The sequence below is a fragment of the Arthrobacter sp. zg-Y877 genome (assembly GCF_030373105.1).
Taxonomy (GTDB): Bacteria; Actinomycetota; Actinomycetes; order Actinomycetales; family Micrococcaceae; genus Arthrobacter_B.
In genome coordinates this window covers 453,913-511,583 of the sequence record NZ_JAUCPU010000003.1, presented here as the reverse complement: position 1 = coordinate 511,583, position 57,671 = coordinate 453,913, and the positions used below count along the sequence as shown (strand labels likewise).

General features: G+C 61.2%; 39 protein-coding genes and 2 pseudogenes (2 of these 41 only partly in view). 19 read left to right on the top strand and 22 right to left on the bottom strand.

All coding sequences use genetic code 11. The annotated features are described in order from the left end of the window. Positions 1 to 163: the 5' end (the start) of a substrate-binding domain-containing protein gene (locus tag QNO03_RS09780; protein ID WP_289603150.1), read on the bottom strand. 878 nt of this gene lie to the left of the window's left edge; the window shows 163 of its 1,041 coding nt (coding positions 1–163); the start codon lies at positions 161 to 163; its stop codon lies beyond the left edge, outside the window. Positions 164 to 326: 163 nt separating this feature from the next. On the opposite strand from QNO03_RS09780, the gene QNO03_RS09775 reads away from it, so the two are divergent. From QNO03_RS09775 to QNO03_RS09760, 4 genes are all read left to right on the top strand, one after another. Further along, positions 327 to 1,859 (top strand): sugar ABC transporter ATP-binding protein, encoded by a 1,533-nt coding sequence (locus tag QNO03_RS09775; protein WP_289603149.1) that lies wholly within the window; start codon positions 327 to 329, stop codon positions 1,857 to 1,859. Continuing rightward, complete coding sequence (locus tag QNO03_RS09770; RefSeq protein ID WP_442860264.1) at positions 1,856 to 2,911, top strand: ABC transporter permease; 1,056 nt, start codon at positions 1,856 to 1,858, stop codon at positions 2,909 to 2,911. Before QNO03_RS09775 ends, QNO03_RS09770 begins: the two co-directional genes overlap by 4 nt. Before the next feature lie 82 nt (positions 2,912 to 2,993). After that, the gene (locus tag QNO03_RS09765; RefSeq protein WP_289603148.1) at positions 2,994 to 4,187 is read left to right on the top strand and encodes an ROK family transcriptional regulator; all 1,194 of its coding nucleotides are present in this window, start codon (positions 2,994 to 2,996) and stop codon (positions 4,185 to 4,187) included. 73 nt (positions 4,188 to 4,260) lie between these two features. Next, a complete protein-coding gene (locus tag QNO03_RS09760; protein ID WP_289603147.1) occupies positions 4,261 to 5,430 on the top strand; it encodes a GDSL-type esterase/lipase family protein in 1,170 nt (389 codons plus the stop codon). An 89-nt stretch (positions 5,431 to 5,519) separates the two neighbouring features. Here QNO03_RS09760 and QNO03_RS14665 read toward each other — a convergent pair whose 3' ends face one another. After that, a complete protein-coding gene (locus QNO03_RS14665; protein ID WP_354003896.1) occupies positions 5,520 to 5,687 on the bottom strand; it encodes an HNH endonuclease in 168 nt (55 codons plus the stop codon). Between the two features lie 567 nt (positions 5,688 to 6,254). After that, positions 6,255 to 7,199 (bottom strand): endonuclease NucS domain-containing protein, encoded by a 945-nt coding sequence (locus QNO03_RS09755; protein WP_289603146.1) that lies wholly within the window; start codon positions 7,197 to 7,199, stop codon positions 6,255 to 6,257. A gap of 256 nt (positions 7,200 to 7,455) precedes the next feature. Between QNO03_RS09755 and QNO03_RS09750 the strand changes: the two genes are divergently transcribed. Together QNO03_RS09750 and QNO03_RS09745 are read left to right on the top strand one after the other, a co-directional pair. Then, complete coding sequence (locus QNO03_RS09750) at positions 7,456 to 9,324, top strand: DUF262 domain-containing protein (RefSeq protein WP_289603145.1); 1,869 nt, start codon at positions 7,456 to 7,458, stop codon at positions 9,322 to 9,324. A 174-nt stretch (positions 9,325 to 9,498) separates the two neighbouring features. Then, positions 9,499 to 10,767 (top strand): exonuclease domain-containing protein, encoded by a 1,269-nt coding sequence (locus tag QNO03_RS09745; RefSeq protein ID WP_289603144.1) that lies wholly within the window; start codon positions 9,499 to 9,501, stop codon positions 10,765 to 10,767. A 115-nt stretch (positions 10,768 to 10,882) separates the two neighbouring features. On the opposite strand, the gene QNO03_RS09740 is transcribed toward QNO03_RS09745, so the two are convergent. Together QNO03_RS09740 and QNO03_RS09735 are read right to left on the bottom strand one after the other, a co-directional pair. Beyond that, on the bottom strand, positions 10,883 to 12,364 hold the full coding sequence (locus tag QNO03_RS09740; protein WP_289603143.1) for an ADP-ribosylglycohydrolase family protein: 1,482 nt from the start codon (positions 12,362 to 12,364) through the stop codon (positions 10,883 to 10,885). Then, positions 12,361 to 13,320, bottom strand: a complete 960-nt coding sequence (locus QNO03_RS09735) for an ARPP-1 family domain-containing protein (protein WP_289603142.1) — start codon at positions 13,318 to 13,320, stop codon at positions 12,361 to 12,363. The genes QNO03_RS09740 and QNO03_RS09735 overlap by 4 nt, the downstream gene beginning before the upstream one ends. 92 nt (positions 13,321 to 13,412) lie before the next feature. Here QNO03_RS09735 and QNO03_RS09730 point away from each other — a divergent pair, with 92 nt between their 5' ends. After that, the gene (locus QNO03_RS09730; protein ID WP_289603141.1) at positions 13,413 to 14,069 is read left to right on the top strand and encodes an NUDIX hydrolase; all 657 of its coding nucleotides are present in this window, start codon (positions 13,413 to 13,415) and stop codon (positions 14,067 to 14,069) included. Between the two features lie 2 nt (positions 14,070 to 14,071). Here QNO03_RS09730 and QNO03_RS09725 read toward each other — a convergent pair whose 3' ends face one another. From QNO03_RS09725 to QNO03_RS09690, 9 genes and pseudogenes are all read right to left on the bottom strand, one after another. Then, a complete protein-coding gene (locus QNO03_RS09725; RefSeq protein WP_289603140.1) occupies positions 14,072 to 15,763 on the bottom strand; it encodes a nuclease-related domain-containing DEAD/DEAH box helicase in 1,692 nt (563 codons plus the stop codon). A 117-nt stretch (positions 15,764 to 15,880) separates the two neighbouring features. Next, positions 15,881 to 16,534: a DUF8548 family protein gene (locus QNO03_RS09720; protein WP_289603139.1), complete on the bottom strand. Its 654-nt coding sequence runs from the start codon at positions 16,532 to 16,534 to the stop codon at positions 15,881 to 15,883. A gap of 29 nt (positions 16,535 to 16,563) precedes the next feature. Next, entirely contained in the window at positions 16,564 to 17,142 is a 579-nt protein-coding gene (locus tag QNO03_RS09715) for a GIY-YIG nuclease family protein (protein WP_289603138.1), read from the bottom strand. Continuing rightward, positions 17,135 to 20,449, bottom strand: coding sequence for a UvrD-helicase domain-containing protein (locus tag QNO03_RS09710; protein ID WP_289603137.1), 3,315 nt, complete (start codon positions 20,447 to 20,449; stop codon positions 17,135 to 17,137). The genes QNO03_RS09715 and QNO03_RS09710 overlap by 8 nt, the downstream gene beginning before the upstream one ends. Then, on the bottom strand, positions 20,446 to 23,316 hold the full coding sequence (locus QNO03_RS09705; RefSeq protein ID WP_289603136.1) for a PD-(D/E)XK nuclease family protein: 2,871 nt from the start codon (positions 23,314 to 23,316) through the stop codon (positions 20,446 to 20,448). The genes QNO03_RS09710 and QNO03_RS09705 overlap by 4 nt, the downstream gene beginning before the upstream one ends. Positions 23,317 to 23,398: 82 nt before the next feature. Continuing rightward, positions 23,399 to 23,836, bottom strand: a complete 438-nt coding sequence (locus QNO03_RS09700) for a hypothetical protein (RefSeq protein ID WP_289603135.1) — start codon at positions 23,834 to 23,836, stop codon at positions 23,399 to 23,401. Next, on the bottom strand, positions 23,833 to 24,480 hold the full coding sequence (locus QNO03_RS09695; RefSeq protein ID WP_289603134.1) for a hypothetical protein: 648 nt from the start codon (positions 24,478 to 24,480) through the stop codon (positions 23,833 to 23,835). Before QNO03_RS09695 ends, QNO03_RS09700 begins: the two co-directional genes overlap by 4 nt. Positions 24,481 to 24,504: 24 nt before the next feature. Continuing rightward, positions 24,505 to 24,585 (bottom strand): annotated as a pseudogene (locus QNO03_RS14660) (sigma factor-like helix-turn-helix DNA-binding protein); the annotation flags it as partial. Positions 24,586 to 24,704: 119 nt separating this feature from the next. Further along, complete coding sequence (locus QNO03_RS09690; RefSeq protein WP_289603133.1) at positions 24,705 to 25,628, bottom strand: ribonuclease HI; 924 nt, start codon at positions 25,626 to 25,628, stop codon at positions 24,705 to 24,707. A gap of 506 nt (positions 25,629 to 26,134) precedes the next feature. On the opposite strand from QNO03_RS09690, the gene QNO03_RS09685 reads away from it, so the two are divergent. After that, positions 26,135 to 27,205 (top strand): DUF3320 domain-containing protein, encoded by a 1,071-nt coding sequence (locus QNO03_RS09685; RefSeq protein ID WP_289603132.1) that lies wholly within the window; start codon positions 26,135 to 26,137, stop codon positions 27,203 to 27,205. Positions 27,206 to 27,435: 230 nt separating this feature from the next. Further along, positions 27,436 to 30,549, top strand: a complete 3,114-nt coding sequence (locus QNO03_RS09680) for a DEAD/DEAH box helicase (protein ID WP_289603274.1) — start codon at positions 27,436 to 27,438, stop codon at positions 30,547 to 30,549. A gap of 200 nt (positions 30,550 to 30,749) precedes the next feature. Here the strand turns inward: QNO03_RS09680 and QNO03_RS09675 are convergent, their stop codons facing one another. Then, positions 30,750 to 32,417: an ATP-binding protein gene (locus QNO03_RS09675; RefSeq protein ID WP_289603131.1), complete on the bottom strand. Its 1,668-nt coding sequence runs from the start codon at positions 32,415 to 32,417 to the stop codon at positions 30,750 to 30,752. An 82-nt stretch (positions 32,418 to 32,499) separates the two neighbouring features. Then, entirely contained in the window at positions 32,500 to 33,102 is a 603-nt protein-coding gene (locus QNO03_RS09670) for a hypothetical protein (protein WP_289603130.1), read from the bottom strand. Between the two features lie 569 nt (positions 33,103 to 33,671). Between QNO03_RS09670 and QNO03_RS09665 the strand changes: the two genes are divergently transcribed. Next, positions 33,672 to 35,627 (top strand): hypothetical protein, encoded by a 1,956-nt coding sequence (locus QNO03_RS09665; protein WP_289603129.1) that lies wholly within the window; start codon positions 33,672 to 33,674, stop codon positions 35,625 to 35,627. 259 nt (positions 35,628 to 35,886) lie between these two features. Further along, the gene (locus QNO03_RS09660) at positions 35,887 to 36,021 is read left to right on the top strand and encodes a hypothetical protein (protein WP_289603128.1); all 135 of its coding nucleotides are present in this window, start codon (positions 35,887 to 35,889) and stop codon (positions 36,019 to 36,021) included. A 269-nt stretch (positions 36,022 to 36,290) separates the two neighbouring features. On the opposite strand, the gene QNO03_RS09655 is transcribed toward QNO03_RS09660, so the two are convergent. Continuing rightward, positions 36,291 to 39,662, bottom strand: a complete 3,372-nt coding sequence (locus QNO03_RS09655) for an SNF2-related protein (protein ID WP_289603127.1) — start codon at positions 39,660 to 39,662, stop codon at positions 36,291 to 36,293. Next, a complete protein-coding gene (locus tag QNO03_RS09650) occupies positions 39,659 to 43,387 on the bottom strand; it encodes an Eco57I restriction-modification methylase domain-containing protein (RefSeq protein WP_289603126.1) in 3,729 nt (1,242 codons plus the stop codon). Before QNO03_RS09650 ends, QNO03_RS09655 begins: the two co-directional genes overlap by 4 nt. A gap of 1,165 nt (positions 43,388 to 44,552) precedes the next feature. Between QNO03_RS09650 and QNO03_RS09645 the strand changes: the two genes are divergently transcribed. Then, entirely contained in the window at positions 44,553 to 45,461 is a 909-nt protein-coding gene (locus QNO03_RS09645; protein WP_289603125.1) for an MT-A70 family methyltransferase, read from the top strand. A 259-nt stretch (positions 45,462 to 45,720) separates the two neighbouring features. Continuing rightward, entirely contained in the window at positions 45,721 to 46,854 is a 1,134-nt protein-coding gene (locus QNO03_RS09640; protein WP_289603273.1) for a DNA adenine methylase, read from the top strand. A 388-nt stretch (positions 46,855 to 47,242) separates the two neighbouring features. Here the strand turns inward: QNO03_RS09640 and QNO03_RS09635 are convergent, their stop codons facing one another. Next, positions 47,243 to 48,043: a BglII/BstYI family type II restriction endonuclease gene (locus QNO03_RS09635; RefSeq protein ID WP_289603124.1), complete on the bottom strand. Its 801-nt coding sequence runs from the start codon at positions 48,041 to 48,043 to the stop codon at positions 47,243 to 47,245. 503 nt (positions 48,044 to 48,546) lie between these two features. Between QNO03_RS09635 and QNO03_RS09630 the strand changes: the two genes are divergently transcribed. The 5 genes and pseudogenes from QNO03_RS09630 to QNO03_RS09610 form a co-directional block, all read left to right on the top strand. Next, a complete protein-coding gene (locus QNO03_RS09630; RefSeq protein WP_289603123.1) occupies positions 48,547 to 49,608 on the top strand; it encodes a restriction endonuclease in 1,062 nt (353 codons plus the stop codon). Between the two features lie 10 nt (positions 49,609 to 49,618). Further along, positions 49,619 to 50,728: a hypothetical protein gene (locus tag QNO03_RS09625; protein ID WP_289603122.1), complete on the top strand. Its 1,110-nt coding sequence runs from the start codon at positions 49,619 to 49,621 to the stop codon at positions 50,726 to 50,728. Between the two features lie 90 nt (positions 50,729 to 50,818). Then, on the top strand, positions 50,819 to 52,081 hold the full coding sequence (locus QNO03_RS09620; RefSeq protein ID WP_289603121.1) for an arginine deiminase: 1,263 nt from the start codon (positions 50,819 to 50,821) through the stop codon (positions 52,079 to 52,081). Positions 52,082 to 52,369: 288 nt separating this feature from the next. Next, a complete protein-coding gene (locus tag QNO03_RS09615) occupies positions 52,370 to 53,818 on the top strand; it encodes a basic amino acid/polyamine antiporter (RefSeq protein ID WP_289603120.1) in 1,449 nt (482 codons plus the stop codon). Between the two features lie 324 nt (positions 53,819 to 54,142). Beyond that, positions 54,143 to 54,352, top strand: a pseudogene (locus QNO03_RS09610) (arginine deiminase family protein); the annotation flags it as partial. A gap of 59 nt (positions 54,353 to 54,411) precedes the next feature. On the opposite strand, the gene QNO03_RS09605 reads toward QNO03_RS09610, so the two are convergent. From QNO03_RS09605 to QNO03_RS09595, 3 genes are all read right to left on the bottom strand, one after another. Beyond that, positions 54,412 to 55,233: an Rv1352/Rv1906c domain-containing protein gene (locus tag QNO03_RS09605; RefSeq protein WP_289603118.1), complete on the bottom strand. Its 822-nt coding sequence runs from the start codon at positions 55,231 to 55,233 to the stop codon at positions 54,412 to 54,414. After that, positions 55,226 to 55,738 (bottom strand): hypothetical protein, encoded by a 513-nt coding sequence (locus tag QNO03_RS09600; RefSeq protein ID WP_289603117.1) that lies wholly within the window; start codon positions 55,736 to 55,738, stop codon positions 55,226 to 55,228. The genes QNO03_RS09605 and QNO03_RS09600 overlap by 8 nt, the downstream gene beginning before the upstream one ends. 162 nt (positions 55,739 to 55,900) lie before the next feature. After that, a complete protein-coding gene (locus tag QNO03_RS09595) occupies positions 55,901 to 57,157 on the bottom strand; it encodes a serine hydrolase domain-containing protein (protein WP_289603116.1) in 1,257 nt (418 codons plus the stop codon). 250 nt (positions 57,158 to 57,407) lie between these two features. Here QNO03_RS09595 and QNO03_RS09590 point away from each other — a divergent pair, with 250 nt between their 5' ends. Continuing rightward, positions 57,408 to 57,671 carry the start of a sensor histidine kinase gene (locus QNO03_RS09590; protein ID WP_289603115.1) on the top strand. Its footprint extends 978 nt past the window's final position, so 264 of the gene's 1,242 nt are visible here — the first part of the coding sequence; it begins with the start codon at positions 57,408 to 57,410; the stop codon falls past the right edge of the window.

Sequence of the window (57,671 nt, the reverse complement as noted above, 5' to 3'; positions counted from 1 at the left end):
CGATGACCACGGTCTCGCCCTCGGACTCGTTGCCCTCCACGGAGTTGTTGGTTGGTTCGGCGTTGGTGTCCTCGCCCGCGGTGCAGCCGGTGAGGGCAAGCCCGCCGACGGCGAAGAAGGCGGCAGCGGTGGTGATCTTCCCGCGCATGCGTGCTGCGTGCATGGTTCTCTCCTCTGTAAATGGGGGCGCTGACGCAAGTCCCGCACCCCATCGGAACCATCCAGCGCTCTGCACATCGTCGTGACATGCGTCACAGTAACAGAACTCTGACGATAAAGCGCCAACATACTACTGGTGATCGACATAAGTGTGTATGCTCCGTGCCATGACCGCATCGGGAGCCCCCGCCGCGCCTGCCCAGCCGCTGCTGGAGGTGCGCACCCTGAGCAAGAGTTTCGCCGGAGTCCGCGCGCTGCGCGGCGTGGACCTGGAGGTCCTGCCCGGCGAGGTGCACTGCGTCCTGGGCCAGAACGGCGCCGGCAAATCCACCCTGATCAAGGCACTGTCCGGGGTGTACCAGCCCGACGGCGGGGAGATCCGCTGGAACGGGGAGCCGGTGCAGCTGGCCCGGCCGGCCGACGCCCTGGCCCTGGGCATCGCCACCATGTACCAGGAACTGGATGTCGTCGACGGACTGACCGTCACCGAGAACATCTTCCTGGGCCATGAAGACGCCCGCGGGGGAGTGCTCCGGGTCCGGGACGCCCGACGTCGGGCCAGGGACCTGCTCGCCCGGCTGGGCCACAATGACCTGTCCGCATCCGCGGAGGTGGGCAGCCTGTCCGCGGCCGGGAAGCAGATTGTCAGCATGGCCCGTGCCCTGTCCCGCAATGCCCGGCTGATCATCATGGACGAGCCCAGCGCCATCCTGGACTCCGGCGAGGTGGCGAACCTGTTCCGGGTGATCCGGGAACTCACTGCGCAGGGCATCGCGGTGGTCTACATTTCGCACCGGCTGGAGGAGATCCGGCAGATCGGCAACCGGATCTCGGTGATCAAGGACGGCTACAGCACGGCGTCCTCCCTGCCGGTCGCGGAGACTTCACGCGCGGAACTGGTCCGGCTGATGACCGGCAGGGACGTGGCCAACGTGTTCCCGCCGCGGCAACCGCCGTCGTTGGATGCTCCGGTGGCGCTGCAGGTGGAGGGACTCGCGCTCGACGGCTCGTTCCGGGACGTGAGTTTCGAGGTCCGGGCCGGGGAAATCTTCGGCCTGGCCGGGCTGGTCGGCTCCGGCCGCTCCGAGATTCTGGAGACCATTTACGGTGCCCGGCGTGCGACGTCGGGCACCGTCACTGTGGAGGGAAGGACGCTGCGGCCCGGCTCGGTGCGGGTGGCGGTGAACGCGGGCCTCGGCCTGTCCCCGGAGGAGCGCAAGAGCCAGGGGCTGCTGCTGGAGGAGCCCATCTACCGCAACGTCACGCTCTCCACCTTCGCCCGGTTCGCCCGGCACGGCTGGCTGAACGAACGCGCCGAGAAAGCTGCCGCCCGGAAGCAGGCCGAGGCGCTGCAGCTAAACCCGCCCGATCCCGACCGGCAGGCCCGTACGCTGTCCGGCGGGAACCAGCAGAAGGTCCTGCTGGCCCGCTGGCTGATCCACGGCACCCGGGTACTGCTGCTGGACGAACCGACCCGCGGAGTCGACGTCGGCGCCAAGACCGAGATCTACTCGCTGATCCGCAGCCTCGCGGCGACCGGGGTGGCGATTGTGGTGGTGTCCAGCGAGATCGAGGAAGTCCTCGGCCTGGCGGACCGGATCCTGGTGCTCGATGCCGGGAGGGTCCTGGCCACCGGCAACGCGGAGGAGATGGACGAGCACGCCGTGCTTGACCTGGTGCTGAAAGGAAGTGCGCAGTGAGTGAATCAACGACGGCGGCGCTGCAGCCGACTCCCAGCGGCGGCACCGCCGTCGCACCCCGCAGCAGCCCGCTGGGGAAATTCCTGGGCGGATCCGCCGGACGCAACATCGGCCTGGTCATCGCACTAGCGCTGCTGTTTATTGTCGGGGCGGTCACCAGCGGCGAGCGGTTCCTGAACCTGGACAACATGCTGACCATCGTCCGGTACGCCTCGATTGTCGGGGTGATCAGCATCGGGGCCACCTTCGTGATCACCGCCGGCGGCATCGACCTCTCGGTGGGATCGGTGATGGGCCTGAGCACTGTGCTGGCCACCCTCACCTCCGTGCAGCTGGCCGCCACGAACAGCAGCTGGCTGCTGATGGTACTGGTGGCGCTCGCGGTCGGGGTTGGGGCGGGGCTGATCAACGGGGTGATCATCGCGTACGGGAACGTGGTGGCGTTTATTGCCACCCTGGCGATGCTGGTGGGTGCGCGCGGCGTCGCGGAGCTGGTCTCCGGCCGCAGTACGCAGATTGTCACCAACCGGGATTTCCTCTCTGTGATGCGCTCGAACTTCCTGGGCGTGCCGCTGCTGATCTGGATCTTCTTCCTCGTGGCCGCCGCCGGGTGGTTCCTGCTCAACCGCACCACCTTCGGCAGGAGGACGGTGGCGATCGGCGGAAACCTGGAAGCTGCGCGGCTGGCGGGCATCAAGGTGAAGCGGCATATTGTCTGGCTGTATGTGCTCTCCGGCGTCACCGCTGCCATTGCCGGGATCATGATGATGGGCCGCACCACCGCCGGGACCTCCACGCACGGGCTGCTGTACGAGCTGGACGTGATTGCCGCCGTCGTCGTCGGCGGGACGCTGCTGATCGGCGGGCGCGGCACCATTGTGGGCACCGTGCTGGGTGTGCTGCTGTTCAGCACACTCACCAACGTTTTCACCCAGAACAATCTGGACACCTCGGTGCAGGCCGTGGCCAAGGGCGCGATCATTGTGCTGGCCGTACTGCTGCAGCAGCGGTTCGCCGTGCGGGGGACCGGCCGGCGCAAGGGGGCGCTGTGAGCGTGTCTGTTGGTCCTTTCCCGGGCCGGCGTCGTTTCCTAGACCGGCGCGGTAACGTCGATCCCTATGCTTCAATTGCCCAGTGGTCGATCTAAGGAATAACCCCACCGCTCCCGGGGCCAGCGAACTGTTCCAGCTCCTGCGGGACGGACAGCCCCGCACCCGCAGCGAGCTGGCCGATCTGGTGGGGGTGGCCCGCTCCACCATCGCGCTGCGGCTGGAGCTGCTGATGGACCTCGGGCTCGTGGCACCCATCGAGGACGCCGTCTCCACCGGTGGGCGGCCGTCCTCCCGGTTCGCGTTCCAGACCGGCGCGCGGGTGGTTCTGGGCGTCGACGTCGGCGCGAGCCACCTGCGCGTGGGCCTCGCCGACCTGGCCGGCACCGCGCTGGCCGATGCCTCCCGCGACCTGCTGGTCAGCGACGGACCCGCTGCCGTGCTGGACACCGTGGTGGAGCTCGGCACGGCGCTGCTGGCTCAGACCGACCGGTCCGCTGACGAGCTGCTCGCCGTCGGCGTCGGGCTGCCCGGACCGGTGGAGCACCGTACCGGCCGTCCGATCAACCCGCCCATCATGCCCGGCTGGCACGGCTTCGATGTGCCCGGTTACCTACAGGAATTCTTCCGTGTCCCCGTGCTGGTGGATAACGACGTCAACGTGATGTCGATGGGGGAGCGCGAGGCGGCGTGGCCCCACGTCGAGAACCTGGTCTTCGTGAAGGTCGCCACCGGCATCGGCGCCGGGATCATCTGCAACGGTGCCCTGCTGCGTGGTGCCGACGGGGTTGCGGGGGATATCGGGCACATCCGCGTCCCGTCCGGCGAGGACCTGTTGTGCCGGTGCGGGAACCGCGGCTGCCTGGAGGCGCTCGCCGCCGGGCCTGCCGTGGCTGCCCGGCTGCAGTCCCTTGGGCTGGATGCGGAGGACGGGCGCGACGTCGTTGCCCTGGTCCACTCCGGCAACCACGAGGCCGTGCAGGCGGTGCGGCAGGCCGGCCGCGAGGTGGGCGAGGTGCTGGCCGCCTGCCTGAGCATGCTCAACCCCGAGGTGATTGTCTTCGGCGGCTCGATGGCACTGACCGGTGAACACTTCATTGCCGGGGTGCGCGAGGTGGTCTATTCCCGCACCATGCCGCTGGCCACCCAGCACCTGCGGATTGTGCAGTCCGCGTCCGGGCTCGACGCCGGGATGCTCGGGGCGTCCCAGCTTGCCATCCAGCACGCGCTGTCTGCGGAGAGTGTGGAGCGGATGCTTGCGGGGCGGGTGAGGGTTTAGTTCTCCAGTTGACTCCGGCGCCTAAACTGAGGGTGCCTAACCTTTGAGCCGGACCTTTGGGAGAACCATCCGCATGATCACCACACCCATCACCCCGTCCCTGGTCCGCGGTGCCGCGGAACTGGAAACGACTCCCCGCGGACTGCGGCCGCACCGGCTGCCGGCGGAGGTGCGTACCCGTTTCCCCGACCCGCAGCTGCTGATGGCGGAAAGTCAGCCGTCCGGTGTGCGTCTGGTTTTCTCGACGGCGGCAGAGGTCCTAGAGGTCGTGGTGCACCCGTCCCGGGTGGTTTACCGGGGTGCGGACCGGCCGCGGGGGTCCGTTGATCTGGTGGTCGACGGGAAGTTGCTCCAGAGCGACAAGCTCACGGGCGGCGACTACACCGAGGTGGATATGTCCACCGGCGCGGCTACTCCCTTTGAGGGACCGTCGCATACCAGCGTGTTCCGTCTGCCTGCGGGCGCCAAGATGGTTGAGGTCTGGCTTCCGCACAATGAGGCCGTTGAGCTGGTCGAGCTGCGCTCGGATGCTCCGGTGGCGCCGTATTCCTCGGGCAAGCCCGTCTGGCTGCACCACGGCAGTTCCATCAGCCACGGCTCGAATGCGGCCACGCCGTCTCAGATCTGGCCGGTGGTGGCGGCCCAGCTAGGCGGGGTTGAGCTGCACAATCTCGGTCTGGGCGGCAGCGCCCTCGTGGATCCGTTTACCGCGCAGGTCATGCGCGATACCCCGGCAGATCTCATCAGCGTGAAACTGGGCATCAACGTAGTGAACATGGATTCCATGCGGCTGCGGGCCTTTGTGCCTGCGGTGCACGGTTTCCTCGACACGATCCGTGAGGGCCATCCGGAGACACCATTGGTGCTCATCTCACCCATTTTCTGCTGTATCCATGAAGACGCTCCGGGTCCTGGCGCTATCGATCCGGCATCGTTCGGTACGGATCAGGTGAAGTTCATTGCGACAGGCTCGCCGGAGGGTGTGGCTGCCGGGCAGCTGACGCTTCGGGTGATCCGTGAGGCGCTGGAGTCACTCGTGGCACGGCGGGCGGAGGACCCGAACCTTCATTTCCTGGACGGTCTGAGTCTTTACGGCGCCGAGGACGCTGAGGGGCATCCGCTGCCTGACTCGCTGCACCCGGATACCGCTACCCACCGGCTGATCGGGGACCGGTTTGCGGACTATGCGTTTGCGGGGGAGGGGCCGTTCAGGAGCGTGGTTGAAGTGGGTGACCTTGCCTAGGTCTCTGAAGTGGCAAGCCATATGACCTTGGCTATGGGCAACACCTCGTGTGGTGCGGTGGGAGGTGATCTTGGAGGTCTAAGTTCTAATCATCGGCGCGTTGTCAGCCCGTCAGATTTGAAGCGGTTGCACTTCCCACACAGTATCTGGAGGTTCTCAACATTACTGCTACCACCCTTTGATACCGGAATTATGTGGTCATACTGAATGTCGACTGTGGAACCACATCCTTGGCATCGTCCACCATCTCTGGTCATGACGTAAAGCTTTACATCGTCGGGTATCCGTGTCCTGGAAAATGATGCACTTTGCTGGGCCCCCAACGCCATCGTCGCTTGTGCGCGCTCGATCTGCTGGGTTCGTCGTTGTTCTCTTGTCGTAATCAGAGCGTAAACCTGATCAGAGCTGAGTCCTTCATTTTCCCAATAGAACCAGTTCTGGTAGTGCCAGTACCTCTTACCCTCAATTTTGGCCACTAGGCGGGGATGCCGGAGCTGAAAGTCCATCCGGTCCTGGAACTCTGCCCTTGACATCTTCCGTAGGAGGTAGACCTTTTTCCCGATCGTAAGTACAGCAGGGCCTTTGCCTGTCCAAAATCCGGGTCGATGACCAATTCTTATGTTTTCGGACTTACGTAGCATCTGGATACCTAACCTAGTGCCCTTCCAAAATAATCAACGTTCTACTCTGCAGTGAAACGACCTTACTAGTTGTTTTCCTGTTTGAACGCTGAAACCGCTGGCTGGTCTCCGTGCTTCAAGTCGCGACGGCCGATACCAGGAGGAGTGCCAGCAATCCCCCTGCACACATTCAATGAGCGCAATTTAGTTGGCTGCATACGCTTGGCGTGTGAGCTCCTCGACCAGAACCCAATTCGCCATGTTGCTGATCCTCAACTCAAGATCACCTGTCCCGAAGTGTCCGATATTGCTGACATCCCGGCTAAAGCCCTCCACCAACTGCACTGACTTTGGGTCGATCTTCAAGTAAACAAGCAAGTTCCTCGACGTCGGATGTACCTCCACACATGCGAAGTTCTTCAGCCTGCGGAAGGCAAAGTACAGAGAGCGTTCGTTCTTTATGACATCATCACCCAGTGACAAAGCGAACGCTTCAAACTTCAGATAGAGGGCGGACAACTCTACGTCTGCCTGGGAGAGGAGTTCCGCCACGGTTTTGTTGCGTGAAACTTTTTTCGTCGTTGTTGCTGGACTAGACAACGTTGCGGGTGAAGAAGAGCTTCTCCTGGTTCCTGTCGTCTGGGTCGAGACGGACGTCACAAGTTCAATGGCGAGGAGATCAGATCCAAAGTCTCGGTAACGGACCAGTTCAACATTCCGGTCAATCTGCTTCACCGCATATTCGTCGTAGCGAGTGAAGTCGTTTGCCACGCAGATGAGTCTAGGAGCGGACCAGTCGATACTTTCTGCCGCCGCGGTACCAAGCTGGGATGCAACCAAAATCTGAAACTCTCCCTTGTGGTCCATTAGCCAGTCCAGATAAAAGAGACCTTGGTTGATCACGTTCTCATTGGACGTTCTCTTGTACTCGAAAATGACGGGTGAGCCGTTCTCATCCAAACCCAAGGAGTCGATCCGGCCACGGTGCACTTTTCCTGTTGAGTACTCAGTGGCGAGGAACTTCACCCCGAAGGTCACCTCCATGTTTTCCTCGATAAGGGTCTGAAGGTTTCGTTCGAGGGCGAAACTCTGCGAGGTCAGCTCAGAAGCTCGGCCACCATCTATGCGGAAAAGTTTTAGGTCGGTCACAGGACCAACTCTTCCACGACGGGCCTCGAAACGTCGCCTTCCCGCTTCGGAAAGAGGGCAGGAAAGTTAGGTGGCGCAGTAGAGTGGGCGTGCGTTGTCATCCGGGCCCGCCCGACTGGAGGTCCCAGGCAGTCTTGGAACGGCAGTATTCCACGTAGCTGGGCGCACTTCCGCTTATGACCCGCCCCGGGGCTGTCTCTACTTGCGTTCCTCCCTCGGATAGGCTTGCCGAAGACTCATAAACAGGGAGACAGTCTTGAAGAAAATCGACGGCATCGCGAAATCCGTAAACGACATTCTCAAGGGGAACCGGTACTCGATTGACTACTACCAGCGTGAGTATCGCTGGGAGACCAAGCAGCTCCAGGAACTGGTCAACGACCTCACCGGCAGGTTTTCTGATGCGTGGGATCCCGCTCATGACCGGAGCGAAGTTGAAAAGTACCCCTATTACTTTCTCGGATCGATCATCGTGTCTGAAAAAGATGCTGATGCCTTCATCGTGGATGGCCAGCAGCGTCTCACGAGTCTCACCCTTCTTCTGACATACCTGCGCCGGCTTCAGGATCAGCGCGCGGTTCGGGTTCCCATCGACGACCTCTTGATGGTCGAGAAATATGGGAAGAAGTCCTTCAATCTGGATGTAGCGGACAGACGTGAGTGCATGACCGCCTTGTTCGAAACCGGACAGTTCAGCCCAGATTCCACGGCATCGGAATCAGTTCAGACCCTCGTGGCGCGGTACGACGAGTTGGACGATATATTCCCAGATGAGCTGCGCCAGGATGCACTGCCTTTCTTCATTGACTGGCTGATATATCGGGTGCAGATCGTCCAGATCACGGCATACACGGACGACGACGCTTACACGATCTTTGAAACCATGAATGATCGCGGGCTCAAACTAACTCCAGCGGACATGCTCAAGGGGTACCTGCTCTCCAATATCGCAGAGGGAGCCCCGCGTGCGAATGCAAGCGACCATTGGCGCAAGCGGATGCTGGAACTCGGTAGCCTGCACAAGGACGGAGATTCGGACTTCATCAAGACTTGGTTCCGCAGCCAATACGCGGAGAAAATCCGCGAACGTAAAAAGGCAGCCAAACCGGAGGACTGGGACCGTATCGGTACTGAGTTCCATCGTTGGTTCCGGAACGACGCCGAACGGTTGGGATTGAGCAGCACGGGCGCCTTCTCGAATTTTGTAATAAAGGATATGGACTTCTACAGCCGTCAATATGTGCGCATAGCCAAGGCCTCAACAGGCGAAGAAACGCCGTCCGGGCTGGAACATGTCGGGTACAACGCAGACCGAGGATTCACGCTGCAACACCAACTGCTGCTGGCACCACTGCGGCCGGAAGACTCGCAGGCCACGGTGGACACGAAACTGGCATTGGTGGCCCGCTACCTGGACATCCTGCTTGCTTGGAGGGTCTGGAACTGGCGAAGCATCGCGTACTCAACGATGTCGTACGCCATGTTCGTGGTGATGAAGGATATCCGCGGCCTGGATGTGGAAGAGCTTGCCGTCCGTCTTCACTCCTTGCTACTGAACGAATCGGAAACGTTCGACAGCAATGACCGGTTCCGGATGCATCAGCAGAACCGGTACCAAGTACACCGGTTCCTGGCGCGCCTGACCGATTATGTGGCTGTGCAATCCGGTGAAGCCACCCGTTATTGGGAACTGACAAACGCAGCAGGGGTCCGCTACGAAGTGGAACACATCTGGGCTAACCATGCCGAGCGGCACCTCGGCGAGTTCCCGCATCCACATGACTTTGCAGAACACCGGAACCTCGTGGGTGGGTTGCTTCTTCTGCCCAAGGCATTCAACGCCAGCTATAACGACGACGCTTACGAGGCGAAGCTGCCCCACTATCTGACCCAGAACCTCCTCGCTCGTTCACTTCACCCGCAGTGCTACGAGAAGAACCCCGGTTTCACGCAGTTCATCAATCGAGAGAACTTGCCGTTCAGGCCATACGAGACGTTCACCAAGCACGCCAATCTGGAACGCGGAGACCTTTATCGGGAACTCGCGAAGCGGATCTGGAATCCCGCCGATCTGCTGGCTCTGGCGGCGAACAGGGAGAGCAGCATCTTTGCCGAGGCACGGTGAGCGGACCGGGTGCATAGAACCTTCCTTCCTCCCTGCATGAGTGAAGGGTGAATCAACCCGAGGTGGCTACGCTTTCTCTTCCTTTGCATGCCATAAACTGAACCAGCCATCGCATCAACGAGTACCTCCAGCAAGTGACGGTCCGGAGCGTGGGCCGAAATTATGGGGGAACCGATGAGTGGTTTGAATTTCACAGCCATTGACGTCGAAACGGCCAACAGCCAGAGAGCATCGGTGTGTGCTGTTGGGATTGTGCAAGTCCGAAACGGAGTGATCAGTGAGACCTTCGAATGGCATGTAACCCCGCCGACCGGTATTGACTCTTTCCACCCGCGAAACATCGGAATTCACGGCATTACGCCAGCGATGGTGAAGGAGGCGGCCAACAGCTGGGAGGATTCGCTCGAGGCCATCGGAAAGCTGGCGGAGGACTATCCGCTCGTCGCTTACAACGCAGCCTTCGACAAATCCGTTATCCACGAGTCGAGTCGACTCAGCGGACTGATGCCGCCACCAAATGAGTTTCACTGCGCCCTAGCCCTGTCTAAGCGGTTGCTGACCCTGGAGAAGTACCGGCTTCCCCTCGTCGCAGCAAAGCTCGGGATCGATCCATTCACCCATCACGACGCCGGCAGCGACGCAGCCGCCTGCGCCCAAATCGTCCTAGCCCTCTCTCGACGACACGGCTTACTGCAGATTTCTGACCTTTGGCCGACGGGTCGGAGCATAGGGAATGAAACGACGGCCCGGTCGACGGTCTTCAGCAAAGGCCATACGAGCTCTATGGCAGAACTGCCTCAGGCGGACTTGCAGGCCGATCCCTCCCATCCGTTCTACGGCCGCCAGGTCATCATGACGGGCGACCTAGAGTCTTTCGACCGCTGGGAAGCAATGGAAAAAATCGCAAGTTGCGGCGGGATCAATGGCAAAGGCGTAACCAAGAAGACCGCTTTCCTGCTGGTTGGGGACGGTAAAACCCATGCCAGCATCGATTTGGAAAACGGCACGACCAAAGAAAAGAAAGCAGCGGCCTACATGGCCATGGGCCAGGACCTGACTGTACTCACGGAGTCGGATTTCCTGCGGTTAGTCAGCACTGACATCCCGGCTGTGCTGGAACCTGAGACAGCATACGTACCCGCTTTCAGAGACGAGCCGCGGGCCGCCGACACCGGCACGAGCGAAAATCGCTTCACCGCCCAGCGACCGCCCGGAGGCTTTACGAATCCCGTTCCTGCGCCCGAGCGTCATCATGAAGACCCGGACGGACAGTATGCCTCTGCCCAGCCGCACAACGGTGCAACAACCGAAGGCCATCGCTCAGAGTTTTTCAACACTCAAGACTCTGATGCCCTTCCTGAGAAGGCGGGCCAGGCAGTGACTGCATTACTGAGAGCTGGGACTCGGATGGGACAGCGGTTTTTCGGAGCGAACAAGAACTAAGGTGACCGGATCCCAGTAGCTTAGTGTCCTCGGCGGCGACACGCACCAGCCCCACGAACGGGGAAAGGACAAGAAGCGGAGCGGTCAATTGGCGGTCCGAGCGGCTAGTTTTCGTCTACCGACCCTGGAGGGTTTCGACTCCGGCCAACAGTTCCCGGAACGCCGGATTCGGGTGGGCGTTGGGGAGGACACGGCGTACCCGTTCCAGCGCTTCCAGCGGAGTCACTCCGGTGGCCCGGGCGCCGTAGAGCGCGGCAACGGTAGGTGTCCGGGACTCGGCACGCACGCAGTGCAGCAGCACCTTCTTGCCCTCGGCCCGGAAACGTTCGACCGCGGCGGCAGCCTCCTGCAGCACGTACCCGGCGTAGGCATTGGAATCCGCGGCGGCGGAATCGATGAGCCAGAACGTCGCATGGTTCTCCGGCGCGATGCCGGGAACATCGGCCGTTCCCAGCCGGCACAGCGAAACCACTGCATCAATGCCCAGTTCGGCAGTCCTGGCCACTGCGCCCACGCCGCCGAGCCAGACGCCGTCGTCGTCCGGGTGCTGGACCAGGACATCGGTCCTGCTCCACGAGCTGTAATCGTGGTGTTCGGCCCGCGGCCACTCCTGTGTACGACGTCCTGCCCCGGAGGCGAGTTCGACACCGAGCGTCATCAGGTCGTGCGCCCGCAGGCCCGGCCAGCCGTGCAGGTTGCGGCGCCATTCGAAGGGAACGGCGGAGTAGCCGTAGGCGGCACCCAGGAGGGAGCCAGCGATGGCGGCCACCGTGTCGGTGTCCCGGCCGCCGCGGACCGCCTCTTCCAGTCCGGCCCGGAGATGGTCGGGACCGGACGCGGTGCGCGTGGTGGAGATGGCGCTCCACGCGCCCTGGAGTGCTTCCACCACCCATCCGTTCTTCGTGAAGTCGCGTGGCCGGGACCGTTCGGCGGTTTCGATCCGCTCCAGCCAAAGAGCGGCGCGGTCCGCCGGCAGCAGCGGCAGCCCGATCCGGATCTCGAGCTTTCCGGTCAGGACGGCGTCCCGGATGGCGATGCACCAGAGGCCGCAGGCTTCCTGGGCGTCGTCTTCCACATGGGTCAGCGCGCTTAGTGCGCCGGCCGCCTCCATGAGTTCGGTCGGATCCCGGTCCAGATAGGCCAGGGCCAGGGGAGCGGTGCGCATCAGGGAGCCGTTGCCGGCACTGCGGCCGGCGCGGGTGTGGAACTCCTGGGCGGCACGGGTGAAATCATCGGCGGTCGGGTCGGTTCGCCCGTCGTCGCTGGCGATGCGGCGGGCGCGGGCGATGACGTTGCTGGTCTGCGCGCCGACGTCCTTCGCGTCACGGGCCCAGGCGGCCCAGGCACGGACCACGGATGTGAGTGCATCAGGGGTGGTTCCGGCGTCGAGGAAGGCCTCGGCAATGGGGATGGCCATGGAGGTGTCGTCGGTCCATTCGGCCGGGTCGAACCCGAAGGGGCCGCCGCCTTTCATCGTGACCTCGGCGTCGTCCGGCAGTGGAGCGCCGAATTCGTAGCCGGCGCCGAGGGCATCTCCGGCGGCCAGAGCGACCAGGACTCCGGCGGCGCGGTGGTTCTGCTGTGAGTTCAGGTTCATAGGGCCTCCATAAGTGGATGTTTGGTGTTCCAGCACGATAGATGGGCAATGTCGGGTTCCCTGTTGGGGAGCCGGACGGCCATGCCTTCTGCGATGACGGGGCCGTGGATCCCCAAGACGTTACGGCTGCGCATTGAGTCGTGGCGCTGGACGCCCTCGCTGTAGAACTCGCCGAAATCGATGGCTCCGGCGATGGCAGCAAAGTCACGGGCCAGCTGACCTGGCATGGGTGCGGCGGTCTGGGCCGCAGTGGGCAGCAGCACCGCGTCGAGCAGGGCGGCGTCAATGAGCTGGCGGTAATGGTCCCGGAACAGTGTGGCGGTGCCGAAGACTTCCAGCAGCAGGGGTTGGCCGCTGACGCCGAGCACCACACCGCGCTGGCCTTCGAGCGGCTTCGGCACGGTGAAGCTGTGCCTGTCTAGGCTGCCGAAACGGTCCAGATGCTCGGGCAGGGAGCTGGTTGCTGAGGGACCGCGGGCAGCGTCGAAGCGCCGGACCCGTGCCCAGATCTGCTCCTGGCGCCGGCTTCCGATTTCGGGTGGCCCGCCGCCGGCCAGCTTCGCGCGAATGCTCAGCGGCGCCCGCCGGGCCTGGCGGCGGTGTGTGTCCTGTCCGGCTTCCCACCGCCCGGCCTCGACGCAGAACGTGTCGATGTCCATTGTCTCGCCGGTATCGACGAGGACGTCGCGAGCGCAGGTGCGGTGCTGTTGTCCGCCTTCAAGCAGCTCGCCTTCGAGCAGCAGAGCGGCGTGTTTGCCGTTGTTGCGGACGGTCAGCTGGCCAACTCGGGCGCCCGCTGCCAGTTCGGATACAGCAAGGTCAGCGTGGAGCGCGGTGCTGATGCCGAGCCTGCCGGGCCCTGCGGTCCAGACGGGGAAGAGGGTGAGCGGGCCGGCGGCGGTGCCGGCTCCGACGTGGAGTTGTGGGACTCCGACCTGGAGTTGTGGAATCTGCATGTTGAACCTCCTCGCTTTAGCGCAAATCTGCGCTAATTGATTCCAGTATGCACCGGTTGCATCTTTTGCGCAAGATTGAGATAAATGAGGATATGAGTGAGCTCCGCACCCCGCCGCACCTTCAGGATTATCCGCGGCCTTCGGTGGCCGTGGACACAGCCGTGTTGACCGCGGCAGGGGAGAACCTGATGGTCCTGCTCGTGCGTCGGCGGGAGGAACACCACGCGGGGGAGTGGGCGCTGCCCGGCACCTTCCTGCGGGAACGCGAAACCCTGGCGGCTGCCGTTCTGCGTTCGCTGCGGGACAAGGCAGGCATGGAGGGGCGGGTGCCGCAGCAGCTCCACGTCTTCGACGACCCGGACAGGGATGACCGTGGCTGGACTCTGTCGGTGGCGCACGTGGACGCGGTCCCGTTCCGGGACCTGGAGACGCCGCTGCAGTCCGACGACGTCCGGCTGGCCTCGGTCACGGGGGATGCGGACCTGATTGCCGCCCTGCCCTACGGCCACGCAGACATGGTGCGACTGGCGGTGGAGCAGCTGCGGCAGGACTACACACAGACTCCTGATCCGGCAGGCCTGCTGTCCGAGCCTTTCACTCTGAAGGAACTTCGGGACCTGCACGAGGCCGTGGCTGGCCGGCTGCTGATGCGCGACACCTTCCGACGCCTGATGGAGCCGCAGCTGACGGCAACGGGGCAGATGTCCGACGGCACCCGCGGCCGGCCGTCGCGGCTGTGGCGCCGCTGACGCTAGGGCGTGCTGGACGCGCCTACCAGCTGCGGTTCCCAGGTCTGCATCCGACTCATTGCCGAGGCCAGCTCCGGTCCGCCGGCCTCGGCAATGAGGTCCGGGTCGCCAACTACCACCAGCAGGCAACGCGCGCGGGACAAGCCAACGTACAGCATTTCAGCGGCACGGCTCATTTCCTTGAAACCGTTTACGCAGAGGATCACCACTGAACGCTCCAGCCCCTTGAACCCCAGGACGTGCCCGTAGAACTCTTCCTCGTCGTCGTGAAAGGCATTCCAATATTCGGAGAGGTTGTTCTCGAATTCCTTATGGATGTCATGCCGATTCTTCGTGGTCAGGAACGCAATCTGGTTGTTGGCCCATCCTTCGTCAATCAGGGCGTCGACGCAGTCCCCGGCCACGCCGATGGAGTCCTCAGTGGCACACGGCACGAGCCGCACCGGAAGCCCGTCGCCCCCGCGCGGCGCGAAGTGTTTGCCAGCAAACCCACGGAAGGTGTGGGCAATGCGTTTGGTGTTGCGAAGATTCTCGTCAATGTGCAGGGTTACCAGACCGGCGGTGGGATCAAGCGAGGTCCCGGCCGACAGCGAATCCCAGCGGCCGTATACATTCTGGCGCTCGTCCATAAAGGCATAGATCTCCCCGCGGTCGGGGTCCTTGAGACAGGCGAGCAGGCTCTCCCACCACAGGGGTGCGAAGTCCTGAGCTTCATCGATCACGATGGCATCCAGCTTGTGGTCAGGCGGCAGATCGGCCGCGAGGTCCTTCATGAGGGCCGGCATTTCCTCCTCGAAGTAGGCCTGTCCGGTACCGTCAGGAACCCCCAGCGAGACGGCGTAGTCGTGGAACTCGCCCACGAACACCGGTTTGGCCTGCCGCCAGCCGGCCACCTGCCGACGCAGATGCTCCGCGAGGCCCCGGTTGTAGCAGAACAGCCCCACACGCTTTCCCTCCTTGGCCAGCCGCTTTGCCTTCTCAACGGCCAGCCAGGTCTTCCCGCTGCCAGCGCCTCCGACGAACCGTGCCCGGGGAATGGAGCGGCTGCAGTCCAGGAGGACCTTCTGCCGTTCGGTGAGATGCTCCTGAAGGTCTTCGAGCTCATCGGCGCTCAGCGACGGGTCGCTGGACGGCTCCAGTTCACCGGCAAGCAGAGGGATGATCCGCTGAACAAACTTGGCCGCGAGCGAACTTCCTCCCTGGGCCTGGGTCTCAATGGCTGTCCGAAGACGCTCGCGGCAGTCCGTGAGGTTATCTTGGTCCAAGATGAGAGGACGTGGCACTCCTGCCATTTCCCAGTCCAGCGGCACGTTGGTGTACGGGAACGCCGCCATGTAGGCGAACCGGCTGACCAGCGGTGACCCGATCCGGTCCTGCACCCAGCCCTTGAAGGCGTGCTGTGCGCTTTGGGACTGGGCAATGGGGCTCTCGATTTTATGTTTACCGTGCCGGTCCGACTGGTACCACTGTCCCTGTTCGACGGAGATTTTGCCGCCCTTGACCTCAATCGCAGCCAGCCCAACCCCCGGCCACAGCACCAGAATGTCGATTTCGTGTTCGGCCCGTCCGAGGCGCACCTGGACGGAGTATGCCAGTACGACGTCGTCGGGCAGCTGGGCGCGCAGGGCATCCCAGACAGCCTTCTCGGCGAGCCTGCCTTCGCCGAACAGCGGCTCTTCCGGTATGCACTTCACGGTTCCCCCTCGTGTGCCGGCGGTGCGCCAGGCGTTGTGAGCAGGCTACCGCGGCGTCGCCCTTAGCTCTTTGATTTCATCTTGGCTGGTTTTGTCGAAGGAGTTAGATCTTGTCCTTCACACGGACTCGCGGCTTTCAGGGGCTTGCCGGTCACGTTCGTACGCCCAGATGGCATGGTCCAATTCAGTGGGCGTTGCATCAAGGCGGTCGGCGACCTCGTGCAGCAGAGAACGCGCCTCGGCAGGCGTTAGATCTCGACCCAGTCCTCGGCTCACGAAACGAAGGATCCAGCGGTCTGCTTTCACTCCGAGCTTGCCGAGGAGCATGCCGAAGTAGTCCCAGGTCACCGGGCCGAGGCCATGGACGCATGTGTAGGCGCGTTTCTGGGCGGAGTTGTGGGCATCGAGGTCGGTAGCCGTTTTCACTCCGAGAGCCAGCAGATTCCCGGCGGCCTCAACGATTGCCGATGCCTTGGTCCGGCCGCTTACCTTTTGGTTGTTGAGGACATCCTGCAGCTTCTCGGGATCGTAAGCTGCCAGCCGCGCCAGATCGTCGGGCCTGTCAGCACCGATCGCCTTCCGGTACCTGGAAACCGCGCCGCGGACACCGTTCTCCGGCGTCCCGTACTGAGCCGCGATGCTCAACACCGCGTCGATCAGAGCGGCTTCGATCTGGTCCGGCCAACCGCCTGGCCACGGCTTCCATGTGTTGCGGGGCAATTCGGCTTCGATGAAGCCGGCGAGTCTCTGGACATCCGTTTGCGGGTTCATGACGTTCTTTCAGTAGGACTGAGTGATTGCTAGGAGTAAGCAGTTGCCCGGAAGGCGGCACGGGCCGTCTTCACATAGGTGTAGGCCGGATGGGCGCTGTTTCCGTCGAGATTCAGGGGCGGTTGAAGCCGCTGGATCATCTGTTCCTCGACATCTCTAGGCGCCGAATGCTGAATCCACGAAAGAGACAGTGAGTTATGGATGAACTGAGTCAAGTCGTTTTCGAATCCAGGATTGAGCGCGGGTCGCCCGGAAACGAAAGAGGCCGTCCAACCTTGTCGAGCAGCCAACACCGAAGCCAATGAGAGCCGCAGGGTGGAACGCCGGCTGGTCTTCGTGAGGTGCGTGCTCAGCCGGGCATAAAGGCTGCTGCTCGTCCGGCTCGCGATTCCGATGTAGAGCAACTCAAGACTCGGATCGACAGGATGCGTCAGGCCTGACAGGCCAGGGACCGCTCCCTGATTCATCCACCAGGCATATATGCCATGGGCGCGAGGAGGGAGGACCTTGGTGAAAACCCCTGACGATGGCACCAGAGGCGCGGCAAGCAACGCGCTGGCCGCTCTAGTAGCCGAAAGCTCATCTGTGAAATGAAAATCGTCAACCATGCGTCCTCCTCAGAACCTCGGCACCGCTGGCACGGCAGAAAATGAGCACCAGCGCGCTGACCTCTTCGCCGGTGATCCGGCCGATCATCTGGGCGTAGCTGCCCAGCTGCCGCCAATACGCGGCCAGCTGTTCCTCACCCACACTGATATCGGTCTTGAAGTCGGCGACCACCAGGCTGCCGTCATCCTCGCGGTACATCAGGTCGATGATGCCTTCCACGGTGTGTCCGGTTTCCGGCACCATGATCGGCAGCTCGAGCCAGTGCTCCCGTTCGGCAGCACGCCGAACAGGTGCACTCTCCAGGGCTGACCGGGCGGACGCCTCCAGATCGGCGGCGTTGCGCAGACCGGCACCGGCGGCGACGTCGGCCGCCAGTCCGGGAAGCGACGGCGACAGCTCCAGATCCGTAAGTTCCAACAGACGATGCAGTGCGGTACCGAACACCGTCCCGTGTTCCTCCGGGATACCGGCGAACCCGGGAAGCACTTCCTCGACCCCGGCCGGTGCATAGAACGCGGCCGCAGTGCCGTAGTCCGTCGTTACCCCGGCACCTTTGCCCTTCGCGAGTGCGGTGACCGAGGTCCGGGACACCCGCGCCGATTCCGCGGCCCAGCCGGTGCTCGAAGCCAGCCAGGCCCCAAATTCGGGCACCGGATCAGCCGAGGTCCGCGCTTTGGGCAAGGGCAGGAGTTCCTCCGGCAGCTCCAGACTCGGTGCTCGCTCGACGTCGTTGACCGACTCCAGCAGACCGCTGAGGCTGCTCGACGACCCGTTGTAATGAGACACCACCAGATGGCTTTCAGCCCGGGTGCAGGCAACGTAGAGCAGCCGGCGGCGCTCGGCCTCCGCGAACTCCTTCTCCACCGCGTCAGCGTCGGCATAACCGTGTGTCTCTATGCCCTTGAGGAAACGGACAAAAACATTGCCGGCGTCGTCCCACAGTGCGGGCGCAGACGACGCCTTCGGAGCGGATCCGGCGCCGGCCAGAACAACCATGGGGAATTCCAGGCCTTTGGAGGCATGGATGGTCATGATCCGCACGGCCTGCATATCGGTTTCGGGGACCATGGCCTCCTTGACGCGGGCGTTCTCCTCCTGTTGGGAGGCCGCCCAGACCAAGTAGTCCCGCAGGCCGCCGTGGGTCGCTTCGGACCAGGCCCGCGCCTGATCAATGACAAACCGGATCCGCCGCCAAACGTCGCGGTAGCGCGGCGTATCGGTTGCAGCCTCCAGCACACGCCGGTCTGCAGCGATCCGCTCGATCAGCTCCGCAGGGGAGAGCAGCGGCAGTTCTCGGTGCAGGGCGGCCAGATAGTCCAGGGCTTTCCCGACGGGGGAGTCCTCCTGCCCCTCGGGAGCCGGTGCATATAGGTTCCATGCCCCGCCGGCCTGCTTCCACCGGAAGAGATCGTCGTCACCGCAGGCGAACAGCGCCGAGCGCAGCGCCAGCACCAAAGCCGCCTGGTCCGCGGTGTTCGCCAGCGTCCGCAACACCAGCAGCAGATCGGTCACCTCCTGCGTGGCATAGACCAGAGAGGAGGCTTCGGCCCGATATTTGATACCCGCGGCATCGAGGGCATCCTCCAGATAAGGCAGTGCAGTGCGGGTGGGCAGAAGGATGCAGACGTCCTGCAGCTCAAGCGGCCGCCGGGCAAACCCTTCTTTGTTGCCGCCTTGATGCTGCCACGCCGACACTCCACCGGTGCCGGTGGCCAGCCGGATCGCGGCGGCGACGTCGGCCGCTTCCTGCCGGTTCCGGTCCGCCGAACTCACCTTTCCGTTCTCGCCGGGAGTAGCACCGTCGCGGCCGAGCACGACGACGGCGGGTCCGTCGTCGTCGTGCCAAACCGGCCGGGCCGGGTCCGGCACCAAGTCGGCGTATTCCGGCTGGACTGTCCCGTTGCCTGCGATCAGTTCGCCGAAGACAGCGTTGATCCAGTCAAGCAGCGCCGTTCCGGAACGGAAGTTGGTCTGCAGGGTAGCCACCTCGGACCCTGGATCCGCGACGGCGCGGCCCCGGGTGGAGAGGAACGTGGCGATATCGGCTCGCCGGAAGCGGTAGATGGACTGCTTCGGATCACCGACCATAAACAGGCGCCCCGGTGCCACTGGAAGGTCTTCCCAGCCGTCGGTGCCGCAGCTGATGTCCGCGGCCAACCGGACCGCGATCTCGGCCTGGACGGGGTCGGTGTCCTGGAATTCGTCGAGCATGAGGTGGGTGTAGCGTCCGTGCAGGGGCAGGCGCGCGGGGGCATCGGCTTCCGTGTCGCCCACCAGCAGATCGCGGGCGTGGACGAGTAGGTCGTGGTACTCGAGCTTGCCACTGCGTTGCCGCACCTTCGCAGCAGCGAGGAGGACTTCGGCCAGGACCGCGCTGACCGTGTTGACGGCCGGGGACACCTGTGCGGCGATAAGCGCATCCCGCTCTTCGACTAAGGCAAGGAACTGCTGCTGGACGCCTTTGACATCGCCGCCCCAGTTGCCCTGTTTGCCAACGGAATAGCCTTTGGCCGGCAGGCTCTTCAGCACGTCGATAATGCGGCCGAGATCCCCGGACCCGCGGACCTCCTGCAGTCGGGCCCGCCACTCCTCGACGACGGGGAAGCGGCCCATCAGTTTGTCCGTGGGGTCGGTGCAGTCCGTCTTCCGCTCGAGGACGAGCTCCGTGGCACGCAGCAGCGGCCCGACGTCGAGCACCGGAACGCTCTGCCGCTGCGGCGGGTGGGTCCGCAACCGGTCCCAGTTGCCGTCCAGCGCAGCGGCGACCTTCCGCAGTTGGTCCAGGGTGACGCCGACGGCAAGCAGCACCCGTAATGCGGTGTCGGCCGCCGGGTCGGTGAACAGCGCCTGCTGGGCGTCTTCCCACCGGCGTTCGAAGGCGATCTGGGAGCGGAGCTCGTCCACCACAGTGATCAGCGGCGGCACCCCGGCCTCGATGGGGTATTCGCTGATCAGCCGGGCGGCGAAGGAGTGGATGGTGCCGATGGGTGCGGCGTCCAGCCGGTCCAGCGCCGTGTTCCGCCGCTCGCTCCGGACCTCGTCCAGTCCGTAGGTCTTGGCCAGTTCGCGGCGCAGCCGGTCCCGGAGTTCACCCGCCGCCTTTTCGGTGAAGGTGATGGCTGCAATCGCGCCGATGTCGACGCCGCCGTCCACCAGAGCGGCGATGCGTCCGACCAGGGCGTGGGTCTTGCCGCTGCCAGCGCCGGCCTCGACGAAGACGGTGGTGTCCAGAGCGGTGCCGATGAGGTGCCGGTCGTCGTCGTCCTTGAGCGCAGGTTTGGTGGGGGAGGTTTTCGGCTGGCTCATTTTTCCTCCTGGAAGAAGCGGGAATAGTCGCTGAGGGCGGGGTCGTCCTTGAGCCGCTCCCAGGTGTGCCGCACGCCGGCGGCGCCCATCAGGGTGGTGTGGTTGGTGTAGCGGTCCGATTCGGGCCGGGGCGGGAAGATCCCGGCCTGCAGCGCTGCCATGACCAGTCCGGCGTCCTCGCGGAGCCGGGTTTCGACGTCGGGGCCCACGTCGTAGCCGACCCGTTCGTACTTCCCGTCGGCGGTGATGAACCGGTATTCGGCCCGGACCTCGGGCCCGGGGTCCGCGGAGAAGCGCCGGGCGAACAGTCCGTAGACCGGCAGCTGGAACCGGGTTCCGCCGGCGGTGGGGTCCTCGCGGGTCAGCTTCTTATACTTGTCGGCCTTGCCGGTCTTGTAGTCAATGACGAGCACCTGGCCGCTGGAGTGCCGGTCCACGCGGTCCACCTTGCCGCGGAACCGGACGGTGCTGCCGTTGGGCAGGTCCAGTTCCACCGACGGCTCCCCGGCCTCGGCACCGAACTCGGCTTCCACCGCGAGGTGCTGCCAACCGTCGTCGCGCGCCTGCTGGTCCGAATCGTGGACCTTCTGCAGGTCGGTGCGGATCCTGGATTTGTCCCGGTCCCAGGTGTGCAGCAGCCAGGCCGGATTGGTGGTGGCCTCGAACGCGGCGTCGGCGATTTCCAGCAGCCGCTCGGAGGACACTGTCTGGCTGCCGTCGGTCAGACCGCGGACGTAGTCCTCCAGCACCTGGTGCATCAGGTTGCCGCGCTGCAGGTTGCTGATCTGGACCTCGAGGGTCACGTCCTCAAACAACTCGGCCTTCAGGACGCGGCGCAGGAAGTAGGCCAGCGGGCTGATGACCCAGTCCTCGAGGTTGGTCGGGGAGATGGGTTTCTGCGGATCGATGATCGGTCCGGAGACCCCGGTGAGGTTGCCGTTGAAGCGGGAGAAGGTGCCGTTCCGGCGGTCGGTCCGAATTTCGGACACGGCGTCCAGCACCGGATCGCTGGTCAGGGGACGACCGCTTCCCAGAAGGTGGCGGACACGCCATTCCTGCCCCGTGGCTGCCATTCCCCTGGGAGAGCCGTGCATCAGACCGTGCGCAAAGGAGGGCAGATGCCGGACCTCTGTTCCAGTCAGCCAGCGCGAGGCCTGCAGGGTTCCGCCGGCGCGCAGGTTGCCGCGGGGAAACAGGATGGTACGTTCGACGCCGGTGGCCAGCAGCCGCTGGAACTTGTCCTTCCGAGCGGTGGCAAGTTCGTGGACGGTCGGCAGCTTCACGGCCAGCAGATGGCCGGCGCTGTCGGGAAGCAGCGGGTTTTCCCGGATGCGGGCGGGGGCGAGCCCATCCGCCGCACCGGTGATGAAGACGACGTCGAGGTCCCGGCCGACGCCGTCGTCGTACGAACCCAGAACCACGCCGGTGCCACTACTGCCGGTCCAGAACCGGCGGGCCTCGATACCGCGGTCGACGGCGGCGCGTACCGCAGCGGCGGTGGGCACCGGGGCGATCCCGTGCAGCAGTTCCAGGTCGAGGATCACGTCGCTGACCAATTCGCGGGCCTTGCCAAGCTCGGGGCGTTCCGTCGTGGCCCGGGCCCCGAGGAATTCCGTGACGAAGTCCGCCAGATTGTGCGCCACCTCCGTCCAGGTCCGGGCGGCGAAGACCTCGGTCAGCCGTTCGCCCAGGACCGCGATGAACGCGGTGAACTGGGCGTAGTCCTGCTGCCGCTTCTGTTCCGCTTCCGTTGGTTCGTGGTCCTCGTCTGCGTCCTCCTGATCAGCCGGGGGAGAGGCATGCAGGCGTTCGCAGACGGCGCTGCTGGGCATGTTCCCCTCCTGCCAGTGCAGGACGCCCTGCGCCATGACATCCAGGAGGACCCGGACATCGGGGTTCGCCGGGTCGAGGCTGAGGAGATTCACCAGCCCGCGGGCCAGGCCGGTGTCGGCCAGGCCAAGGGCGGACGGGCCAACAAAGGTGACGCCGGCTTCGCCGAGGCGTTGGGCCAGCAGGGCGCGGTACGGCTCGGCGGCGGAATAGAAGACGCCGATGCGGTGGCCCGGAGTGCCTGCTGCCAGCTTTTCAATGACCAGGCGGACGACGGCGCGTGCTTCGTCATCGGCGTCGGAGGCACTGAGGATTTGTTCACCCGGGGCGGGGGAGGATCCTGCGGTGAGGTAGGCGGTGCCTGCGTGCTGCTCGAGGGCGGCACGGAAGGCTGCGGCGGACGGATCCTGCTCGTCGGAGAGCTGGAAAACGATCACCGGGCCAAGGCGCTTGCGGATCCGCGGCGTCTGCACAGCAGCGGCTGCGGCGGAATAGAGGTCATGGCTGGTGTACCAGCTGCTCCCCAGGATCCCGGCGACGGCATGGTGCACGCGGGCGACCTCGCGCACCAGCGGGGACAGTCCGGTCACGTCGTCGGGACAGGCTGCATCTAGTGCTGCGGAGGTCGCGGCGATCGCGCGGGCGGTGGCCGGTTGGTCGGCGACCTCGACAAACAGCCCGGGCGCTTCGGCCAGTACGGCGGTGACGGCGCCTTCGCGGACCATGGCTGGGAGCGGTGCACGGCCGGACAATCGGCCAGCTGCGGCGGCGAGTTCCTCGGCCAGATCATCCAACGTGGTGGTCCGGACGGCCGCGCTTCCGCGGCCGTCGTTGAGGACTCGGCCCAGGAAATGTCCGATGTCCAGGGCCGAGGCGCGGCTGGGTGCGATCACCGTGACCGGCTGCAGCGGCCGGCCCTGCTGCGCCTGGGCAACGGCGTCAGCCAGGGCCTGCAGTGCTTCGGGCGTACTGGCGTAAGCCTGCGTCCGAGCGCCTGCGCTAAGTGCTGAATCAGCACCGGATGAATCTGTACTCAATGAACTCCCCCTTGTTATTAAGTGCACTCAACCTAGCAGTAGGTGCTGACAGCTCGGTGGCGGCTTGCGTGGGACCGGAGAATTACCATTCCCAACCACAGCCGTTATTCATGCAGTGCCACTTTTCCTGCTCTTCAGAAGTGATCACGCAGCCTGCCGGCCACACCTTGGGCTCGGGGTTATCCGCCGGAGGACACCACAAGCCGCGGACGATAGGCCAGGCCTCATGGGAACAAATAGGACACGTCGCGGTGCCATCTTCCGTTTCTGCAGGAGAAGTGGGCAGGTCTTGTTCCGCGGCGGAGAGGGAGCCTGTCTCGCCTTGGGCAAACCGAAGTGCAGCGGTCCAGTTACGGAAGTAGTTGCGAATGCTCGATGAAGAAGGATACTTGTTGCCAGCCGCGTTCATGGCCGCGCACCACTCTGTGTACTTGTCATGGCTGGGATACAGACCCGCCTTGTTCATGTCACTGACGAAATCGCAGATAGCCTTCTGGTAAAGCTTTTCGGTGAAGTTCACCAACCCTGGCGTCCGGCCGCGCTGATTCGCTGCCAGCCCATGGATTCCAATGCGGCGTTCCAATACGTGTACTTCCCCATGACGGTTTGCCGGGTCGGCGGCCAAGGGGACGCCCCCTGACGGGATTCCCAACCGAGGGCCGGGACAAGTTCATCGCGTAGTTCGTCATAACGTGAACCGGTAATCGTCGTTTCTGGATGCTCGGCGATGTGGCGCTTGGCAGCACCGATGATTCCAAGAATCGTTGCGATGTCTTCTTCCGTTGCTGTCCCTTGCTGGAGGACAGCAACCAGTTCTGTCATCATGTCGAGGTCCAGATTGGCTGCTGCAAAATGTGGGTCCGGAGCCAGACCCAGCTCGGCTCCCACAAGGTAATACAGGCCGGCTTCAACAACGGCTTTGGAGAATATGTCCGGAGCCCGGGTATCGAACCGGATACTGGAATCCCGAAGGGTCGACTCTGCCAAGTCCTTGTCCATCTCCGGGAAAAGGATTGCCAGTCTCAGGATGGTTTCCGGGCGGGTCGATCCGGTCGCAGCGGCAGTCCGCGCCGCTGTTCCGTACGATTCCATGAAGGATTGGCAGGCGGCTTTGATTTCCGCTTCCCGTTTTTCCAGCCGGCGTTTGCGAGACTCGGCCGCCATGCTGCCACCTACCTTGCTGACGATTTGCCGGACGCGTTCCCGCGTAACGCCGTAGTCGGCGCCAATGGCTTCGAGGGTTTCCCCCTCGATGTACCTCTGCACCATGGCCGCGTCTCGTTCCTGGGCGGTAGGGTGCGAGGGGCTGGGTGAAGTTGTCTGTGATGCTTGGGTCATGGGATCCCCTAATTCTTGACGTTGATGAGAAACGTTGATGAGAAATGTGGTCAGGCTGCCAGCGCCATGCGGGAGCGCCGGATGTCGTTCAATACGTCTTGGTGCGCCAACGCTGTGAGGCGCTGTACCTCATCGATGCTGAGATCGGCCTCGCGGGACCTTCGGGCAAGCACGGCCAAGCGGTCCGCTGCCATGTTGTGCGGGTCGCCGCTGTGGCCTTTGACCCACAGGAAGCGCACCTGTGCATCGCGTGTGTATCCAAGGATGCGAGCCACTTCCTCGCGGCAAAAACGGCTGGCAGACGGCGGTGCGAAACCTGGTTCCGTGAGCATGCGGAGGGCCAACTGGCTGTCCGACCGAACAGTGATGGCGGTGCCGCCCTGCAAAGCCGATGAATAGACACCTCGCGCAGCCTGCAAGCCGAATCTGATTGACCGTAGCTCGCCTTCGAGGATGCTGTCTCCTTCGGAGACCTTCTGCCCCGGCTTCACCCGTGCTTCCCCGCCGAAATCCAGTACCCAGCCGTGCCCGAGCCAGGGAGAACACTTGCCGCGCGACGAGTCGGTGGTGATGGTCAGTTGTGCGAACCGGCCGTTGATTTCCACGGCAACTGCCTCGTCCAGGGCAGTGATGGCGACGGCTGGAGGGTACTGGAAGCTGGCGGACACCCCCAGGGCCTGGAGGCTGGTTGCAGTGTTTTCGTCGTCGCAGTAGATCTCCTGGGCGCCGGCTTCGAGTTGGTAGTTCACTGCCTGGCGCACAGTGCCGTAAAGGCTCGGCTGTCCGTCGGGACACGAAGGATTCCAAATCCCGGACTGAACTGCCGCGACCTGGCTGCCCTGGTTTCTGACAACGGCCCAGACCTGCAACCCGTGCTTCGGTGATACACGCACAGAGATACCGCTTCGGGCCGCAACGGCATCGGCGGCGGAAATGAAGGGCCGCGCTGGTGCGACTGGTACGGGAAAACTCATAACTGCCTCCTGATGCTGGGACGGAATTGCTGCGACACGGATCACAGTAGGTCCCGGCACTGACAGTTTCTGAACGGAGGTAGCTGAACACTTTTTGTAACTTACGAAGCAAAATTTTTGTAAGTCCATTAATGGGGCGGGAAACCCCGTGCATGGAGAAAAGAACCGGAAACGCCCCGAGCGGATAGCAACCCGTCTTAGATGCGTATGAATGAACCAGGAGTGAGCCAGCCGCGGTATATTCTGGCAAGACGGTGACAGGGAAGGCGTCGGTCGAAGCATATGAAAAAGCCTTATTTGGCTGCTGAGCTCCCGCGGATGGAACACCTATACCATGAGGGCGGGTCCCTCCCCACAATCACTAGGGACCTTCGCAGGACGCAGCTCAGTGTCGGCTGGCGGTTATTGGACGAGGGACTACCTCGTGCTGGGCGATAGCCACAAGGTCTGAGCAAGTCAGGCGAAACCAAGGCCTCAATTCGGAGGCACAAATGGGGGAGAAGATCATGTCAAAGCACCACGTACACGCCGCACTGGACCTTTTGAGCGAACGCCTGGATCCTTTCATCCAGAACTCGCTCCATGAGCATATCTTGGGGCTGGAATGGACATCCGTTCTGCGGGAATTGGACCAGATGAAGGGGAAAGAAGGATGGACATATTCCCGTCGTGACCTTTCCCTCCAGCTGCGTATGCTAACGGAGCGTCTGGGTGCTTTGGGATACCCATTTGACGCGGGAGACAAAAACCGGACACTGAGTTCCTACGGGTCCGTCCTGCGAATTATCCGCAACCGGGTGTCCCACGGCGGTGAGTTTGAGGTTTTTGACGCCCTCCAAGCGGCCGACACAGTACGGACAGTGCTGACCCATATTGGAGATGCAGACGGTGCCAACCGGGCGGGGGAGATCCGGACAGCGGTTATCAAGGATTTGCTGGAAGCAAGCGAACCGGAAGGTGAAGTCGTTGCGGATGGCGAGGAAGAAGCGGTGCCGATTGCATCCAGCTCGGAATCACGCAATACAGAAGTAGAAATCTCAGTAGGTTCTCTCTACGGCTCAGTACCGTGGGAGTCCTGGACCCAGGTTGTGGTGGGGGAGCAGGAAGACCTCGATTCAATGAGAACCATGCGTGTCAAAGAGAACGTGCGGAGCCTGATTGAGGACATTGCCGAGGCCGAAGGGCCGGTCCACCAGGACCGCGTTGCTCGACTTGTCGGCCTTTCTTTCGGTTTTTCTCGTCTGGTACCCACACGAATGAAGAGAATTCTCAACCAGATCCCCAAAGCCTCGGTTGATATTGACGACTACGGCTTCGTGTGGCCGAAGGGCATCGACCGGTCACGCTGGCTTATCCATCGAACAGGGACGGGCTCAGTGCGCGCGTTTGAGCAGATCGCCCCGACGGAGATCGCGAATGCCATCGTGGCGGTGAGGAAAGACGATGCATCCCTGTCCGAAACTGAACTTCGTCGCCGCGTTCTTCAGCAGTTCGGTCGCAAGCGAAGCAGTAAGCCGGCCCGGGCACAGTTCGAACTCGGTTTCGCTTATGCCAAAAGCAGTGGGCGGATCCAGTAACGACAGTGCGGCTGTTCAAGAACTGTCAGTTCCTACCGATAGCCTGAGCGGTAAGAAGAGGCGGTCCTCATAGGTGAGGACCGCATATTGGTTGGGGAAGCTATGTTAATAGAGCCGTTGGATCCACGTCTAAACATGACAGACGAGATCGTCAGGAAACAGCGCTATCTCGATCTTGCCTCCACGGCAGGGGAACAGAAATGATTCAGTCTCTAAACCCCGGCGAACGCATGCCGGAAGGGCTCTACGAGCTCCTCAGCACGAGTGATCTCCGGCATGCATTGGCCGGACAGGGTGGGTTGAACGCTGTCCTCGAACCAGTCCCGGACTCACTGTCCTCGGAAGCACTGTCCGCTCACATCGCACGCAAGGTCCGGCAGGCGCTGGACCAAACTGACCCCGAGCACCGGGTCGAGCTGGCCAACTCGTTGCTTAGCCGCCTCAGCGCAGAAAGGCTGGAGCCTGGGCCCCAACAGTTGACCTCTCTGTTCCCCGAAGAGGGGTTACGTCGTCGCCAACTCCGCCGGCCGTCAACACCGCTCAGCCAGCCTGCACTGTTGACGAACGGTAAGGATGACCCCAACCTTGCCGCCGAAATCCGAACGGAAATGGGGTCAGCGGACACGGTGGACATGCTGTGCGCCTTCATCCGCTGGACCGGGCTTCGGCTGCTCGAGCCGGCCCTGGCCGAGCTGCGGGACCGGGGAGTGAAGCTGAGGGTCCTCACCAGCACCTACATGGGCGCCACGGAACGCCGAGCCATTGATGAACTCGCCGTGAAGTACGGCGCCGAGATCAAGATCAATTACGAAACGCATGCCACCCGGCTGCATGCCAAGGCATGGCTCTTCCGTCGGAACACGGGTTTTGATACAGCCTATGTGGGCAGCTCGAACCTCAGCGCCCCGGCCATGCTCGACGGACTGGAATGGAACGTCCGGCTCTCAGCAGTCGGTACACCAGAGTTGCTGCAAAAATTCGAGCTCACTTTCGACAGCTACTGGGAGCAGTCGGCTTTTCAGACGTACGACCCTGTGCGGGACGGCGATAAACTCGACGCCGCTCTGGCCCGAAACGGCGGTAAATCCACGTCACGTCCGGCTGCAGCTACCGGGTTGGAACTTCAGCCGTTCGTCCACCAGCAGGAGATGCTGGAAGAACTGGACGCCGCTCGGGAAGTCCATGGTTACCACCGCAACCTCCTTGTGGCAGCCACAGGCACCGGGAAAACGGTTATTGCCGCACTCGATTACAAGCGGCTCTGCGAGGCAGCAGGGAGGCCTTTGTCGCTTCTTTTCGTGGCGCATCGGAAAGAGATCCTGGAACAGTCACTGCATACCTACCGTGACGTGATGCAGAGTGGATCCTTTGGTGAATTGTTCGTCGGTGATCACCGCCCAACGGTGTGGAAGCAGGTGTTCGCCAGCGTCCAGTCCCTCGCTGCCTACGGCATCAATAAGCTCGCCCCGGAGGCGTTCGACGTCGTCGTCATTGACGAGTTTCATCACGCCCAGGCGCCGACGTATAGGCGACTGATCGACCACCTTCGGCCTCAGGAGCTGCTCGGCCTGACTGCTACCCCGGAGCGAGGCGACGGCGTCAACGTTGCCGAGCAGTTCTTTGGCGGTCGCATCGCCAGTGAGCTGCGACTGTGGGATGCCCTGGATGCCGATCTGCTCGTCCCCTTCCACTACTTCGGGGTCTCCGATGATGTGGATCTTTCGCAGATTGAATGGAAACGCGGAAACTACGACGTCGCCCAGCTGAGCAGTCTCTATACGGGCAACGATGCGCGTGCTGCGAAAGTGATCAAGGAGCTGAGGGACAAGGTCACGTCCACAGCGCAGATGCGCGCACTGGGCTTCTGCGTTTCGGTTCAACATGCGGAATACATGGCTGAGGTCTTCAACCGAGCGGGGATTGCTTCCATCGCCGTCTCAGGCAACACCCCGGACCATGAACGGGCAGATGCGCTGAGGCGGCTCCGTGCACGAGAGCTGAACTGTATCTTTGCGGTCGACCTCTTCAACGAGGGACTGGACCTGCCTGAAGTCGACACCATCATGCTGCTTCGTCCGACGCAGAGTTCAACCGTTTTCCTACAGCAGCTCGGCCGAGGCTTGCGCCGGGCAAAGGACAAATCGGTCCTCACCGTGCTGGACTACATCGGGCAACAGCATCGCGAGTTCCGTTTTGAAACCAAACTTCGGGCACTTACCGGGTTGGGACGCAAAACGCTCGCAAAAGCTGTGGAGGATGAATTCCCCTATCTTCCGTCCGGCTCGCAGATTGTGCTGGACAGGGTGGCGCAGAAGATCATCCTCGAAAACATTCGTACCCAGCTCCGATTCAACAGGCGCCAGCTCGTCGCGGACGTGCAGTCCCATGGAGAGCTTAGACTCGAGGACTTCCTGCGTGAATCGGGGCTCAGCCTGGAAGATATCTACCGGAAGACCGGCGAATCATGGACGGCGCTGCTCCGGGACGCGGGTCTCATCGACCTGGTCTATGGCCCGGATGCCGTCATTGCGGGAAAACTCGCCCTGTCCGTGGCTGAGGAGGCTATTCTCCTTCGGCGCATGACGACGTTCCTATGCGTTGACGACCCGGAGCGGGCCGAAGCCTATGCCCGGCTCGTTTCCGATGACTCTCCACGTTATGACCAGTTGAGCAACCGGGAGCAGACGCTGGCCCGGATGCTGTTTTTCGCCCTGTGGCCGGAAGGTGGCGGCTTCTCGGATTATGACGCCGGACTGGATTTCGTGCGCTCACTTCCACCCGTTGTTTCGGAAATCCAGCAGCTCATGGAACTAGGTATCCAGCGGTCCCGCTACGCGCCCAAAGGCTTGGGCCGTGGCCTCCAGCACGTCCCGCTGTACTCCCACGCAACCTACCGGCGCGAGGAAGTCCTCGCTGCTTTGGGTTACCTTTCGTTGGAAGGACGCCGAGCGCGACACCGGGAAGGCGTTGCCTGGTGCGAGGACACAAAGACTGACGCCTTCTTCGTCACGCTCGAAAAGGACGCCAAGGACAGGGCGGCGTCAATCATGTATAAGGACTACGCAATGAGTCCCGAGGTATTCCACTGGGAATCCCAGAACGCGACGGCTCCCGGAAGCCCAACCGGTCAGCGGTATCTGGACCACAAGAAGGCAGGCAGTCAGGTGCTGTTGTTCACCCGCCCTCGTGAAAACGACGACTCGGGTTTGACCATGGCCTACACCTGCCTGGGGCAAATGGACTACATGTCGCACACGGGATCAAAGCCGATCGCTATCATGTGGAAGTTGCACCGGCCGATGCCTGGCGACGTCTACGTCAACGCTAGTGCTGTGGCTTTGTGACCGTTTTTGTTTTTCTATTACTGACCGAAGCGTAGCTGTGGGGCCAGCGCATTACTTCTACGATGCGATAGTTCTGTCTGGAGGGACAGCCCAGACTGGGCTTGCCCCTCCAGACACGGCTGCCATTTGCACGTTGGCCTGCGCCATCAACGCCGGGACCGGTCTCTTGGGCCCCTCCCTGCTTGGCTGTCCCCTCTGACTCAAACGGCGTAGAGCGATGCAGCGCCTGCCCATACCCTGGACAGGGCCTCGCGCACTTCGAACATTGCATCCGATGCGTCCATTGCGGAGTCTCGTTCAAGCTGAAGATCGGCCAGTGCGATAGCGTATTGGGTGAATGCAATTTCGTGACACAGACGACGGAAAGACGATTCGTCGTCGTTTACCTTGCGCGCAGCTATGACCACGGGATGATCCAAATTGATAGTAATAACGCGATTTTCTTTGTCCCAATGTGATCGATCAAAGTCCTCACCTAGGTGTTCGCTTTTTACTGTCAGGCCTCCTTGGGGACGTTGAGTTCCTTTGTCTCTTACTGGGACAATTTTTTCTGGACCTTCCGGCTCAGGGATTGCGCCGGGAGAAGCAAGCGCACCCCCGGGATGAGCGTTAGGTTCGGTTTCTCCGGCCGGCAATCCTGGTGGTGGTTCCTCCGCCTCGTGGTGCCCTCCCAAGACACCCTCCCGGCGCCCGTCAACTTCCCCATCTGGATTGACGGTTGCAGACCCATCATCCTCGGATCCTCCAGCTGCTGCCGGTAACGGGCTTCGCTGGCGTATATTGCCCATGCTGTTCAACCGTTCACGCATGGTTGCAAGGTCGGCGTTGAGCAGGTTCTCGATTGCAGAGGTCGTTGCCTTCAACCGCTGCGCCTCAGCCTGCTCGCGCGCTTGGCGGCCCGCAGCGACCAGCTCAGCCCGGGCTTCCTCCAGCGACGCGCCGATGAAGGAAATGAGTGCCAGAGCGACCGGGTGTGCCGGGTTCAGGGTTAGGTCGCGATTGTTGCCGTATGCCGCAACCGGATCATATTTTGCGTCGTCCAAAGCGGGAACATCAACTTCTCCAAAGAGTCGATTGCCGTACTCTTTCGCTTCGATACCTGCGGTGACCACTGCTACTAGATTTCCCGTGCCGACCGTGACCGCGATACCTCGGCTCGTTTCGTCCAATGGTTTCAGCGAAGTGGATACCGTGAGTGTGATGTTGCCAAGTAGTTCCGATTGTTTTCCGGGTTTAGGTTGGAAATTCCGCGTGGTCGCAGCGGAAATATGCGAAATTTCACACGTTCGTCCGTTTACCGAGACATTTGGGGAACTAGTTCGGAAAGCAGACAAGTGCCGCTCGATGAGTGAAACCACAGGTTCACGAGCCAATTTGGCTGTGATGCCTGTGATAGTTATTTCGGTACCATTGGGGGCCTCCGGTGCCGGCTCATTTTGAACATCGAAGCGGACTGTCACCGCATCCCCGTCAGCTGCCTCGATCATTGAACGGTCCACGTAGACCTTTTGTCGGACTTGATCTCGGACCGTCTCCACAGTCAGGGCAGTGCCGATGCCGAAGGCCGCGGACTTACCTGTGCCAAACTTTCCGCGCCCCGGGACCCCGCGGCGTCGTTCCTGATTCTCCCCGTGCATGGTGAAAAAATGAGTAAGTCCCTCTAGGTCCATGCCGCCCCCATTATCTCGAATGGTTACGGTCTTGGCTCTGGGGTCGAGGGCTACGTTCACCGTGGGGGTCAAACCAGAATCGACGTACTGCAGGGAATTTACTACGTATTCCCAGATGGCTGCTTCAGGTGTCTTGAATGATTGGGCTGACTGAAGAATGTCGCGGCCAACGTGGGTGCGTATCGTCAATATGCTCATAGAGGGCTTCCCTTCGCGCCCTATTGGCGGCGCTTGATTTGGATGTAGCTGGACCTGCAACGAACTGAAGGAGGTGGGACCATCAAGACTTAGGTTTTCGAGGCGCTTGGTTGTCGAATTGCAATGCGACAGGAATGATCTGGTCGAGGAAGTTATGTAACTCGGGATGGTCGCGAGCCAGTTCGCGGACCTTGGCCGTTTTCAGAATGCGGTCGCGCTTCGGGGTGTAGCTGTCGATTCGGAAGGCAGCAGCGGCGTCCCGCGCCTGCACCGGAACCCCAGAGGCCCAGGCTGTAAAGGCGTGCGATGAACGCAATCGATCCATGGTCGCAGCGACCTCGTGCGTTTCGGCCCGGCGTGCAGCAGATTTCGGAGACGTTGTGGCTACCTCGATCTTTCCCAATAGTTCCCTAGCTTGGGTCGCAATCCATGTCTGGCCTACCGGGGTTAGGTGCCAACCTTCACGAATCGAACCGTCCAAACGAGGTTGGGTAGATTCCTTCTCATGGCGAAGGGAAGTGCGGACAGTATCCAAATCTATGTGTTCGGTATGTTTGCGCCATCCAAATGCGTTCGGCGCGCGGCCGTGTGCGGCGATCGCTATGTCCTCGGTATCGATCAGCGCTGTTGCACCTCCAAGACTATCCAACGCGATAACAACCACGTCTTTCTTAGTAAGCTGCATCTTTCTGTTCCTCAATCGTGGAGGGATCTGTGGGTCTAAAATTCTCATACCATCCGGTAGGGTGCAAATAGGATGCGTCCTAGGTTTGGGTGGGCGGATGCCGCTGGAATAGTCGTGTAACACCAAGGGCCCGGATAACGGAAGAACGCCGTAAATGGTCCCCAGAGCTGCGCACTCCTCTAACCGATACAACGTTGACTCACTAATAGTGCACTTCAGGGGATTATCCAATGAATCAAAACCAGGCGCGGACTGCCGCTGCTCGAGCCACCGGCTACCAGCCAGCACCTTTCCGTACGCCTGGTACACCCATAATCCCTGTTACGCTTCGTGAACTCGCACCGTCGCGTTGCCTGCCTCCAGAGCTAGCTGTTGCCGCTGCAGCGACTGACCGCACCTTCGTAGGTGCCCGGTTCGGAGCAGCTCAGACTAAAGCCCTTCGAACGGTCCCGGCCACAACGTGGCATTCCACTATTGACATACTGCACGAATTTCAAGACGCCCCAGCTTTTAGCAACGATGGTGCGGATGTGGTGGCGCTATTACTCTCAAGGTTCCAGCATCCAAATATGCCATTCCTCGATCATGAGAGCCTTCTGCCGTTGAGCGTGCGTGGTCGCAACACGCTTGAAAGGGCCTATCTCCAGACGAACGGAGACCTGTATGCACTGGCCCAGTTAACCGTCGCCGATTTAGTGAATCTTCCACAGGTCGGCCCGGCCACAGTCATGGAAGTTATGACAGTGGTAGGAGAGGCACTGATCGTGCAGGAGTGGATCGAGGAGGACGCAGCCCATGAGGAGGTAGGACAAGCATCAGAAACCGGCGCACTGCCGCGACCAGTTCCTGAAGAACGTTGGGTCCTTCCGGCGGAATTGCCATTGCCAGCCGACGAAGTCAGCTCTGAGGATGCCAGGTTCCGTCGCTACTTAGGAGAAGCATCCACCCTTGAGGATGCAGCCCGGGCGGGGACCATCCCCCAGGAAACCGGGGAGGAACTCATCAAATACTTGAGTGAAATTGAGCAGCTGCCACTAGAAGAAGCCGTGCAAGACCTGGTGTTTTCAGCCTGCGCAGGAAACCCCGCCGCGTCGTCCCGCAATGACCAACAGGACATCAGCCTTGAAAACGGATGGCGTATGGCTATCACGGCCCGTTTCGGGTTAGCAGGCGAACTACCCGTTACGTTAGACCAAGCGGCCAAGTTTGTACCCTCCAAGAGGTACCCTGCGGAATTCGTTACCAGGGAGCGTATCCGGCAGCAGTGCGACAAACTCAGTGCCAGATTACCCGAGTCACCATGGATTCCTGCCTTGCACCGAGCCCTTCAGGTAATTGTAGAAGCATCACCTGTCGCTGCGCCTCGCGTCGGAGAACTTCTGGCACCACACGGCCTAAGTCATTTCGAACTGCGTGCCGAAGCGTTACTGGCCATGGTGCAGCTGACACGAACAGACGTGGAAGCGGTGACTGGGGCCACCCTGGAGATTCGGGATGGTTGGCTGTGCGACGTAAGCCGCACGGCCGCCCTGGCTGCGCCAAGTGTCGTGGGGAAGCACACCTCCAAGTACGGGCTGACAACGGTGGAGGAGATCCGGCAGGAGCTAAGTGACAAACAGCCGGCAACCGATGACGCAACTATCGATCGAATCCTGCGGGCGACCCCTAACATTCGCTGGACTAGCGATGGATGGCTGTGGGCTAGCGGTGGGCAGATCAGCTCGTTACACACCAACACCCTGAGGAACCACGCGAGGAATATTCTCTCCGTGAATGCACCGCAGTCTGTGGAGAGCGTATACGAGGGGTTTAAGCGTGCGCAGAAATTCAGGGACCGCGATATCGTACCGTCACTGACTGCCGTAACAGAGTTCCTGTCCGATCACCCCGAATTCAAGTTGTCGTCGGGACACGTCGATCTGGTAGAACCGGTCGATTATCAAGATGCACTCGGACCAGTGGCTGCGCAAATGGTGGATGTGCTCAAAGCCAGCCCGTTCGGAGTGATGGACCGCACCTCACTAGTAGAACAATGCACAGCTGCTGGGATTAGTAAAGGGACAATCGGGGTCTGGACGACCTATGCGGAATGGATGCAGACCTTTGGGAGGAACGTGTGGGGCCTCCGTGGTACAGCTGTCGCCCCGTCCATCATTGAAGAGATTCAGGCGGCAGCCGTCCAGCGCAGCCGTAGTGAACGTCGCGAACGTTCTTGGACTTGGTCGCCGGAGGGACATCTGGTGCTAGTCGCGGATGTGAACACGCTCTTGTGGACGACCGGGGTCATCAACTTTCCTTCGTCTCTACGCCGAACTGTAGGAGCCCGTCGGTTTACTATCGAACACAGCCAGGGTTTTGGTGGGGAGTTGTCCCTATCTGGAGAGCATGATTGGTCATGGGGGTGGGGGCGCAGCCTCAAGGTCCTGCAGGCCAAGGTGGGAGATAGGATTCGGGCCACTGTGGACCTGTCCTCCGGGGTAGCGAACTTGGAGGTGGGCGACCGGTACTCGTTCCCTACTGAGTAACGAACGGCACCAGCGGTTTGCTGACCATCCGCTGCAGAACAAACTAAAGAACGATGTGGGCGCACACCGATGTGGACCAGCTAGCTATGGGAGGAATTGGTCAACGCTCCTTAGTTACGGAGCCCACCCCTCGGCCTGGCGCAAAGCGATTTCCAGCTCCCGCCCGCCGGCCGCGGCAATCAGCTCAGGATGGCCGACGATAACTAGGAGGCACCGAGTCCGAGACAGTCCCACATTGAGCTGCTCCGGAGCGCGGGCCATGTCCTTGAAACCATTCCGGACCTTCGAGGCGCAGACGGTTGCCAGCTCGGCCTGGTCGATGGGCAAGCTGCGCGGTGTGCCGGCCAATATCCCAGCCGGCACCGACGTCGGAATAGGGAAACACGCCATATAGGTAATTCGGCTGGTCAGGGGAGGGCCGAGGGGGCTGGGTCGCTTTGGTACCACTGGCCGTTGTTCACGGAGATCCGGCCGACCTTGACCTCGAGGTCGGAGAGTCTTCCTGGACTGTAGATGTCGGCCAGAATCTGTGAACCAGCAGGTTCGGCGACACCTACAGGCCAACCTCTCGCACGACTCCGTGAACCATCTTATTTCCTCGCGATGCGCCGTCGAGGACCAGATGTGCTACTCGCCTGTGATATCGCTGTTCGCTAACGCTATTCAGTTGACGATCGCCATCCAGGTCACGAGCCGGACGTCTTCGAGATCAACTTGGGGAAGCGCTTCAATTGGTTTAGGTGTCTTGAGACGAAGCTCGTTGGCCTTATTCAGAAGTGCCCGGACTGTCTCCGTCGGGGATGCCTCCTGGTGAGACACCAGAATTGATCGAATCTCCCGTTCCGTACGTGGGTTGGCTACTTGGTTGAGTCTCTCGACCAGTCTGTCCTGTTGATCCCCCAAAGCGCTCCCGTGGCGGCGAATGAGGTCGGCAGCAACACGCATGACCCGCGGGACTGACGGCTCGAAGGAAGCAGGATCAGTACGTTTCATCCATTCTGCATGCATATCAGCCTGTGCTGCATTCCACGCGGTATACAAATCGTTCCGAAGGGTGGGCGACGGATCAGCCGGCAGCGTGTTTGGATCTACTGGATCAGCCTGCTCCAGGCAGGTGAGCAGCTCCGAGATAATCTCCGGTTCGCCGTCCAGCACCTCCAGCTGTCCATCTTGTAGGGGAACGAAACGGAATTCCGGGCGGGGATGATCAGCTACTTGAGCGCACAAAACGAACCCCGGGCGGCGTCCTGGGCGGGCGATGATTGAACCGGAGCCCCACGGAAGTTCCAGGACGTCCTTAGCTGTTTCCTCCGATTTCCATGCGTTTGCAAGGCGGCGCTGATACTCCTCGCTAGACGCGGCAGCGGATCCGGTTGCGTCAAACAATGCGGCGTCCTCTTGACGGAGGCGCTCGATTTCCTGGCGTGTCTCTGAAATGACTCGCTCTGCGGCCTCAACGCCGGGCAGCACGCCGTCGCTAATGCCGAAGGCAGCAGCAGCTTGTTTGAGCTTGAGCTGGAGGCGCCCTTCCAGCTGAAGCAGCTCCTCGAGCTCGTCGTCCGGGAAGAAGCACCGAAGATGGATTTCTCTGTGCTGCGAGCCGATGCGGTCGATACGTCCATGACGTTGCACAAGGCGCATCGGATTCCAGGGCAAGTCGTAGTTGATGATCTGGCCGGCTTGCTGCAGGTTGACGCCTTCGGAAAGCACATCCGTTGCGATCGCCAGATCATACTTATCTTCGTCTTCGGCCGTGCCGGCTGTACGGGGGGCGAAGCCGACGATGGCTTCCTTACGCCCGTGCCGGTCACCTCCGGTAGCCACGACAATGCGGCCGGCGTAGTCGACGAGCCGTTTGTCACCGTGTGCTGCCAAAGCAGTGAGCGCCTCGTTTATGTAGTTAGCGGTATCGGCGAAGTACGTGAATACCAGGACCTTTCGGCGGTCCCTGGTATTTTCAGCCCCGATCCCGTCCCGCTTCGCGGAGGCAGCGATCAACCCGATTTCGTCGGCCAGCCGGTCAATTTTCGGGTCATCTTTCCAACTCACTGCGGCAACTTCGGTAAGAAATTGGTGAAGTAATTCCTTGTCTGCCTGGACGGCGGCCCGCAGTGCAGGCACGTTGTACCCGCTAGCGGAGTCGACGTTGCTCTCGAGAGTGTCATCGTTCAGGGCGCTTATGACAGTGTCAATGTCGTCAGAGTCGGCCGATGCCCATGCTCTGAGAGCGTCTCCCGTGAGGACTCGTCCGTGGTCTAGAGCAGATAGAAAATGGTCCTGGGACGAGATCATCTTCATAATTGTGGCCCCGAACGCCACAGCACTGGACTCAAATCGTTTGAGGAGGGCGGAACGCAGTAAACCTGCGTTTTGAACCTCGTATTGTTCAATTTGGTTGTCCTGTCCGAGCAGGAACCTCGAAGGGACGTATCGGGCCATGGTCAGGACTTTGCCGGGGTCCTTCAACGTCACTCCGGTGGTGGTGAGGTCCTCATCCTCAGAGCGTGCGCCGAGGGCATCTGCCAGTCGGTCAAAAAAGCCTGGCAGGACTCCGTCAAGGTGATACTCCACTCGGTGCACACGGGATTGAGGGAAGGTTATCTGGACGCCGCCGACCTTTGCGTTTGGATACTGAGTCTTGATGAACCGGCGGGTTCGGCGTACAGCTATCGCATCGAGCAGCTCGAAAAGGTGTTTCCCGGAGAGCTCGTCCGGGTCCAAAGCCATAGCGGTTCCGATGTACTGGCGGACGCTGGGCACTCCGATGTCCGCGAATGCTCCATCGGACGGATCGATGTAGGAGACCAAGGTTTGCAGGTCTTGCAGCGAGTTGTTGACCGGCGTAGCCGTCAACAGAATGAGTTTCTTGGGCACTGAGCCGGCAAGGAGCATGCGGAATGCGTCTGCCCGGTGGGTGCTTGCATTGCGAAGATTATGGGCTTCATCAACAACTACAAGTGCGTAGGAATCCAGGGCCTGGACATGTGCCCCAGCCTTGCCTGCTCGGCCGTTCTGGATGTCGCCAGCGAGTTCTTCGTATGAGACCACATCTGCGTTTATGTTTTTGTCCTTAAGGAACGGTCGCCACGTTGAATCCCGCAGTGTGGCCGGCGCAACAATCAGAACTTTTTGCCGGTGCTCGATAGCGGCCTCGCGGATTAGCTCACCGGCGACGAATGTCTTTCCCAAGCCCACTTCGTCGGCCACTATTACGCCGCCACGTTTGGCGAGGATCCGCTTTGCACGGTGCACGCCGTCGGCTTGGAAATCCGTCAAACCAAGTTCATTATCGAACTCCGTGTCCGCCTCGAAGGTGTCCCCGTAAAGCTCGTAAAGCATCCGTAGGAACACCGTCCACGGCTGGTGCAGCTCGGTACGTGCCGCGTAGAGTCCTGCCAAATCATAGGGGACAGCCTCCTCCCACTGCTCATCGAACCATTCCTGGGTGCGCTCAACAGGGGATGGCTGATACACACCGAGATTCAGTTCGCGATTCCGTGCCATCCCGGAATAGGTCAGATTTGAAGATCCAGCCAAGACGCTGGCCCCGCCGTCTTTGACGATGAACGCCTTGCCGTGTAGGAAGTGCTTTTCCAACCTGCGGACCTGGACATCGTGACTCTGCAGCCACACAAGCAGACGTTGGACCGCTGCGTCCCCTTCCCTGGTGATTCCCACCAAGTCCCTGTCTTCTGTAAGCGCCATGGCGTGTTCCTCCAATGCTTCACGTAGCCGGGGGTTTCCACGGCGCGCTCCTAGTACGCTCAGGGGCGTAATCGTGGACCGCACGTCGTAGTCCATTGGCTCGGCGCCCAGCAGTAGGCGGACCGGTCCTGCGGTTTCCAAGGCCTCGGCGATAAGTGTGAAGCCGCCGACGTTGAAGTACGCGGTGGCAATGTCCACCCGCGTCGGTTCCACCCGTCCCTCGGATCCGTTCGCAATCATTTTTGTGATTGCATCAGCGACCCGTTCGCGGGCAGGGCCAGTCCTGTTGGTTGCAAATTCGGGTCGGGTGACGGACATAGGAAAGCTCATGCCTGGCTCCAGTGGTCGAAGTGGGTCAGAACACCTGTCAGACGGGGACGATAATCCCATCCACGGTGGAAGGTCTCGAAAATATGAATGAGGCTCTCGCGGCTCAGCCCGTACAGACTCGCTACGGCACCATCAAGTTCATGGATGAGCTCCGTTTTCGTGGCCTCATCCTTCACAGACCCGACGGGAACGCCGATTTCCGAGGCCCAGGAAGCGTATCGCTCATCCACCGCGGCCAGTTTGGCGGAAATCTCCACAACGCGGAGGCGTCGTGGGTCATTCCGTTCCGGGCGCGGAATGGGGAAGCCGTTCAATAGGTGCTGGTTGACGTGCATTTCCACATAGCGCCTCGAATACCAATCCAATGGGATAGACGACAAAACTCCCAAGAGGTATGCCTGGTCGGAGATGTCCCCAGTACGTTGTAGGAGATAAGGGGCTGTGTTTGTAAGAAAGGCATTGCCCGGGATGAGCGCGGCTATGGTAGTGCGTGAATCCGTAGAACGCGCCACATCCCGTATAGCTATTCGGGGGCCGTTGCAGGGTAAAGTGCTGATGTCATTGACGACATTGTTTTCAAGCCCTCGGAATGCTGAGGAAGCCAAACGTGCTTGACGCTTGCGCTTCTTGAACAACATATCGCAGGCCGGGGCTGGATCGGCGTATGTGTACGGGTCGCCGGCGTCGGGGTTCCAGAGGTTGAATGTTGCTCCAGTGAAAACGGGCCAACGTCCCGGCGCTGCCTCCCCGGCATCGAAAGTGGGCCGGTCACTCGTTGCATGGAACTCAGCCACCGGTTTAAAGAGCCACTGCTCGCCGGAGTCCAGCCTCGGGTGGAATCGCAGCGTTCGGAATGCCTCAATAGCTGCAGTGTCCGGCAGGAGCGGGAACGATGCCCCACTGGCCCATTCCCGCAAGCCGGAGGCCGGAAGGCTACCGAGTACCTGCCTTCCCGCCACGAAGTCCTGCAGGGAATGGAAGGGACCTGCCAGACGGACCTCGCCTTTCGGACTCGCCGTTTTCTCAACAGTTAGAAGTGTCACGGAATAGCGCCCGTCCACTTCGTCGAAAACCCATTTACCAGTATTGGTCAATGTTACGACCGAATCGAATGCTCCCTGCTCCAGGACCGTAGAGCGCCACCGGGCCGAACCTGCGGAGTTCAGGACTGACCGGGGGAAAACGACCCCGAAGCGGCCGCCCTGTCGCAGAAGCTGCCAAAACCGCCAAGAGAAGGCTTTGTATAAGTCCACATCACCGGTTCCCAGCCCGGGGTATGGGCCGGCAAGCAGCGCCTTACGGTATTTTTTGGCAACTTCCTCCTCGTCCTGATGGATGGCGACGAGATCGGGCCGGTCGGTGCGGTACTGCTTGATGGCCTTCTTTTGGGCTGCGGGGGACAGGCCCATAACTCCGGGGAAGAACCGCTGCCAGAATTTCGGTTCCTCCACCATGACTTCGTCCCATGGTGGATTGCCAAGGATGACGTGGAACCCGGTAGGGTTGCCGTTCCGGCTAATGAAGACCTCCGGGAACGCAAAAGCTAGGTGCACACATCCCAATCGTTCAATCTCTTGGCGTATGTCGGCACGTCTGCCCGACTGAAGAATCAATTCGGTGTCTAGGACCCCGTCCAGATTGATCAGCCCGAGCCTGTTCGCTACGGCGGCATCCAGGATAGCCTTTGCAGGCTCTGAGTCCTTCAGTGCTTCCGCGTAGGCGTCTTCCACGCCTTTGGTTTCCGCTGCCGAGGCTTCTGCCATCAGACCGACCCGGCGCAGGGTCTCGGCAGATTCCTCCAGGATGTGTTCGAGTCGGTCGGCCAGAAGGGACCGCATACCCATACGGTTGGGCTCGAGCACATCAAATGCCTCGTCGAGGGTCCCGATACCGGTCAGCGAGTCTCCTTGAACCAGCCCGTGATCGAGGGAAGACATCGGCAGCCCGGGGACAAAGGTATGAATCCACAGGGCCAGTCGGGCTAGATCAACGGCAATGCCGTTCAAATCGATGCCGTAGATACAGCGTTTGGCTACTTGACGGCGGACTAGTGTCATTTGGTCAATTTCGGGAAGGTCCCCGACGCCCGTTTCAGTCAATTTGCTCAGTGCCGTAGCCCGGAGCTGGTCCAGTTCCCGCGTAACACCTGGCAGTGGATGCTCTGCCAGAAATGCCGAGAAGCTGGAAGCGATATGGTCCACGGCACCAACCAAGAAATGCCCGGAGCCCATGGAGATGTCCGCCACTCGAAAATCCCAGAACATATCATGGGCAGATGCCTCGTCGCCGTCGGCGAGTAACGTGGCGACGTGGCTGAGGTGCTCTTCAACGGCAGGGTCAAGGGCGGTCTCGAGCAGGTGTTCCACAGCAAACTGCTTGGTGAAGTAGCTGCCAGTGGTTTTACGCATGCCGGAAGCATTGTGGAAGTAGACCTGGCCAGCGTGGATGAACACGCCATCGGTCGCGGCTGCGGGAACGTAGACGCCGTCGGCGTTCAGGGCCAGGTTCACGGGAGCGACGGAAAGCGAAGATTCGAGCAGACCCTCATAGATAGTGCCGAACTCGCGCACGCTCAAGGTCTGGAAATCCACCGGGCCCATGGTGCTGTCTCTCCCGGTATCCACCAACAGTTTGACGAGGGTTGGGCCAATCTCGGAATTGGTTAGGCGCAACGCATCGATGGTTGCCCCGGTTCTTTCCTCAGGATCGAACAAGGAACCCCCGTAGGCGGGAATTCCCCACTCTGTATGACCGGCGAAGACGCCGCGCCAAATTCCGAGAAGGTTGTCCCACAGGTCCGTGGCGTGCGGATCGAAGCTCATATGCTCGTTGTTTTGAAAGCTTTTTGCGTAGGATCGGGCGCGTTCTTTCAACGAAACGTGTGTATAGCGCTCGTTGGTTTTGTAGGGCAGAAGTCCGCGATCTTCAGCATATGCGACGAACAGAAGTCGGAAGAGGACGATCAAGGTAGCGCGATACGCGTTCCGGAGTTCAGTCTCTGTGGCTGCTCCGAACCGATCCGCTACCGCTGTTGCGAGGTCAGGAACGACGTCGACGTAGATGCGCTCCCGCAGCCGCTCACCTAGGCCGGCGGCATGGTCCTGGGAAGCCGCAAGAATCGTGTCGGCGGTTCCCTGCGCACAAAGAGCTTCCGGCGTTATCAGGAGGGCAGCGTATGCCAGTTGCTCGTCGTCGATGATTGCCAGGTCGATCTCCGTATATGTGTCACTGCCCTTGCGGGAAATGCCAACATCCGGGTCGGCTGTGTACAGACGGATACGCGTTCCCTGCACAGCTAGAACCCACCTGATTCTGGTGTTCCGTGCCAGGGATATGCCGTGCTGTACGGGAGAAGTCTCCCCGAACCTACTCGAAGGGCGATCGAATAGTTCGCTTCCTTCCAGAAGGACAGCGACAGCATCCTCTCGTCCGTCTTTTCCGAGGATGAGATCAGCCCCTCTTCGAGAGACATCCCAACCCAAAGCACGGACAAGGTCCTCACCGGAATGTCCGCGGAAGGCCCGTGATCGTTCCTTCGCCATCGTCCAGTCTGATCTGTGCGGAACGTTCGCCAACAACTCGTGCGTGGCGAACAGCCCGGTATTGACCAAGCCCAGTATTTCATCGTCATCATGCGAAGTGAACAACGGGGCGATTAGCTGCTCTGCCAGGGCTGTGGTGGGGGCGTCAAGGCACTGTTCGACGATGCGCTCGACGAGCGACAACGGCACGTCAGTTGCGAGCTGCGCGGCGTCCCGCAGGCCGACGACCGCAGCCCTGGGTGTGGCATCTTGTCCCAAGTACCCTACAACCAACAGGACACCGGTGGGCCGGCGATTCCAGCGCTTATCCCACATGGTCCGCAGGTCTGCGGCCAGTGGGCGATGAGTAGCGACTGCATAGACTACGTCGAGCCGGACTCCATCGAGGGGCTGATAAAAGGCACGTGCCTGTACGTAGTCTGGCGCCGCGGACGGGGACCACATTCGACCATTGAAATCGCTAAGAAATGATTCTAGTTGTGACTCGTGAGACATCGGTGTGCACCCCTGCTGGTCTGTAAGAAAGCGTTTCGTAGGCCCGATCTTCGGGCGGTTGCCGCGAATAGGGGCTGCGTGGGGAAACGCCTGATGAATAAAGTGTATGGCAGGGCTACCCCGGTCCGAGCAAGGTCCGCTTCGAGAGAGCACCGAGCCGGGGCAGCATGCTGAGGCTTCAAGTAGCCTTTGCAGACGCATCCGCCTGGGCTCTATCAGCGCGTCAAAGGAGCTATCGCAAGTACAGCAGTCGCTGACAAGTCCAGCGGTCGGAACATCGACCTTTGCCGCGGTGGCTGCGTCCATCGTCCGTCGACGTTCTGCCGTTCAGAACGTGGAGGGATTGAAGGCATGGCAGCAGGGATTCCCGCCAAAGCGCGGAGGTCCTGGGGTTCGTTGACGACGGCGTTCGGCTTCTTATCGGTGCGCAGGAGTTCGGCGAATTACTTCAGTAGCCGCGGCAGCTCCTGGTTTAAGTACTTCTGACCGGATGCGCCGGTGCCAGGGACCGGGCGTAGTCGTGGAACTCGACCACGAACACACCGGCCGCAACTGCTTCCAGCCGGCGACCTCGCGGCGCAGGTGTTCGCTGAGCCCCTCGGTGTAGCAGAACAGCCCGATGTGCTGGCCGTCCATTGGGAGGCGCTTGGCCTTCGCGACAGCTAGTCAGGTCTTGCTGCTGCCTGCGCCGCCGACCAAGCACTGTGCAGCATAAGGGTCCTTACTCTGAGGGTTCTTTGAAGCTCCCGTCTACGTAAGGGCCGCGCCCAAGGTGCCAATTGTAAAAATGTCAGTGCTGGATGCGAAGATCTACTACGAGGTAGTTTGAAGATCTAGTTAAGGACTCGAACCCATGATTTCTGTCTCCTCCCAAGCCGTAAGAGTCTCACCTGATCCCCTGCGAGATGCGCAAGAACCACTGCCTCTGCCCTACGTGGAGGGAGGGTATAAAACGATATTGGCCGATCCGCCTTGGCGTTTTGCCAACCGAACAGGAAAGGTGGCGCCTGAGCACAGGCGTCTCGATAGATACTCGACAATGGAGCTCGAGGATATCAAGAGGCTGCCGGTGGCAGAGGTTTCCGCTACAAATGCCCACCTTTACCTATGGGTACCTAATGCGCTCTTGCCAGAGGGGCTGAAAGTTATGGAATCGTGGGGATTCCGCTATGTGTCAAACATTATCTGGGCTAAACGAAGGAAAGACGGCGGCCCAGACGGGCGCGGGGTAGGTTTTTATTTCAGAAATGTCACCGAAATCCTCCTTTTCGGAGTTCGAGGCAGTATGCGAACCCTGCAACCAGCACGTTCACAGGTCAACATGATAGAAACCCGCAAACGCGAACATTCCCGCAAGCCTGACGAACAGTACCCCCTTATTGAAGCATGCTCCCCAGGGCCATATTTGGAAATGTTCGCCAGGCACCCGCAGCCAGGCTGGACTCTTTGGGGCGACGAAGCGGATGACAGTGTCACGCCTCGTGGCAGGGCTTATAAGGGCTACGGGGGTGGGCCGATTGAGGTCCCCCGGCTCGAACCGCACACACGAGTCAAGCCAACGGAAGGTGCACTCATTGGACAAGAGCTTCGAAGACGCTATGAGGCTGGGAGTTCGATCCGCGATCTTTCAAGTGAGACAGGTTATTCGATCCAACGAATTCGCGCGTTTCTTGAGAAAGCAGGTACGCGAATTCGTAATCGCGGTGGTTCCTCTATCACAGCGGCAGAGGAGCAGGCCCCGCTACTCGAATTCCCGGTCTAATTGCGTCCAGGGTAAACGCTCCATATTGCTTGAATGGAGGCATATCTTGCTGTATCGAGCTTAGGTCATCTGCGAAGCGTATCCATCGTCCCAAGAACTCACCATGCGAATGAAGGGACGCAAGCAACTAATACTGACGTTTCTCTTGTGGGTTCTGTAAGACGCCCCCCTTGGGCAATGGTAAAAATTTAGTTGTACATTTAATTGCTATGCCGCTTCAATCCTGCAATACCCCGTTTAGGAAGATACTTTGAAATACATGGGATCGAAAACATCGATGCTGCAAGCTGGCCTTTCCGGAATAATTTCTGAAAATCTTGGACTAAGACCGCCTCGATTTGTTGATCTCTTCGCTGGTTCCGGGGCAGTGGCTAGATGGGTGGCCGAAAACCACGACGTCCCCGTAGATGCGGTGGATACTCAGCTTTATGGAAAGTTGCTCAGTGGTGTAATTATCGAGCGGCACGAAAAAGCGAGTGCTTCAATTTTAAATGACTGGATCGTTGCCAGTCGCGATTTACACAGCAAGCGGAGCAGCGGACTTCGACCGACTGATGATCGGACACTGAATAGTGACGCGGTCTATCTGGAGCGCGAGGAAGCAGAACAAATACGTTTTCCTGGTTTTGTCGCCAGACAATATGGTGGGCATTATTATTCAATAAACCAAGGAATCGCATTGGATTGTCTCTTGGAATGTCTCCCCTCTGACGGGCCTGAACGTCTAGTGGCTCTGGCCGCCGTGATAGAAACCGCGTCTTCCTGCGCCGCTTCACCCGGCCATACGGCCCAGCCGTTTCAGCCAACTGGTAATCTACTGCGGCACATTGGAGATGCTTGGCGACGTGACCCTTTTATATTCGTATCTCGCAAGTCGGACATGTTCGCTCGGCGATTCGCACTTGCGCGGGGAGGTAAAGCATTCCAGCAGGACGCGTTACTCCACGCCCAAAATAACATCGAAGATGGGAGTGTAGTTTTTTGCGATCCCCCATATTCGGAGGTGCAATACAGTCGCTTTTACCACGTGCTCGAGGGAATCGCACGAGGGGGTTGGGATAGAGTTTACGGTGCTGGCAGAGCGCCACAAGGAGCAGAGCGATTCTCCTCAAGGTTCTCGTCACGAAAAGACTCCACTTCGGCATTTACTGAACTGTTCCGCCTTTTGGCAGCCCGCTCCACAACGGTGCTCATGACGTTCCCAAATCACGCGTGCAGTAACGGTCAGAGTGCTGAGTCCCTGATCGCACTTGCGGAAGGATGGTTCAAGGTTTCCTCAACGGCAGTGGATGTGATTCATAGTTCTCTCGGAGCGTCTCAAGTGTCAGGGGGAAATCGCGTTCCGCGCCGAGGAGTGGAGGAATCAGTTATCGTGCTCAAGCCGTTGTCCTGACGGTAACCTGGACTATTGCCAACACTGAGTTGAGCGCATTTAAGGATAGAGCTCGAATGGCTAATCTCGGCGAGGAGTCGTTATTAAGGACCAGCCGGTAGGTGGGCCAACCAGACCGTACTGAGCCCATCCGCCGGGTGAGGGCACGCCGCATCAGGTCGCGTGCAATGTTCCCTGCATGCCTACTCCCACACGCGATGAAGGTTGGTCGAAATCTTGAAGCTTTCTTGGATCGCTTCAACTGTGGACTCACAGGTAACTGCCCCAGACGAAACCTTGAGTGATGAAGCCGAGCGGGCAATCGCTAATCAAGGTGCTCGGCTTCATCACGTAGCAAATGGGAGCTGCCGGCGCAGCTAGCCCCTCCTACTAGATGTCGGAATCGTGCTTATGCTTCCGTAGGAAGGATGCCTGCTTGAACTTTCGCAGCGATCCTGAGCACTTCCTCCTGTATCGAATCAGCTGGTGGAACATATAAACGGTCCGTTATTGCTATTGCAAGTATTGGGCAACCGCGTCCATCTCCGCGTTCCAGCCTCGGTTTAAGCTTGTCAAAATTCGCAGTCGTAGAGGTACCCAAAGGGTCGTCGGAGAGTTTCTTCATTCGCTTGGCCCAAGGCGCGTTCTCACCTGGAACTGCTACGGCGCGGGTTTCCGCGATCAATGATTTCACATGCTCACGTAGACCAGCACCGACGCGGGTTACTATCACACCCACATCGATCACTCCGCCTTCATGCAGAGAAACATAGTTGGAAAGGTCTCTGTCTAAATTTCCGTCTTTGGGGTTCCATTCAACGTCCAAAGCTGCGCGGCCAAGGACGTTATCGACCTTGTGCCCTCCGTAAGAATTCTGGGAAACTATCTTCTGAGTTTCCTCGGAAGTATCACCATCACTCCACCTGAAGACGGTAAGGGTCGTGGTGAGCTCCTGGTCGTATCTAGCTTCCCGCCATCCAGAGAGACGAAAGGAGTCATCAAGTTCCTTAGCGATGACCGTCTTTGATCCTCCCGGTGTAGTCAGCTTGTCGAGTGTGAGCCTGAAATCGCTCAGGACACGGATCATGTCAGCGAAAGCATCGGGAGTGGTGGCTTTCATGACGGCGGCCGCGTTACGAGTCTCCGCAATTTCGTACCTGCTAGTTACCTCGTCTGGGAAGACGTTTCGCCACGATTCTGTTAGTTCCATTAAGTCATCACATCACAAATACTCACTTAACGGATAATTGCGTCTGAATAAAAGACCAGTCCACCGTTAGGAAGTGTGCGCGTACTTTTCGGCGATACCCAGTATCACCCGATCAAGAAGCCTTTCAACGAAGTAGCCGGGGTGGGCGGCACGTGAGCATGGCTAGAAGCGGGTTTCCGTCTCGTTCAAGCGTGTCCGAGGATAGGACACACGCCTATCCTGCAAAGATGTCAAGTTGGGTTTGTGCAGAACATGTCTCGTGGTTCCCAGGAACCTACCATGACCCCACGCGGTCCTTGTTTCAGAAGGTAGCTTGATAGGTGGTGTGCTGTTTCATAGGAAGGTATCGGGCCATTTTGAAGCGGCTGCGCGAAAGATGTCTCCGTCGATTATGTTTGGCCACCCGAGCTACAAACATGCCACGTAGGAAACGACGGCGACCGGCCGGTTTCCGTGGACTCCGTGGCTTAGACTTCAGGCGAGTGTTCACAAGAGGAGGTTCCATGACGGCATGGATGGTGAGGGCTGGCAGCGCAGGAGAGCGCGAACAATGGGCCTTGGATAACGGTTACACGGGCGCTGGGTATGGTGACGTCGACTCTTTGGCGGATTGCGTCACTCGTGAAGATGTGACGCGCAAAGTGAGCCTAGGTATTCCCAACAGTTCGTCCGGCGCTGTGAAGAATTTCGCGGCACAGCTGTGGGCACTGAAGGACCGTATGGAAATAGGCGACTTGGTTGTGATGCCCCTGAAGCGAACCTCGGAGGTCGCCATTGGCAGCATCGACAGCGAGTACACCTACTTAGACGATCCTGACCCTCAGCGCAGGCATGTGCGCCGGGTGACGTGGAAAGTCACCGATCTCGCCCGATCGCGGATCAAGCAGGACCTGCTGTACTCCCTGGGTGCCTTCTCTACGGTTTGCCAAATCCAGCGCAACGACGCCGAATACCGGCTTCGCGCGTGCATTTCAGGAGGAGCCGATCCAGGGGCGCGCGTGGGTTCATCCAAACCCATGCTTGTTCCTACCCCCTCAACTCCCACAGTGCGGATGGATGACCCCGAACTTGTAGAACCCCCGGTGGATGTCTCGCGGTACGCCGCAGACTCCATTGCGAGCCGGCTCATCGAGGCCTTCTCCGGTCACAAGATGGAAGGGCTTATCGCCGATATCCTCCGGAGCGCGGGTTACGTGTGCACTGAGCACGGTGAAGGAACGGACGATGGGATAGACATTGTGGCGGGAAAAGGAATCCTCGGCCTCGAACCGCCACGGTTGATTGTGCAAGTGAAAAGCCAGGCATCGCCGGTGGATTCGCCTACCGTCTCGCAGCTGCACGGTTCGCTGGCAATCCACGGCGCGGACCAGGGCCTGCTCGTAGCGTGGGGCGGTCTCACCAGACAGGCCAGGAAACTGCTGGAATCCCAACGCTTTGCCATTCGGGTTTGGGACGCTGATGAAGTGGTGGCGCAGCTGCAGGAGCACTACGGCTCCCTCCCGGCCCGGGTGCGACGCGAACTTCCGCTCAAACAGATCTGGACGCTGGCCGACGAAGCCGGGTAAACCGGGGGACATGGGACAGATCCTTATCCGGCAACCGGACGGCACATGGCGCGAGCCGGACCCCGCCGGGTACGCTGCTGAAGCGGAATTGCAGCAGATCCTCGCCGAACACCCGGAGCTAATCCCGGGTGTCAGCGCCGACGCCGTGACCTGCCGGGAGTTCCAATCGGCAGCCGGGCCGGCCGACGTGGTCGTCGTGGATGTCGACGGGCAGGTGACGCTTGTGGAGTGCAAGCTCGCCAGCAACCCGCAGATACGGCGCGAGATTGTGGGGCAAATGTTCGACTACGCCTCGCGCCTGTGGAAGATGGGCATCGAGGACTTCGACGCCCGATGGCAGGATCGGACCAGTCAATCACCGTTCCCTGCCGACGACGACGGCGTCCGACTGCGGGAAGCCGTCGCTCGGAATCTCGAGCAGGGCCGGTTTCGGATTGTCCTGGCGGTCGATGCGATCAACGAGCCTCTGAAGCGGATGACTGAATACCTCAACGCTATGTCCGGACCGGACACCTCGATCATCGCCGTCGAATATGCCCGGCTTACGCAGGGGACGGTTGAGATGCTGATGGCCCAGACCTACGGCGAGGAACTGGCGGAGGCGAAGGCGGCGTCGGCCGCTCGTGGCCGGACGGTGTGGGACACGGAGACGTACCGGGCGTGGCTGCAAGACAACGAACCGGCGTCGGTGCCGAACTTCCTGGCATTCATCGAAGAGGCTGCGGCCCTGGGGCTGGAGTTCGAAGGGTCACCGGCCGACCGCCCGACGGGCGGACTGAAGATCCACGACGCGCAGGGCAGACGGCTCGGTACCGTGTCCCTGTTCCACTTCTCAGGGCTGGGCACGTCGGTGGAGTTCAAGCTCATCCCCATGTCTCGGCTGCCCGACGGCGAGTGGCCGTCAGAGGGAGCCGTCGAGGCGTTCCTGAGTGAGCTGGAAAGCATCCCACAGCTGGCCGACGTCGGCTCGAATCTGCGCGCCAGCAAGTTCACCACCCGGCGGCCGAACGTCTCCCTCGCATCGCTGGACGAGGAATCCGTGCGCCGCGGTTTGCGTGCCCTGAGGCTGTTGCGGGGGAGCGGACCCGTCTCGTCGGACAGCGCCCCGCCGCTGCCCTAATGGGACAAGACACGAGGGCGGGGCCCCGATTCGGCCCTCGCCCTTCCGTCTGCAAGGATGCTTCTAAGCCTGCTGATAAAGGAGTTCTTCATGCCTTCCCCCGCCTCCACCCCGAACGCCGCCACCTACGGGGTGCACTCGGAGGTCGGCAAACTGCGCAAGGTCCTGGTCTGCGCACCGGGCCTCGCCCACGAACGGCTCACCCCCACCAACCGGGAAGACCTGCTCTTCGACGACGTGATGTGGGTGGAAAATGCCCAGCGCGACCACGCCGACTTCGTCACCAAGATGGAAAACTCCGGCGTGGACGTCGTCGAGCTCCACGACCTCTTGGGGCAGACCATGGACATCCCCGAGGCACGGGCATGGCTGCTGGACCGCAAAATCATCGCCAACCGGGTCGGACTAGGACTGGTTTCCGGCACCCGCGCGTTCCTGGATTCGCTGACCAGAGCGGAACTGGCACGCTATCTCATCGGCGGGCTCGCGACGTCGGACCTTCCCGCGGACTACCGCACCGATTACATTGCCCTGGCACGTGAATCCTCGGGCCGGCCCGAGTACCTGCTGCCGCCGCTGCCGAACACGCTCTACACCCGGGACACCACCTGCTGGGTCGGCGGCGGGCTGACGCTGAACCCGCTGTACTGGCCTGCACGCCACGACGAGACCCTGCTGATGCAGGCCATCTATAAGTTCCATCCGGAGTACGCGGCATCCACCGTGTGGTGGGGCGACGGGGAACAGGACTGGGGCCAGGCCTACCTGGAAGGCGGGGACGTGATGCCGGTGGGCAACGGCACCGTGCTGATCGGCATGGGGGAGCGCACCTCCCGCCAGGCCATTACCCAGCTCGCACAGTCGCTGTTCGCGGCCGAGGCCGCCGAACGGATCGTGGTGGCCGGCATGCCCAAGCTGCGGGCCGCGATGCACCTGGACACGGTTTTCACGTTCGCCGACCGGGACCTGGCCACCATCCACCCGGCCATCGTCGACGGCATCCACGCCTTCACCCTCCACCCGTCGGACCGCAGCCCCGGAGTGGAGGTCCGCGACCACCGCGACCGCCGCTTCGTGGACGTCGTGGCCGAGTCCATGGGCTACAAAAAGCTGCGCCTGGTGGAGACCGCCGGCGACTACTCCGCCTCCGAACGGCAGCAGTGGGACAGTGCGAACAACGCCGTCGCGCTGGAACCGGGTGTGGTGCTCACCTATGACCGCAACACGCAGACCAACGCGGCCCTGCGGAACGCCGGCGTCGAAGTCATCCCGATTGTCGGCGCCGAACTCGGCCGTGGCCGGGGCGGCGGGCACTGCATGACCTGCCCGATCATCCGGGACGGCTTGGACTAACGACGACGACGGCGTCCCGCGGCTGGCATGTGACTGCGGCCCCGGCCACGGTTTCAAGTTGGGCTTACGTGAACGCACCGCCTTTGACGGGTACACGCCTTTCCACTGCAGGGACCCCGTCGGCAACTGTCTCGAGGTGCTGACCGCCGATTCGGACCCCGCCGTCTCCTTCTGAGAGGATTGTGGTGAGCCGCTGACGGAGGAGCCTCCGCAGGAAGCGGTCCGTCCCTCCACAGATGTCTAAGCGGTGTTGCCTCAGTGGCCGCCACATCCGATTGGAAAAGAACCGTGTCTAATGCGCCTGCTTCAGGGGACAAAGCCCCAGCAGCCAAACTCTCCCTGCTGACCCTCACCACTGTGGTGATCGGGTCCATGGTCGGGGCCGGGGTGTTTTCCCTGCCCCAGCGCTTCGCCGAGGAAACCGGGGTGTGGGGTGCACTGGTCGCCTGGCTGATTGCGGGTTCCGGCATGCTGATGCTGGCTTTCGTGTTCCAGCGGCTGTCCATGCGCAAACCAGCGCTTGATGCGGGGGTCTTCGCCTACGCCAAGGCCGGCTTCGGAAATTACGTGGGGTTCTTCTCCGCAGCGGGTTACTGGGCCAGTGCCTGTGTCGGAAACGTCACCTACTGGGTGCTCACCATGTCCACGCTGGGAGCCCTGTTTCCGCAGCTTGGCGCAGGGGACACCCTCCTCGCCGTCGTGCTGTCCTCGGCCGGGCTGTGGGGATTCTTCTTCCTGATCCGGCGCGGCATCAAAGAAGCCACGGCCATTAACCGGATAGTCACGATCGCCAAGGTTGTTCCCATCCTGGTCTTTGTGCTGTTTGCTGTCTTTCTGTTCGACCCCGCCGTCTTCGCGGGAAACCTTACCGGTGCGGACTATACGGGGCCGCTGTTCGAGCAGGTCAGCAACACGATGCTGGTGACGGTGTTCGTGTTCCTGGGTGTTGAAGGTGCCAGCGTGTATTCGCGCTATGCCCGACGGCGGGAGGACATCGGCCGGGCCACCGTCCTCGGATTCCTGAGCGTCTTTGCCATCTTTGCCTCGGTCACGATCGTTTCCTACGGCGTCCTGCCGATGGAGCAGCTCGCCGAGCTGCGCCAACCATCCATGGCGGGTGTTCTGGAAGCGGGGGTGGGGGCCTGGGGGCTGGTGTTCGTCAGTGCAGGGCTGATCATTTCGGTGATGGGGGCTTACCTGGCCTGGAGCCTGATGGCAGCGGAGGTTCTGTACGTGGCCGCCACGGAGAAGGACATGCCGCGGTTCCTGTCCCGGGTCAGTGAGGACGATGTCCCGGTCAACGCCCTGCTGCTGAGCACCCTGCTCAGCCAGCTGGTAATGGTCATCACCTACTTCTCCGGGGACGCCTTCGACTTCGCACTGGACATGACCGCGGTCCTGACGTTGTTTTCCCTCCTTTTCGCGGCCCTATACGCCCTCAAGCTCGGTTGGAGCGGGGAAACGTATGAAGGAGCCCCGAGCCGCACCCGGCGGGGCGACCTGGCCATTGCCGTCATTGCCACCATTTATTCTGTGTTTCTGGTCTATGCCGCCGGGCTGCCCCTGGTGCTGCTTTCGATGATCTTCTACGCCCCCGCCACAGTCCTGTTTGTGATCGCACGCCGTGAACAAGGGCAGCACGTTTTCCGGGGAGGGGAGCTTATCCTTTTCCTTATTACATTGGCCGGAGCCGTCGCAGGCGTGCTCGCCCTGGCCCGGGGCTGGATAGCGCTCTGAGCAGAGGGCGTGCCGCGTCCAGCGGTTTGCACCCGAAGGTGGGCAAGCTGCGCAAGGTTCTGGTCTGTGCCCGGGTCTGACCCACGAACGGCTCCCGCCGACCAACCGTGAAGACCTGCTGTTCGACGACGTCATGTGGGTGGATCGCCCAGCGCGACCACGCGGACGTCGTCGCCAAGATGACCAGCCGCGGCGTCGACGTCGTCGAACTCCACGACCTGCTGGGCCCGACCCGGGTACCTGCTGCCGCCGCTATGAATCTTCTACTGGCCGGCCCGGCACGACGTAATCCTGCTGATGCAGGCCATCCATCTGTTCCATCCGGACTCCGAACGCCAGCAGTGGGACAGCGCGAACAACGCCGTCGCCCTGTAACCCGGCGTGGTGCTCACCTATGACCGCAACACCCAGACCAACGCGGCCCTGCGGAACGCCGGCGTCGAGGTCATCCCGATTGTCGGGGCCGAACTCGGCCGGGGCCGCGGCGGCGGGCACTGCATGACCTGCCCGATCATCCGGGACGGGATCGACTAACAACGACTGGGGCGTGAGGAGACCTCACTGGGCAGCAAAGTCAGCCGATCTCCGGGATTCTAGCCTGCAAGGCGGAATGCACAGCCCTCAAGTGTGAGGCCAGCAGCATATGTTGGGACGTCGACGCTAAAGCGGGGTGCGGTGCTGACGAAGTTGTTTTGGATGATGTTGCCCTGGGCGTCGGAGACTTCCCAGTAGCAGTTGGTGACCTTGTCCAGGACCGTTTCCCACGTGCCTGGTTGGATGTCGATGCCTACGAGATAGTGTCCGGACGCTACCTGCCGCCCTTCCTCCGATGCCAGTTTGGATGCGTCCTCTGCGGCGACAAGAGTTCTGCCATATGCAAGGGAAGCTTCAATCGCGGTTGCCTTGGGGTGGTTGGGGCAAAGCATGTAGGCCCCCTCTAATTCTTTGGCCTGCATCGCGGTGAAGACCTTATCTATGGGAGGCCCGCTGAGAACCGTGCACAGAGAGTAGAGGCTATCCAACCCTTCCAGTCGGTAATCGGCTGCTTCAATAGCTGCCAGTTCAAGTTCACTCGGTATGCCCTCGGACTGCGTCCCGTAATGGCAGTCGGTTAAGGGAACGGGTTGGTCCCATACTTCCTCAAGCGACTCGAATTGGAGCACTTTTCCGTTGACCAGGCAGCCGTAGGTGATTGCGATGGAAGTACTCGTTGGCGAGGGGGTCGGCGAGGAAGACGTCCTTGGTGCCACAGATGGGGATACCTTCGGGGCGACGGGCGCTGTGGTTTTCGCTTGCAAAGCGGTGGCAGGGTTCGGTTCCGTTGGACTGTTACGACCCAACGCAAAACCTGAAACCAGAGCGACCAGCAGAACGACGAGCAGCGCTCCCACCCAAAACAGGTACTTCTTATTCAACTTTCCCCCACAGATTTGATTCGGAGATCAATCTACCCTGCCTACCAGCACCGTTCACCACCTTGATTATCAAGATGCGGCACGCCGTCATACCGGCGTCGAGGTCATCCCGAATGTTGGGGCCGAACTCGGACGCAGCCGCGGCGTTTCCATCCGCAGCCTTACTGGCCGAGATGTTTCGCCAGTGAAGGACCACTGCGGCAATGATTAGCGGGACGTGGATGGCGGGGAGATTTCTGGCCAGCCATTGCGGGAGATAGATGTCGGTGACAGATCCGGTACTGTCTCCGAGATCTCGTGCCACCGCCGTAAGCGGACAATGAAATCCGTTGGAGGTGAAGACTAAGGTCTCCGCGGCTACCACCGTGGCCGCGATGCCTACGGTCTGGTCGGACCGCTTCCGGACGCCGCTGACCAGTACATAAAGCATGCAGCCCTCGATGGTGACCCACGCGAACGTGTGAAATGCCTTCACCGCTCTAAGTAACCCGCCGCGTTTATCCATGCCTCATTGTCGCGCCCGCTCTCGGGAAAGGACCCTAGGTATAGCACCCCTCGGTGGTCTGTGATGGTGGCTACCGGCGACGACGACGGCGGCCCGGTGTGGGTGCCGCCGTCGCCATCGACGACCCGCCGCTCCCGGCGGGGCGGAACCAAAGCATCCCTCCTACTTCTCGCAGAAGGCCGCATCCACGGTTGTCATGACGGACTTGTAGTGTTCCAACATCTGCTCTTCGTTGGACGGATCGCCGATGCCCCCGGGAAGTGAAGTCACGGCCACGGTGAAGGCGGTGCCGTCCTCGGCCACTCCGTTGCGCGTCTCGTAGCCGTGGATGTCTCCGCCGTGGCCCCAGATATCGCCGCCGCAGCTCAGCGGATGGCTCTGCAGACCGAGCCCGTATTCCGAGCCAGGCCAAAGGCTTTCCTCGTCGGGTACGGGTACCGTCTTCTGCATTTCGCTCATCGACTCTTCGCTGAGCAGACGGCCGTCGAGTGCAGCCCGGGTGAACTCGTTGACGTCGCTGGGGCTGGCGATGATCTGCCCCGCCGACCAGGCCCAGGAGGGATCCAGGGTGGTCACATCGAACCGTTTGCCGTCGGCCTCCATGTGGTACCCGGACGGATGGTCGCCCCGGAAACCCTGCTCACCCACGGTCGGAAAATAGGTGTGCTGAAGGTCGAGGGGTTCGATGATGCGTTTTGTGATCTCCTCAGAGAGGGGACGCTGCGTCACCTTCTCCACGATCAGCCCCAGCACGACGTAATTGGTGTTGGAGTATTCCCAGCGTTCCCCCGGGGCGAACTGCGCCGGATGCGCAAGGCCAAGATCGAGCAGGTCCCGGGGCGACATATAGGCGTGTTGAATCTTCTTGATGTCGACGGCAAGTTCATCCGAGAACTCGGGCAGCCCGCTCGTGTGCTGCAGCAGCTGCCGGACGGTGATGTTCGCGCCGTCGATCCCTTCGCCGCGGACGAGCCCGGGCAGGTACGCCTCGACGGGAGCATCGAGCTCCACCAGTCCCTGCTCCACGAGCTGCAGCACGGTGACGGCGGTGAACGTCTTCGTGTTGCTGCCAATGCGCACCTCCCCGTCGACCGGTACGTCCTCGCCGGTCTCGACGTTTCCCACGCCGGAAACGTAGTCATCGTGGCTGCCGTCCGGGTGCGTCACCGAGGCCAGCGCGGCGGGAAAGCCGCGGTCGACCAGGCCGTCCAGCTGGTCCTGGACCACCACCGCGTTGCCGGCAGCAGCGGTGGGGGAGTCGGTGGCATCAGCGGCGACAGAGCCGATGCCCCACCACGCACCGGCGCTTATGGCGCCGGCCGCCAGCAGGCCCGTCGCTGCGAAGCCCAGGGTCCGGTTTAGCGACGACGGCGTCTTGGTTCCGCCCGGGGTTGTCGCGGGTTCTGTTTCGTAGGACATGGTGGCGTTCCTTCCGTTGCGAGGGAGGGCACGTGGTGCTCCTGGTCCCTCTGGCTAGTGGTTACCACCAGCCTTCCCGGAGGCGGGTCCCGGCGCCCCAGACCTGCGAACAGGATGCGGACTGTTCTTGCGGATAGGGCGCCGGCAGCGTTCCCACGCTTACGCTGAAAAAATGCTTGAATCTACCTCACCAGCCAGTCATGGGCATTCTGAAAGAACTTTTCGGCCTGAGGTAAATGGAAATGATGCGATGCTAAAGATTTCGGCCCAGCCCCGGGCCCGCAATGCGCTGTGGGATTTGCTACCCATAGTGCTCATTGTGTTGCTGGCACTTGGTTACGTGTTCGGGGTCCTCGCGTTCGAACCCGATGCGCTGGAAGGTCCCGGAGATTTCCTGCCGGTGGTCTTGATGCTCGCCCAGGCCGTGTTCCTGCTCGCCCGGCACCGCTTTCCGGCGGGGGTGCTTCTGGCAGTTGTTGCGCTGGACGCCCTCACGCTGGTGTTTTCCTCCGGC

Excerpts from the sequence above, each read along its gene's own strand:
- QNO03_RS09775 (WP_289603149.1), top strand. The coding sequence starts at position 327 with ATGACCGCATCGGGAGCCCCCGCCGCGCCTGCCCAGCCGCTGCTGGAG.
- QNO03_RS09760 (WP_289603147.1), top strand. The coding sequence starts at position 4,261 with ATGATCACCACACCCATCACCCCGTCCCTGGTCCGCGGTGCCGCGGAA.
- QNO03_RS14665 (WP_354003896.1), bottom strand. The coding sequence starts at position 5,687 with ATGACCAGAGATGGTGGACGATGCCAAGGATGTGGTTCCACAGTCGAC.
- QNO03_RS09745 (WP_289603144.1), top strand. The coding sequence starts at position 9,499 with ATGAGTGGTTTGAATTTCACAGCCATTGACGTCGAAACGGCCAACAGC.
- QNO03_RS09740 (WP_289603143.1), bottom strand. The coding sequence starts at position 12,364 with ATGAACCTGAACTCACAGCAGAACCACCGCGCCGCCGGAGTCCTGGTC.
- QNO03_RS09735 (WP_289603142.1), bottom strand. The coding sequence starts at position 13,320 with ATGCAGATTCCACAACTCCAGGTCGGAGTCCCACAACTCCACGTCGGA.
- QNO03_RS09730 (WP_289603141.1), top strand. The coding sequence starts at position 13,413 with ATGAGTGAGCTCCGCACCCCGCCGCACCTTCAGGATTATCCGCGGCCT.
- QNO03_RS09720 (WP_289603139.1), bottom strand. The coding sequence starts at position 16,534 with ATGAACCCGCAAACGGATGTCCAGAGACTCGCCGGCTTCATCGAAGCC.
- QNO03_RS09715 (WP_289603138.1), bottom strand. The coding sequence starts at position 17,142 with ATGGTTGACGATTTTCATTTCACAGATGAGCTTTCGGCTACTAGAGCG.
- QNO03_RS09710 (WP_289603137.1), bottom strand. The coding sequence starts at position 20,449 with ATGAGCCAGCCGAAAACCTCCCCCACCAAACCTGCGCTCAAGGACGAC.
- QNO03_RS09695 (WP_289603134.1), bottom strand. The coding sequence starts at position 24,480 with ATGGCGGCCGAGTCTCGCAAACGCCGGCTGGAAAAACGGGAAGCGGAA.
- QNO03_RS09690 (WP_289603133.1), bottom strand. The coding sequence starts at position 25,628 with ATGAGTTTTCCCGTACCAGTCGCACCAGCGCGGCCCTTCATTTCCGCC.
- QNO03_RS09685 (WP_289603132.1), top strand. The coding sequence starts at position 26,135 with ATGTCAAAGCACCACGTACACGCCGCACTGGACCTTTTGAGCGAACGC.
- QNO03_RS09680 (WP_289603274.1), top strand. The coding sequence starts at position 27,436 with ATGCCGGAAGGGCTCTACGAGCTCCTCAGCACGAGTGATCTCCGGCAT.
- QNO03_RS09675 (WP_289603131.1), bottom strand. The coding sequence starts at position 32,417 with ATGAGCATATTGACGATACGCACCCACGTTGGCCGCGACATTCTTCAG.
- QNO03_RS09670 (WP_289603130.1), bottom strand. The coding sequence starts at position 33,102 with ATGCAGCTTACTAAGAAAGACGTGGTTGTTATCGCGTTGGATAGTCTT.
- QNO03_RS09665 (WP_289603129.1), top strand. The coding sequence starts at position 33,672 with ATGCCATTCCTCGATCATGAGAGCCTTCTGCCGTTGAGCGTGCGTGGT.
- QNO03_RS09660 (WP_289603128.1), top strand. The coding sequence starts at position 35,887 with ATGTCCTTGAAACCATTCCGGACCTTCGAGGCGCAGACGGTTGCCAGC.
- QNO03_RS09655 (WP_289603127.1), bottom strand. The coding sequence starts at position 39,662 with ATGAGCTTTCCTATGTCCGTCACCCGACCCGAATTTGCAACCAACAGG.
- QNO03_RS09645 (WP_289603125.1), top strand. The coding sequence starts at position 44,553 with ATGATTTCTGTCTCCTCCCAAGCCGTAAGAGTCTCACCTGATCCCCTG.
- QNO03_RS09640 (WP_289603273.1), top strand. The coding sequence starts at position 45,721 with ATGGGATCGAAAACATCGATGCTGCAAGCTGGCCTTTCCGGAATAATT.
- QNO03_RS09635 (WP_289603124.1), bottom strand. The coding sequence starts at position 48,043 with ATGGAACTAACAGAATCGTGGCGAAACGTCTTCCCAGACGAGGTAACT.
- QNO03_RS09630 (WP_289603123.1), top strand. The coding sequence starts at position 48,547 with ATGACGGCATGGATGGTGAGGGCTGGCAGCGCAGGAGAGCGCGAACAA.
- QNO03_RS09625 (WP_289603122.1), top strand. The coding sequence starts at position 49,619 with ATGGGACAGATCCTTATCCGGCAACCGGACGGCACATGGCGCGAGCCG.
- QNO03_RS09620 (WP_289603121.1), top strand. The coding sequence starts at position 50,819 with ATGCCTTCCCCCGCCTCCACCCCGAACGCCGCCACCTACGGGGTGCAC.
- QNO03_RS09600 (WP_289603117.1), bottom strand. The coding sequence starts at position 55,738 with ATGGATAAACGCGGCGGGTTACTTAGAGCGGTGAAGGCATTTCACACG.
- QNO03_RS09595 (WP_289603116.1), bottom strand. The coding sequence starts at position 57,157 with ATGTCCTACGAAACAGAACCCGCGACAACCCCGGGCGGAACCAAGACG.